This is a genomic window from Microcoleus sp. D3_18_C2 (genome assembly GCF_036702395.1).
Classification (GTDB): Bacteria; Cyanobacteriota; Cyanobacteriia; order Cyanobacteriales; family Microcoleaceae; genus Microcoleus.
On sequence record NZ_JAUBTG010000001.1, the window covers coordinates 67,356 to 125,026 of the forward strand.

The 57,671-nt window shown below is 44.7% G+C and carries 44 protein-coding genes and 1 pseudogene (1 of these 45 only partly in view); 28 read left to right on the forward strand and 17 right to left on the reverse strand.

Features of this window, described 5'->3' with window-relative positions:
* The first annotated feature begins 174 nt into the window (after positions 1-174).
* Entirely contained in the window at positions 175-381 is a 207-nt protein-coding gene (locus QUA88_RS00285) for a glycogen debranching protein (protein WP_333038077.1), read from the forward strand.
* On the opposite strand, the gene QUA88_RS00290 is transcribed toward QUA88_RS00285, so the two are convergent.
* Positions 378-542 carry a hypothetical protein gene (locus tag QUA88_RS00290; protein WP_333233364.1) on the reverse strand — a complete coding sequence of 55 codons (165 nt, stop codon included), beginning with the start codon at positions 540-542 and terminating at the stop codon, positions 378-380. The two genes, QUA88_RS00285 and QUA88_RS00290, sit on opposite strands and share 4 nt — an antisense overlap.
* Before the next feature lie 213 nt (positions 543-755).
* On the opposite strand from QUA88_RS00290, the gene QUA88_RS00295 reads away from it, so the two are divergent.
* The 3 genes and pseudogenes from QUA88_RS00295 (at position 756) to QUA88_RS00305 (ending at position 2,553) form a co-directional block, all read left to right on the forward strand.
* Positions 756-1,751, forward strand: a complete 996-nt coding sequence (locus QUA88_RS00295; protein WP_333052562.1) for an AEC family transporter — start codon at positions 756-758, stop codon at positions 1,749-1,751.
* A 74-nt stretch (positions 1,752-1,825) separates the two neighbouring features.
* Positions 1,826-1,951, forward strand: a pseudogene (locus QUA88_RS00300) (Uma2 family endonuclease); the annotation flags it as partial.
* A 188-nt stretch (positions 1,952-2,139) separates the two neighbouring features.
* Positions 2,140-2,553: a nuclear transport factor 2 family protein gene (locus QUA88_RS00305; RefSeq protein WP_190657739.1), complete on the forward strand. Its 414-nt coding sequence runs from the start codon at positions 2,140-2,142 to the stop codon at positions 2,551-2,553.
* A gap of 449 nt (positions 2,554-3,002) precedes the next feature.
* Here QUA88_RS00305 and QUA88_RS00310 read toward each other — a convergent pair whose 3' ends face one another.
* The 3 genes from QUA88_RS00310 to QUA88_RS00320 all read right to left on the reverse strand — a co-directional run bounded on the left by QUA88_RS00310 (position 3,003) and on the right by QUA88_RS00320 (position 5,158).
* Positions 3,003-3,671 (reverse strand): 2OG-Fe dioxygenase family protein, encoded by a 669-nt coding sequence (locus tag QUA88_RS00310; RefSeq protein WP_333052564.1) that lies wholly within the window; start codon positions 3,669-3,671, stop codon positions 3,003-3,005.
* 202 nt (positions 3,672-3,873) lie between these two features.
* Positions 3,874-4,638, reverse strand: a complete 765-nt coding sequence (locus QUA88_RS00315; RefSeq protein WP_333052567.1) for an aldolase/citrate lyase family protein — start codon at positions 4,636-4,638, stop codon at positions 3,874-3,876.
* A 91-nt stretch (positions 4,639-4,729) separates the two neighbouring features.
* Positions 4,730-5,158, reverse strand: a complete 429-nt coding sequence (locus QUA88_RS00320; RefSeq protein WP_333052693.1) for a hypothetical protein — start codon at positions 5,156-5,158, stop codon at positions 4,730-4,732.
* Between the two features lie 245 nt (positions 5,159-5,403).
* On the opposite strand from QUA88_RS00320, the gene QUA88_RS00325 reads away from it, so the two are divergent.
* From QUA88_RS00325 to QUA88_RS00365, 9 genes are all read left to right on the forward strand, one after another.
* A complete protein-coding gene (locus QUA88_RS00325; RefSeq protein ID WP_333269661.1) occupies positions 5,404-7,476 on the forward strand; it encodes an FAD-dependent oxidoreductase in 2,073 nt (690 codons plus the stop codon).
* A gap of 292 nt (positions 7,477-7,768) precedes the next feature.
* Positions 7,769-13,585 carry a HAMP domain-containing protein gene (locus tag QUA88_RS00330; RefSeq protein WP_333269663.1) on the forward strand — a complete coding sequence of 1,939 codons (5,817 nt, stop codon included), beginning with the start codon at positions 7,769-7,771 and terminating at the stop codon, positions 13,583-13,585.
* Positions 13,586-13,757: 172 nt separating this feature from the next.
* On the forward strand, positions 13,758-14,585 hold the full coding sequence (locus tag QUA88_RS00335) for a protein-glutamate O-methyltransferase CheR (RefSeq protein WP_333269665.1): 828 nt from the start codon (positions 13,758-13,760) through the stop codon (positions 14,583-14,585).
* Positions 14,557-15,264 carry a chemotaxis protein CheB gene (locus QUA88_RS00340; RefSeq protein ID WP_333269666.1) on the forward strand — a complete coding sequence of 236 codons (708 nt, stop codon included), beginning with the start codon at positions 14,557-14,559 and terminating at the stop codon, positions 15,262-15,264. The genes QUA88_RS00335 and QUA88_RS00340 overlap by 29 nt, the downstream gene beginning before the upstream one ends.
* Before the next feature lie 7 nt (positions 15,265-15,271).
* Positions 15,272-17,311, forward strand: coding sequence for a response regulator (locus QUA88_RS00345; protein ID WP_333269668.1), 2,040 nt, complete (start codon positions 15,272-15,274; stop codon positions 17,309-17,311).
* A gap of 444 nt (positions 17,312-17,755) precedes the next feature.
* Entirely contained in the window at positions 17,756-18,583 is an 828-nt protein-coding gene (gene map, locus QUA88_RS00350; RefSeq protein ID WP_333052584.1) for a type I methionyl aminopeptidase, read from the forward strand.
* Between the two features lie 205 nt (positions 18,584-18,788).
* A complete protein-coding gene (locus tag QUA88_RS00355) occupies positions 18,789-19,481 on the forward strand; it encodes a response regulator transcription factor (protein ID WP_333052586.1) in 693 nt (230 codons plus the stop codon).
* Positions 19,482-20,631: 1,150 nt separating this feature from the next.
* The gene (locus QUA88_RS00360; protein ID WP_333052588.1) at positions 20,632-20,991 is read left to right on the forward strand and encodes a hypothetical protein; all 360 of its coding nucleotides are present in this window, start codon (positions 20,632-20,634) and stop codon (positions 20,989-20,991) included.
* Between the two features lie 663 nt (positions 20,992-21,654).
* Entirely contained in the window at positions 21,655-26,841 is a 5,187-nt protein-coding gene (locus tag QUA88_RS00365) for an nSTAND1 domain-containing NTPase (protein WP_333208405.1), read from the forward strand.
* A gap of 71 nt (positions 26,842-26,912) precedes the next feature.
* Here QUA88_RS00365 and QUA88_RS00370 read toward each other — a convergent pair whose 3' ends face one another.
* Positions 26,913-27,185 (reverse strand): type II toxin-antitoxin system RelE/ParE family toxin, encoded by a 273-nt coding sequence (locus QUA88_RS00370; protein ID WP_333052593.1) that lies wholly within the window; start codon positions 27,183-27,185, stop codon positions 26,913-26,915.
* Entirely contained in the window at positions 27,172-27,384 is a 213-nt protein-coding gene (locus QUA88_RS00375) for a hypothetical protein (RefSeq protein WP_333052595.1), read from the reverse strand. Before QUA88_RS00375 ends, QUA88_RS00370 begins: the two co-directional genes overlap by 14 nt.
* Before the next feature lie 227 nt (positions 27,385-27,611).
* On the opposite strand from QUA88_RS00375, the gene QUA88_RS00380 reads away from it, so the two are divergent.
* Complete coding sequence (locus QUA88_RS00380; protein WP_333052598.1) at positions 27,612-29,879, forward strand: FdhF/YdeP family oxidoreductase; 2,268 nt, start codon at positions 27,612-27,614, stop codon at positions 29,877-29,879.
* Positions 29,880-30,496: 617 nt separating this feature from the next.
* Here the strand turns inward: QUA88_RS00380 and QUA88_RS00385 are convergent.
* Positions 30,497-30,733: a glycosyltransferase gene (locus QUA88_RS00385; RefSeq protein ID WP_333052601.1), complete on the reverse strand. Its 237-nt coding sequence runs from the start codon at positions 30,731-30,733 to the stop codon at positions 30,497-30,499.
* 124 nt (positions 30,734-30,857) lie between these two features.
* Here QUA88_RS00385 and QUA88_RS00390 point away from each other — a divergent pair, with 124 nt between their 5' ends.
* The 3 genes from QUA88_RS00390 (at position 30,858) to QUA88_RS00400 (ending at position 35,692) form a co-directional block, all read left to right on the forward strand.
* Positions 30,858-32,132: a transposase gene (locus QUA88_RS00390; RefSeq protein ID WP_333052604.1), complete on the forward strand. Its 1,275-nt coding sequence runs from the start codon at positions 30,858-30,860 to the stop codon at positions 32,130-32,132.
* A 615-nt stretch (positions 32,133-32,747) separates the two neighbouring features.
* On the forward strand, positions 32,748-33,194 hold the full coding sequence (locus tag QUA88_RS00395; RefSeq protein ID WP_333269673.1) for a hypothetical protein: 447 nt from the start codon (positions 32,748-32,750) through the stop codon (positions 33,192-33,194).
* Positions 33,188-35,692 (forward strand): protein kinase domain-containing protein, encoded by a 2,505-nt coding sequence (locus tag QUA88_RS00400; RefSeq protein WP_333052608.1) that lies wholly within the window; start codon positions 33,188-33,190, stop codon positions 35,690-35,692. Before QUA88_RS00395 ends, QUA88_RS00400 begins: the two co-directional genes overlap by 7 nt.
* 361 nt (positions 35,693-36,053) lie before the next feature.
* Here the strand turns inward: QUA88_RS00400 and QUA88_RS00405 are convergent, their stop codons facing one another.
* A complete protein-coding gene (locus QUA88_RS00405; protein WP_333052610.1) occupies positions 36,054-37,466 on the reverse strand; it encodes a hypothetical protein in 1,413 nt (470 codons plus the stop codon).
* Between the two features lie 77 nt (positions 37,467-37,543).
* Here QUA88_RS00405 and QUA88_RS00410 point away from each other — a divergent pair, with 77 nt between their 5' ends.
* Positions 37,544-38,569, forward strand: coding sequence for a hypothetical protein (locus QUA88_RS00410; RefSeq protein ID WP_333052613.1), 1,026 nt, complete (start codon positions 37,544-37,546; stop codon positions 38,567-38,569).
* Between the two features lie 327 nt (positions 38,570-38,896).
* Here the strand turns inward: QUA88_RS00410 and QUA88_RS00415 are convergent, their stop codons facing one another.
* Complete coding sequence (locus QUA88_RS00415) at positions 38,897-39,220, reverse strand: TMEM14 family protein (RefSeq protein WP_190735279.1); 324 nt, start codon at positions 39,218-39,220, stop codon at positions 38,897-38,899.
* A 126-nt stretch (positions 39,221-39,346) separates the two neighbouring features.
* On the opposite strand from QUA88_RS00415, the gene QUA88_RS00420 reads away from it, so the two are divergent.
* The 4 genes from QUA88_RS00420 to QUA88_RS00435 all read left to right on the forward strand — a co-directional run bounded on the left by QUA88_RS00420 (position 39,347) and on the right by QUA88_RS00435 (position 43,257).
* Positions 39,347-40,651: an ATP-binding protein gene (locus QUA88_RS00420; RefSeq protein ID WP_333052616.1), complete on the forward strand. Its 1,305-nt coding sequence runs from the start codon at positions 39,347-39,349 to the stop codon at positions 40,649-40,651.
* Positions 40,652-41,020: 369 nt separating this feature from the next.
* Positions 41,021-41,467 carry a tellurite resistance TerB family protein gene (locus tag QUA88_RS00425; RefSeq protein ID WP_333052618.1) on the forward strand — a complete coding sequence of 149 codons (447 nt, stop codon included), beginning with the start codon at positions 41,021-41,023 and terminating at the stop codon, positions 41,465-41,467.
* Positions 41,468-41,583: 116 nt separating this feature from the next.
* A complete protein-coding gene (locus QUA88_RS00430; RefSeq protein ID WP_445299775.1) occupies positions 41,584-42,033 on the forward strand; it encodes an acyl-CoA thioesterase in 450 nt (149 codons plus the stop codon).
* A 252-nt stretch (positions 42,034-42,285) separates the two neighbouring features.
* Positions 42,286-43,257, forward strand: coding sequence for a putative 2-dehydropantoate 2-reductase (locus QUA88_RS00435; protein WP_333208401.1), 972 nt, complete (start codon positions 42,286-42,288; stop codon positions 43,255-43,257).
* A 113-nt stretch (positions 43,258-43,370) separates the two neighbouring features.
* Here the strand turns inward: QUA88_RS00435 and QUA88_RS00440 are convergent, their stop codons facing one another.
* From QUA88_RS00440 to menA, 6 genes are all read right to left on the reverse strand, one after another.
* Entirely contained in the window at positions 43,371-44,792 is a 1,422-nt protein-coding gene (locus QUA88_RS00440) for a 2-succinylbenzoate--CoA ligase (protein ID WP_333232840.1), read from the reverse strand.
* Between the two features lie 147 nt (positions 44,793-44,939).
* Positions 44,940-45,977: an o-succinylbenzoate synthase gene (locus QUA88_RS00445; RefSeq protein ID WP_333232837.1), complete on the reverse strand. Its 1,038-nt coding sequence runs from the start codon at positions 45,975-45,977 to the stop codon at positions 44,940-44,942.
* Between the two features lie 11 nt (positions 45,978-45,988).
* Entirely contained in the window at positions 45,989-46,786 is a 798-nt protein-coding gene (gene menH / locus QUA88_RS00450; RefSeq protein ID WP_333208398.1) for a 2-succinyl-6-hydroxy-2,4-cyclohexadiene-1-carboxylate synthase, read from the reverse strand.
* A 27-nt stretch (positions 46,787-46,813) separates the two neighbouring features.
* On the reverse strand, positions 46,814-47,224 hold the full coding sequence (locus QUA88_RS00455) for a retropepsin-like aspartic protease (protein WP_333052630.1): 411 nt from the start codon (positions 47,222-47,224) through the stop codon (positions 46,814-46,816).
* Between the two features lie 5 nt (positions 47,225-47,229).
* The gene (locus QUA88_RS00460; protein ID WP_333052632.1) at positions 47,230-47,475 is read right to left on the reverse strand and encodes a hypothetical protein; all 246 of its coding nucleotides are present in this window, start codon (positions 47,473-47,475) and stop codon (positions 47,230-47,232) included.
* A gap of 150 nt (positions 47,476-47,625) precedes the next feature.
* Positions 47,626-48,522, reverse strand: coding sequence for a 2-carboxy-1,4-naphthoquinone phytyltransferase (menA, locus tag QUA88_RS00465; RefSeq protein WP_333052635.1), 897 nt, complete (start codon positions 48,520-48,522; stop codon positions 47,626-47,628).
* A gap of 428 nt (positions 48,523-48,950) precedes the next feature.
* On the opposite strand from menA, the gene QUA88_RS00470 reads away from it, so the two are divergent.
* On the forward strand, positions 48,951-50,384 hold the full coding sequence (locus tag QUA88_RS00470; RefSeq protein ID WP_333208397.1) for an isochorismate synthase: 1,434 nt from the start codon (positions 48,951-48,953) through the stop codon (positions 50,382-50,384).
* A 15-nt stretch (positions 50,385-50,399) separates the two neighbouring features.
* Positions 50,400-52,235, forward strand: a complete 1,836-nt coding sequence (menD, locus tag QUA88_RS00475) for a 2-succinyl-5-enolpyruvyl-6-hydroxy-3-cyclohexene-1-carboxylic-acid synthase (RefSeq protein ID WP_333269680.1) — start codon at positions 50,400-50,402, stop codon at positions 52,233-52,235.
* Positions 52,236-52,366: 131 nt separating this feature from the next.
* Here the strand turns inward: menD and grxC are convergent, their stop codons facing one another.
* Positions 52,367-52,681, reverse strand: coding sequence for a glutaredoxin 3 (gene grxC / locus QUA88_RS00480; RefSeq protein WP_333269824.1), 315 nt, complete (start codon positions 52,679-52,681; stop codon positions 52,367-52,369).
* Between the two features lie 251 nt (positions 52,682-52,932).
* Here grxC and QUA88_RS00485 point away from each other — a divergent pair, with 251 nt between their 5' ends.
* Positions 52,933-53,148: a hypothetical protein gene (locus QUA88_RS00485; protein WP_333052699.1), complete on the forward strand. Its 216-nt coding sequence runs from the start codon at positions 52,933-52,935 to the stop codon at positions 53,146-53,148.
* A 290-nt stretch (positions 53,149-53,438) separates the two neighbouring features.
* On the opposite strand, the gene QUA88_RS00490 is transcribed toward QUA88_RS00485, so the two are convergent.
* Positions 53,439-54,332, reverse strand: coding sequence for a WYL domain-containing protein (locus tag QUA88_RS00490; protein ID WP_333269682.1), 894 nt, complete (start codon positions 54,330-54,332; stop codon positions 53,439-53,441).
* Positions 54,333-54,713: 381 nt separating this feature from the next.
* Between QUA88_RS00490 and mntA the strand changes: the two genes are divergently transcribed.
* The 3 genes in view from mntA to QUA88_RS00505 are tightly spaced (at most 48 nt apart) and all read left to right on the forward strand, a layout consistent with a single transcriptional unit that may run on beyond the window.
* On the forward strand, positions 54,714-55,166 hold the full coding sequence (gene mntA, locus QUA88_RS00495; protein ID WP_333052644.1) for a type VII toxin-antitoxin system MntA family adenylyltransferase antitoxin: 453 nt from the start codon (positions 54,714-54,716) through the stop codon (positions 55,164-55,166).
* Positions 55,163-55,603: a type VII toxin-antitoxin system HepT family RNase toxin gene (gene hepT, locus QUA88_RS00500; RefSeq protein WP_333269685.1), complete on the forward strand. Its 441-nt coding sequence runs from the start codon at positions 55,163-55,165 to the stop codon at positions 55,601-55,603. Before mntA ends, hepT begins: the two co-directional genes overlap by 4 nt.
* A 48-nt stretch (positions 55,604-55,651) precedes the next feature.
* Positions 55,652-57,671, forward strand: partial view of a CRISPR-associated protein Csc3 gene (locus tag QUA88_RS00505; protein WP_333269688.1) — the 5' portion only. 722 nt of this gene lie beyond the right edge of the window; only the first 2,020 of its 2,742 coding nucleotides appear in the window; its start codon is at positions 55,652-55,654; its stop codon lies beyond the right edge, outside the window.

Sequence of the window (57,671 nt, forward strand, 5' to 3'; positions counted from 1 at the left end):
CATCTTGCCTGTGTGTGGCACAGTATGTGGAACAGGCATCTTGCCTGTATGTGGAACAGGCATCTTGCCTGTTAACCTAAAATGCCGCACTGGGGTTAATTAATACCGACCTAATTAATTGACAAAAATATAGGAAAATTTAGATAAGAGTTAAGTTAATTGGGAGAGTAAATCGTGATTATTTGGGTAAACGAGCAAATCGATCCGTCGGGCATTCTTTATTCTTGTATTGCTTGTTGCGATGAGACTCAAGCGAAGGATTGCCACGAATCTTTTGAGAAGAATTTGACGGCCGAGCAAAAACAGCAGGGCTGGGTTGCTACCTTGCGGACTGTTAGTTCTTGGGATGAGGTGCCTGTTAATGCTTTGAAATTGAATTAATGAGTGCAAGTCATCAGCAGCTTTAGTCTCGCCCTGTTTCCGTTCGCTTGAAACGGCAGGAAAACGTGGGCAATCTGTTCGTCCAAGGCAAGATAGCTCGATCGCACATTGGTCAAAATAACAGAAGTTTTGTGAATCTGAAGGCAAAAACCTGCCATCATTTGGCGCGGAGAATCTGAGGATTGTGCCCTGGAAGCTGCGGGAATTTGGGCGGAAATTTTCGGGCTGGCACTGCTGCGAACACGCTAGGACGAAAAAGCGTGCCAGTGCGATCCTTTTCGAGGGCTCCGCTAACGACAATTTGCATTTTTTAAACTGATTTTAGCATTACTATTAATAGATAGAGGCATTTCCAATTGTCTAGTTAAATTTTTATGATTGAAACCTTATTTCACGCTTATACGCCTCTAGTTATCTGGACGGGCTTGGGACTGCTGCTGTTTCGGTACATCCCAGTTAATTTTCCCAAGCTGCTGAGCTACTTTCTTTTCTGGATTGGGATACCGCTGCAAATTCTAGTTTTAGCCCGTCACAGCGAATTTTCGGGTGCTGTGGGATTCACGCCGGCGATCGCCATATTCGTGTTATTTCTGAGTACGAGTTTTGCTTGGCTGACTTGGGTATTATTGCGTAGGCTGAGTGCGGCCCACATCCAAAAGCCCTATTTTCAGGGCAAAAATTCTCTAGTAAATTTATTTTTAGTAAATTTTAATTCCCTGAAGCGATCGAGCGAAGGAAGTTTTATCCTAGCTGCGATGTTAGGGAATACGGGCTTTGTTGGATTAGCAATCACCCCGTCTATCATCAGCACCGATAACAACAACTGGGCTGTCTTGTACAGCGTCACTAACAACGTTATTGGCACTTATTGTTTCGGTGTATTTATTGCTAGCTATTTTGGGAACTCCGAGCAAAAAAATCACTGGTGGACTCAGATCCGGGACGTGCTGACAGTTCCCGCCCTGTGGGCATTTTTAATTGGTTTTTATACTAGAAACATCCCCCTGCCCGAAATAGTGGAATCGGGATTGCAGACGGCTGTTTGGGTGGTAATTGCCAGTGCTTTGCTGCTGGTTGGCATCCGGCTGAGGTCTATTAAGAAATGGGAAAGTTTTGAACTGGCCTTAATCCCGTCGCTGTTAAAAGTGGTAATTGTGCCGGTGCTAATCGGATTGGGTGCTAGTTATTTCGGATTGAGCGGCGATCCGAGGTTCGTGTTGGTGTTGATGTCGGGAACGCCCACAGCTCTTTCCGTGTTGATTTTAGCAGAAGTCTACGAGCTCGATCGCGATTTGTTAGCTAGCAGCATCGCCATCACTTCTGTCGGGTTGCTGTTGATGCTTCCGCTGTGGTTAGCTGGGTTTAGTTAATATTAGCTGGAGTCTACAATCGGCTGGAGCTAAAATTTCGCAGTACAATCAAACATAACTGCACGGAAAAGGCTATGAATGAGACAATAACTGCTACAGGTCTGCCTCCTGCATTCCCCGACCACACGCAATTGCCAGACGAAGACGGTACATTTGTGAAAAATTTTCACGAGCATCCCCAGAGCATCATTCTGGCAGATTGGATGTTTTGGGATTTGCTAGCCGTAATGGAAAGCAAGAGCGCGATTGTACTCCGTTGGCTGTAGTTAGCGACTGTGAGCAATGGAAATAGATCCCCATGCTGAGGATTGATATCAAATTCCCCAAACTCTCTCTGTAGCGCGAGCATCCCGCACCAGATATTTTACAATCACAAAAAACAAAGCTGATGGAAACTAAACCACCTCTACCGCCCTTTACGTTGGAAACGGCTAAAGCCAAAGTTCAAGCTGCTGAAGATGCCTGGAATACCCGCGATCCCGAACGAGTAGCCTTAGCTTATACGGAAGATTCTCAGTGGCGAAACCGTGCCGAATTCTTCAGCGGACGGGAAGAAATCAAGGCTTTTTTAAGACGAAAATGGGCAAAGGAATTAGATTACCGTTTAAAGAAAGAACTGTGGAGTTTTACAGACAATCGGATTTCTGTTCGCTTTGAGTATGAGTGGCACGATGATTCTGGGTACTGGTATCGGGCCTATGGTAATGAACAGTGGGAATTTGCCGAAAATGGGTTAATGCGAAGACGTGAAGCTAGCATTAATGATGTTCCGATTCAAGAATCTGAACGGAAGTTTCGATAGGAGTTATCTGTGAGTTGTTAGACGCATAAACCTGGTTTTTTAGGAAAATATGCAGGTTGGTAAGCTGTCGCGCATTTAAATTATATATTCAGGGCGGGCGGGACACCCCACAAGACTGTAATTTTTTTTGACAGACAATTTATATCATGTCCAATCGATTGACCGCGATTAAAAGCCGGGGCGGGTTTACAGATTTTCCCGTTTCTATTTAATATATTGGCGAACCCGCCCCTACAGGAATCATGGTTAATTGACCGGACATGATATTAAATGTCGCAACAGCTTAGTAAGGACTTTAGTCATGATTGACTAAACGCCAGAAAGACAAATAAAGTCCTCACTACGAACGAAAGGTTTGCAGTAAGGACTTTAGTCATGATTGAATAAACGCCAGAGAGAGGAGTAAAGCCCTCACTACGAACGAAAGACGCGCAATTGCTCAACTCTCCTCAATCGGTAAGCAAACTCGGAGAAGTCAGCACAAAGACATCCCTGGTTCCCACTCCTTCAGATTCCGGTTTAATCGGTGTAGTAAAGTGGAAAAACTCGTGGTCGTTAACTAACAGCAATTCCCCTGGCTGCAGAATTTTATTAAAAACAGGCTTCTCTTTTTTAGCCAAGTACAAATGCGTTTCCCCGCCTACAATATTAGTTCTGTCAACCGAGAAAATCCCGATAAAGTCAGTACCGTCTTGGTGAATGCCTTCCGGTGCGGGGTTGCCGAAATTGTTTGGCGAACAAGTTGTCCTGATTTGATGGATGCCGATTTCAGCTTCGGGGTGAATTTTGCAGGAATCGAAAAAAGCAAAAATCATCTGTTTGAAATTATCGAGGGCGATTAGTCGATCGTCCAATTCGGCAAATTCCCGCCTGATATCACCCACTAGCGGATTGTATGTTTTGCTTTGATACAAATAGCCGTGAGGTAACTTAACTAACTCATTTCCGTTGACCGCAAACCGCGATAATCTTCTCGAACGATACTTACCTTTCACATACGGATCGACAGGCATATCGTCAAAAAAATCCTTGAAACCTTCTAGCTTAATCGAGTTTACTTTTTTGAAAGTAAACATGAAGGCATAATCCAAATGAATGGATTCTAATACGGTTTTCATAGATTTTACTCCCTGAAGCCTTGCTCCCCTCCCTAATTTTGCCTGTAGGAGGTGTATGCTTCTACTCTAGCGCAGGTTTTTTGTATGTGTCGTAAAAGGCACTACAAAAATTGCAAAGATATCGTAAAGCTTGCAAGATGAATCCGGGGGCTGGTTCTTCTTTTAATCCAAAATCCCCAATCTAAAATCCAAAATCCAAAATCTAAAATCGATTGACTGCTTTCACCAGCGACTGACAGGCGCGCAGGAAAACGGCAACATCGACCCCAAGTGCAACGTACTGAACGCCAGCATCAATCCACTGCTGGGCGATTTCGGGGTTTTCGGCAAAAGTACCGGCGGCTTTGCCTGCTTTGCGGATGGTTTGCACTGCCTCCTGCATCATGTCGATGACTCGGGGATCGCGGACTTGGCCGGGAATGCCGATCGACTGTGACAAATCGTAAGGCCCTAGAAAAATCACGTCAACCTCTGGCACAGTAACAATTTCTGCCAGGTTGTCGATGCCACCTTTGCCTTCGACATGAATCACAACTAAGGATTCTTCGTTGAGTTTGTCGGTGATATTTGTACCTGCGGCGGTGTACAGTCCGGCCCGCGTAGCGAAGGAAAGGCCTCGCGTGCCCAGAGGACTGTATTTAGCACTTTTGACAGCGGTTTCGGCATCGATTTTGCCTTCAATTTGAGGTACTTGAACCCCTGCACTGCCGATGTCGAGAGCTCGTTGAATTTGCGGCCCGTCGTTTTTGCTGACGCGAACGATCGGTGCAATTCCACTACAGTCGGCGGCGCGACACAAATCTTCAGCAGCAAGCGGGTGCAGGGGGCCGTGTTCCATGTCGATAACGGCAAAGTCGAATCCAGCGTGACCGCAGATTTCTATGAATGCGGGATAAGGGCAGTTCATAAATAAACCGAGGACTGTTTCGCCTTGTTTAATTTTTTGTTTCAGTTGGTTTTGACGCATGGGTAATCCCGGAAAGTTAATTTTTTTTAGCCGCAGATGAAGCCAGATTGTTTTTAACAATACAGCTAAAATATTGTCGCGGTCGATTACTTTATGTTAACAAAATAGACAAAAATTTTATAGCTGCTTTTGCTTCTATCTTAAAGGGAATCAAGCACAAAAGCCAGCCAAAAAGAAACATTCCTAAAATTGGTAAAAATATGGCTCCCACGGATGGTTCGACTAACCAAGCAAATAAAGAAAACATTCCAATACTGCCCGTTGTCCACAGCCAAAGAATCAGAAATCCTAGAACTATTTTATGTAAAGTCATCCTAATTTTTATATAACAACCAAACTTTTGAGTATGTATATCTCCTTCTATAATTGGGATCAATGACTTGCGACCGATGATGATGCGATTGATTTTGAATTTTTTGCCAGAGATTGTTCCTTCATAGGGTTTTGCAGGTGGCGGGCCAAAGGGTAGTGTTACTCTAAAAAGTTTGGGAGGAGTGACAACTTCCTCCAACCGGGACACAACTTCCGAAAAAGTTAAACTGGTAGTAATTGTTAAACTCTCAAACGGAATAAATAACCTAAAAAATTTGACTATTTTGAGCATAATGTTCATCCGGCTGTTCAATAGTTGTTGCTGGTATTAATGCCTCTTATCTAAAAAAGTTTTCCCTGACAACAGCGCGAAATACCAGTATACTGCAAAATAAACATTTAGATGGGATGAGTGTTTTTCGCGCTATGTCAAAATTAATTCCACAATCTCCGATGAAACTTCGACAGTATCTATTTGTGCTCAAAGGTCGATCGATCCTTAGCCTCACCCTCGGCATAATTTCCGCGATAGGGAGCATTTCGCCAGTATTTGCCGAACCTGGGCGTAATCCAGACAATGCAGAAACTTGCGACATTCTAGTAGCAGGCGGCGGGCTCGCAGGCGCTGCTACCGCTTACGAAGGTTTGCTGGCGGGGCGCACAGTTTGCCTCACTGAAATTACTGACTGGGTAGGCGGTCAAATTTCCTCCCAGGGAACTTCCGCACTCGATGAAAGAGATACTCAGCGATCGCTCTTATTTTACCCCCGTGGCTACCTAGAATTGCGGCGGCGGATCGAGCAACATTACGGCCGGCTAAATCCCGGAGGCTGTTGGGTTAGCTATTCGTGTTTCATGCCCTACGACGGTCACAAAATTCTCTTTAACATCTTGCAGGATGCCGCTAGAAAAGGCAAAGGCACGCTGAAATGGTTTCCCAATACAGTTATTAAAGAACTAGCAATTACTCCGGCTGTGGCGGGGAATACGGTTGGGGGTCAACAAATTAAAAGTGCGATCGCCATTCAACACAAACCAGCCCCCAACACCGGGCCAATCAACACCGAAACTCTTTCTCAGACTATCGAAGATGCCTATCGCTACGAAAATTCTCCGCGCTTTAACAAAACTATTATTCGGTTTATTCCTAAACCACCTAACCAGTCAAATTCAAAACCTAGACCTGCTGATTGGTATGTTGTAGATGCCACTGAAACAGGAGAATTGATCGGACTTGCCGATGTTCCCTACCGCCTCGGAATTGACCCGCGTTCCCCTCTTGAACCTTCTTCTGCCAGCCCCACCGGCGACGCTTACTGCACTCAAGGTTTTACCTACACCTTTGCGATGGAGGCAACGAAGGAACCGCAGCAGCATCAGGTGCCGTCTTTTTATCAACAATACGCTCCTTACTACAGCTACGAATTGCAGAGATTGGCTAGCTTTCCCTTAGTTTTCACCTACCGCCAAATCAGGAGTATGAGACCAGATGAAAAGCGACCTTCAGACCCGAAGCAATTCCCAATTTATCCTGGGGATATATCGATGCAAAACTGGACTTGGGGCAATGACTATCGTCCCGGCAATTCTCAAGATAATTTAATTTACACTCGCGAGCAGTTGTCAGCATCAGGTCAACTGCAACCGGGGGGATGGATGGGCGGTTTGCGAACGGAAACTTTGCGAAAAGGAGAGGAAAATGCCAAAGGATTTTTCTACTGGTTGGTAACAGGAACTACTGACTCGCAGCTAGGAGATGGAGTGAAAAAGCCTTATCCAAACAATCGTTTTTTGAGCGGGTTGGATTCGCCGATGGGGACGGTGCACGGACTTTCTAAATATCCTTATATGCGGGAGGGCCGACGTATTATTGGGCGGCCGAGTTTCAATCAGCCTCAAGGTTTTACGGTGTGGGAAGTTGATATGTCTCGCACTGACTTTACGGCTGATTTTTATCGCCAGAATTTGTCGGAGGAAGAGTATCGGAATTTGTGGTTAGCTGTGGGTGGTTTGAATGCGCCGGCTTTGGCTGTGGGAAGTCAATCTGTTGAGGATACAAAATCGCGATCGCGCGCTACGATTTATCCTGATTCTGTGGGTATTGGTCATTATGCGATCGACTTTCACCCCTGCATGACCAACAGTCCGCCGGAAGCACCGGGAAATACCGAACGCGAAGGCACTCGCAAAGGTCAAGGGCAAGCTTATCCCTTCCAAATTCCGCTGCGGGCAATGATTCCTCAGAAAATTGACAATATGTTAGTGGCAGGTAAAAGTATTGCTGTTAGCCACACAGCGGCCGCTGCTTATCGAGTGCATTCTTTTGAATGGTCTGCCGGTGTGGCGGCGGGAGTTACGGCTGCTTTTTCCCTAGAAAAGGGGATTCTCCCTTATGAATTAGTGGACGAATTGCCATCCCGCGAACCGAACTTGGAAGTTTTGCAGTTGCGGTTGCAACAAAATGCTAATCCCATCGCCTTTCCGGGTACTTCTATTTTCAATAGTTCGTGGCAAAATTGGAAATAATCGCAGTTGGTAATCTGTAGGGAGGGCATCCGGCCCGCCCCACAAGAAAATTCACTCTTTGTGGAACAGGGTGGAACAGGCTTTCGAGCCTGTTCCTGACACCCCACAATTAACTCGTTACCAAGAAGAGCCTGCTAACCAGTATAAAATAACCAATAACTCAATATCCGATCAACAGCAATTTGTCATCTATCTTTCGATATAAGCAGTCAGACACTGCTTTAGTCCGATAATATCAATAATCTCAAAAATTGTCCCCCCTTCCCCTTCAAACTCCCCAAAGGTAACGGTCATGTCAACTGCACAGATAACAAGCCCTAATTCCAATAATGCTTATGCCAAACAGTTACTCAGAACCTTAGTAGCTGTCAAAAAAGGGGACTTTTCAGTTCGGATGCCCATAGATCAGACTGGTCTAGCGGGAAAAATTGCTGACGAACTTAACGACATTATCGATCTCAATGAGAGAATGGCGGCCGAACTCGATCGCATCGGCACAGTTGTCGGTAAAGAAGGCAAAATCGCCCAGCGGGCCACCATCGGCAACGCCGAGGGGTCATGGGCAGCTAGCGTAAATTCTGTCAATACCCTAATTACAGATTTAGTGCAACCAACCTCTGAAACCGCCAGAGTAATTCGGGCCGTAGCAAAAGGAGATTTATCGCAAACCATCGCCCTAGAAATAGAAGACAGACCCCTCAAAGGAGAATTCCTCCAAACAGCGCAAATTGTTAACACAATGGTAGACCAGTTGAGCTCCTTTGCGTCGGAAGTAACGCGGGTGGCTAGGGAAGTAGGAACCGAAGGGAAATTAGGCGTACAAGCAGAAGTTAAAGGAGTTGCCGGAACCTGGAAAGATTTAACGGATTCAGTTAACTCAATGGCAGGAAATCTTACCGCCCAAGTACGTAACATTGCGGAAGTGACAACCGCTGTGGCAAATGGCGATTTGTCGAAGAAAATTACAGTAGATGTAAAAGGGGAAATTCTCGAACTGAAAAACACGATTAACATCATGGTGGATCAGTTGAGTTCCTTCGCATCTGAAGTAACCAGAGTTGCTAGGGAAGTAGGAACCGAAGGCAAATTAGGCGTGCAAGCTGAAGTGCGGGGAGTTGCCGGAACCTGGAAAGATTTAACGGATTCAGTTAACTCGATGGCTGGTAATCTTACCGCACAGGTGCGGAACATTGCCGACGTGACGACTGCTGTGGCAAATGGCGACTTATCCAAGAAAATTACAGTAGATGTTAAAGGTGAAATTCTGGAGTTAAAAAACACGATTAACATCATGGTGGATCAGTTAAATTCCTTCGCATCTGAAGTAACGCGGGTGGCGAGAGAAGTGGGTTCCGAAGGCAAACTCGGCGGTCAAGCAGAAGTTAAAGGAGTTGCGGGAACTTGGAAGGATTTAACTGATAGTGTTAACTTCATGGCAGGCAGTTTGACATCACAAGTCCGCAACATCGCTGAAGTGACAACCGCTGTGGCAAAGGGCGATTTATCCAAGAAAATTACCGTCGATGTGAAAGGGGAAATTCTTGAACTCAAAAACACCGTCAACACGATGGTTGACCAGTTGAATTCCTTTGCATCTGAAGTAACTAGGGTGGCTAGGGAAGTGGGAACCGAAGGGAAATTAGGCGTCCAAGCTGAAGTGCAAGAAGTAGCAGGAACTTGGAAAGATTTAACGGATTCTGTTAACTCAATGGCCGGGAATTTAACAGCCCAAGTTCGCAACATTGCTGAGGTGACGACGGCGGTTGCTAACGGTGACTTATCTAAAAAAATTACGGTACAGGTTAAAGGCGAAATTTTAGAACTGAAAAACACCATTAACGTGATGGTGGATCAGCTTAATTCCTTTGCATCAGAAGTAACCAGAGTTGCTAGGGAAGTGGGTTCCGAAGGTAAATTGGGCGGTCAAGCCGATGTCCGAGGCGTAGCAGGAACTTGGAAGGATTTAACGGATTCAGTTAATTTTATGGCGGGTAGTTTGACAGAGCAAGTACGGAATATTGCGGCTGTTACTACTGCTGTGGCAAATGGCGATTTATCTAAGAAAATTACTGTCGATGTGAAAGGTGAAATTCTGGAGTTAAAAAACACCGTCAACACGATGGTGGATCAATTGAATTCCTTTGCTTCGGAAGTAACCAGGGTGGCTAGGGAAGTGGGAACCGAAGGGAAATTAGGCGTGCAAGCAGAAGTTAAAGGAGTTGCCGGAACCTGGAAAGATTTAACGGATTCAGTTAACTCGATGGCGGGAAATCTTACCGCCCAAGTGCGGAACATTGCGGAAGTGACAACGGCTGTAGCAAATGGCGATTTGTCGAAGAAAATTACAGTAGATGTTAAAGGTGAAATTCTCGAACTGAAAAACACGATTAACATCATGGTGGATCAGTTGAGTTCCTTCGCATCTGAAGTAACCAGAGTTGCTAGGGAAGTAGGAACCGAAGGCAAATTAGGTGTGCAAGCTTACGTGCGGGGTGTAGGGGGAACTTGGAAAGATTTAACTGATAATGTTAACTTGATGGCGGGGAATTTGACGGCGCAGGTGCGGAATATTGCGGAAGTGACGAAAGCGGTGGCAAATGGCGATTTGTCTAAGAAAATTACCGTGGATGTCAAAGGCGAAATTCTTGAACTGAAAGACACTATTAACGTGATGGTGGATCAGCTTAATTCCTTCGCTTCTGAGGTGACGCGGGTGGCGCGGGAGGTGGGAACTGAGGGTAAATTGGGCGGCCAAGCTGAGGTGAAAGGAGTTGCGGGCACTTGGAAAGATTTAACCGACAATGTAAACTCGATGGCGGGGAATTTGACAGCGCAAGTGCGGGGTATTGCTAAGGTTGTGACGGCGGTGGCGAATGGCGATTTGAAGCGCAAATTAATGCTGGAAGCTAAGGGAGAAATTGCGACTCTGGCAGATACGATTAACGAGATGATTGATACGCTGGCGACGTTTGCAGATCAAGTTACTACGGTGGCGCGGGAGGTGGGAATTGAAGGAAAATTGGGTGGCCAAGCGAAGGTTCCGGGCGCGGCGGGGACGTGGCGAGATTTGACGGATAATGTGAATGAGTTGGCGGCGAATTTGACTACTCAACTGCGGGCGATCGCCGAAGTAGCAATTGCTGTTACCAGAGGCGATTTAACGAGGTCAATTTCCGTCGCCACTGAAGGAGAAGTTGCCATTGTTAAGGACAACATTAACCAGATGATCGCCAATCTCCGGGAGACGACGCAGAAGAATACTGAGCAAGATTGGCTGAAAACAAACCTTGCTAAGTTCACTCGAATGCTACAAGGTCAGCGGGATTTAGAAACTGTTTCTAAACTAATTCTCTCCGAATTGACGCCGCTGGTTTCTGCTCAGCATGGCGTATTCTTTATGATGGAATCTGTCGAACACGATCCGTTTCTCAAACTGTTAAGTACCTACGCCTACCGGGAACGCAAACAGTTAGGAAATAGATTCCATTTAGGAGAAGGTTTGGTAGGACAGTGCGCCCTGGAAAAAGAACGGATACTGTTGACTGAAGTGCCGGAAAACTACGTTAAGATTGGATCGGGACTGGGAGAAGCGACGCCGTTGAATGTGGTGGTTTTACCCGTACTATTTGAGGGACAAGTGACGGCAGTAATTGAGTTAGCTTCGTTCCGCCGCTTCAGCGAAATACACTTGACATTTCTCGACCAACTTACAGAAAGTATCGCCATTGTTTTAAATACAATTGCGGCAAGTATGCGGACGGAAGAGTTGCTGAAACAGTCACAGTCTTTGGCAGAAGAGTTACAAACTCAGCAAAAGGAACTAACGGAAACTAACAAGCGTCTCGAACAGCAAGCGCAGTCACTCCGCGCATCTGAGGAACTGTTGAAGAGTCAGCAGGAAGAGTTGCAACAAACGAATGAAGAACTAGAAGAACAAGCTGAATTGCTAGCGCTGCAAAATAAGGAAGTTGAGCGGAAAAACCGAGATATCGAACAGGCGAGGGGGTTGTTGGAAGAAAGAGCCGAACAGTTGGCTCTAACTTCTAAGTATAAGTCGGAGTTTCTGGCAAATATGTCTCACGAGTTGCGAACTCCGCTGAATTCGCTGTTGATTCTGGCTCGATTGCTTTCTGACAATACTGAGGGTAATTTGACTCAGAAGCAAGTTGAATACACGCGCACAATTTACTCGGCGGGAAATGATTTGCTGGGGCTGATTAATGACATCTTGGATCTCGCTAAGATTGAATCAGGCACGATGTCGGTGGAAATTGAGCAAGTGTTGTTTGCGGATTTGCGAGATCATTTGGATCGGACTTTCCGCCAAATCGCCCAGGATAAGAAGTTGAATTTTCAAATAGAGCTTGAGGGTGGGTTGCCAAAAGGTCTTTATACAGATGCTAAACGCCTGCAACAAGTTTTGAAGAATCTTCTCTCTAATGCGTTTAAGTTTACAGAACGGGGTGAGGTGAAATTGCGTGTCGAAGTAGCGCGGGAAGGGTGGAGTCTAGAGATAGAAAGTTTAAGGAGTTCCCCTACTGTTTTGGCTTTCTCAGTTAGCGATACGGGGATTGGGATTTCTGCTGAAAAACACAGGGTTATTTTTGAGGCTTTCCAACAAGCTGATGGTAGCACTAGCCGCAAATACGGGGGCACGGGTTTGGGTTTGTCAATTAGTAGAGAAATCGCTAATCTGTTAGGCGGAGAAATTAAATTGACAAGTCGCCCTGGTGAGGGTAGTAGGTTCACGCTTTATCTGCCGCAAACTTACCAAGAATCGCGAATAATGAACGATCGGGAATCGGGAACGGGCAAGCAAGTGGCTCAATTGCCTGCTGCTATTTCTTCTGCTGTTCCTTCGCCGAATTTCAACTTGCCGATCGCTCCTTATCCATCACCGGTTATCGCTGACGATCGGGAAAATGTCGAACTCGACGATCGCGTGCTGTTGATTGTCGAGGATGATGTAAACTTCGCTCGGATTCTGTTGGATATGGCGCAGGAACAGGGTTTTAAAGGTTTGGTGGCTTTGCGGAGCGATATCGGTTTGGCGATGGCGCGAGAGTTCAAGCCAACGGCGATTATGCTGGATCTAAATTTGCCTGTGATGGATGGCTGGACAGTGCTCGATCGCTTGAAGCACGATCCAAGTACGCGCCACATTCCGGTTCACATTGTATCAGTTGAAGAAGGGCGGCAGCGCAGTTTGCAGTTAGGGGCGATCGCGTATCTACAAAAGCCTGTCAGTCGCGAAGCTTTGAGCAAAGCTTTGACTGATATTAAGGGGTTTGTGGAGCGGCCCGTGAAGAATTTGCTAGTCGTGGAAGACGACGAAACACAGCGTCTCAGTATTGTGGATTTAATCGGCAATCACGATGTTTCTACAACGGCTGTGGGGAGCGGTGCAGAGGCGCTAGCAACTTTGAAATTAGGGCATTTTGACTGCATCGTACTCGATTTGGGACTGCCAGATATGACTGGTTTTGAACTGATTGAGCAGATCAAGCAAGAGGCTACTTTGAAAAGTCTGCCGATTATTATTTATACCGGCAAAGAGTTGACGAGAACCGAAGAAACTCAACTGAAGCGGATGGCGGAAACAATCATTGTTAAAGATGTGCGATCGCCAGAACGTTTGTTAGATGAAACAGCTTTGTTTTTGCACCGAGTTCAAGCAAATTTGCCGGAACCAAAGCGCCAAATGCTAGAGCAATTGTATCAAACAGATTCGACGCTGGCGGGCAAAACAGTCTTGATTGTTGACGATGATATGCGGAATATTTTCGCCCTCACAAGTATGCTGGAGCGCCATAAAATGGAAGTTGTGTATGCTGAGAATGGCAGAGAGGGCATTGCTAAATTGCAAAGTACGCCTGAGATAAATATTGTGTTGATGGACGTGATGATGCCAGAGATGGACGGTTACGAAACCATGCAAGCAATTCGTAATATGCCTCAATTTGCGTCCTTGCCAATGATTGCTCTGACTGCGAAAGCTATGAAGGGCGATCGGGAAAAATGTATCGAAGCTGGTGCGTCTGACTACATTACCAAACCTGTGGATACGGAACAGTTGCTCTCGCTGCTGCGTGTCTGGCTTTATCGATAGTCATTAGTCATTAGTCATTAGTCATTAGTAAGCAGTGAACAGTTGTAGGGTGCGTCGCTACCAACCATCCCAAACAAAAATCGACCATCGATGAGCGACGCACCTTACAGTTGACCTGTGACATTAACCAATTCCCAAGTCCCAATGCCCAATTCCCAATAACTAATTAAAAATGCCCGAAAGCCATGAACTTGAAACAATCGAAATTCAACTCCTACTAGAGGGAATGTTTCGCTATTACGGATTTGATTTTCGCAATTATGCTCTTGCCTCTCTCAAGCGCCGTATTAGGAACACTATTCGCTCGGAACGGCTCACCACTGTCTCTGCACTTCAGGAAAAGGTACTTCACAATCCTGCTTACCTAGATCGTTTACTGCTGGATATTTCTGTCAATGTAACGGCGATGTTTCGCGATCCCAGCTTTTACATTAGTTTCAGAAATAAAGTGGTGCCGCTGCTGCGTACTTATCCTTTTATTCGCATTTGGCACGCTGGATGTTCAACGGGCGAAGAAGTCTATTCTATGGCAATATTGCTGCAAGAAGAAGGACTTTATGACCGTTGTCGGATTTACGCTACGGACATGAATGAATTAGTTTTGAAAAAAGCCAAAACAGGGATATTCCCGCTGAAACAAATGCAAGAATATACGCAACTATACCACCAAGCGGGGGGCAAGAGAGCGTTTTCTGAGTATTACACTGCGGCCTATGAAAATGCAATTTTTCGCTCTTCACTTAAAGATAATATTGTCTTTGCTCACCACAACCTAGCAACGGATAATTCTTTTAATGAGTTTAATGTTATTTTATGCCGTAATGTGCTGATTTATTTCAATTCACACCTCCAAGAGCGGGTACACAAGCTTTTTTATGAGAGCCTGGTAATGTTTGGGGTTTTAGGCCTGGGTCATCAGGAGTCTCTGATTTTTACACCTTATGAAAAATATTATGAAGCACTTGAAAGTAGTGATAAACTCTACCGAAGAGTTAAATAAAAAAAATTTTGAAATAGTGGTTGTGGGCACGTCTTTGGGAGGGCTAGAGGCTCTGACTGTGCTGCTGGCAGATTTGCCAAAAAGCTTTCCTTTGCCTGTAGTTATTGTCCAACACCGCCATAAGAGTTCTCAGAATAGGCTGACAGATTTTTTACAACAGCACAGCTCTCTCCCAATCACAGAGGCCCAAGACAAAGAGCCGATCGCACCTGGACGAGTTTACTTGGCTCCTGCTGACTATCACTTGCTAATAGAATCGCCCTGTGAGGAGGAGTTTAGCCTGTATGAAAACAACTTGACAGAATGGGGGAGCGTGGCAGTGGAGTCAATCCATAATTCAAAATCCCCAATTCCCAATCGCGTTTCTCCTACATTTGCACTATCAACTGAGGCTCCTGTCTGCTATGCGCGGCCCTCAATCGATGTGCTGTTTGAGTCTGCTGCGGATGCCTTTGGGGAGAAAGTTATCGGCATAATTTTAACGGGAGCTAATTCGGATGGTAGTAAAGGGCTGGCAAAAATTAAAGCTGAGGGAGGATTGACATTCGTGGAGGAACCGGCTTCAGCTCTATGCCCAACCATGCCAGCATCGGCGATCGCAAATGTTGAAGTAGACTGGATTTTACCCCTCTCTAAAATTGCTCCCTGTTTAGTCAATTTGCTAAGAATTAAAGATTAAAAAAATTATGAATCAGCAGTCGCCCCATCGAGTAAATGTCCTTTTAGTTGACGATCGCCCAGAAAATTTGATAGCTCTAGAAGCTATCCTCAACAGCCCCTCTTATCATCTAGTACAAGCTAATTCGGGCGCGGAGGCTCTGAGATGTCTGCTTAATGAAGATTTTGCGGTAATTTTGCTTGATGTGCAGATGCCGGGAATGGATGGATTTGAGACAGCAACATTGATTCGCTCTAGAGATCGATCGCGATCGACTCCGATTATTTTTATCACAGCATTCAGCAGTAATGACACCCACGTGTTTAAAGGTTATTCTCTGGGTGCGGTGGATTACCTGTTCAAACCCTTGGAACCGGAAATATTGACCTCGAAGGTGGGGGTATTTGTGGAATTGTTCCAGAAAACAGTGGAGGTGAAACAGCAAGCAACACAGTTAGCTGCTGTTAATAGTGAACTAAGTAAAAGTGAAGAGCGGTTTCGCACTTTGTGTGCTTGTTCGCCGCTGGGAATTTACTTAGCTGACGTTGAAGGGCGCTGTACATACATTAATCCCCGTTGTCAAGCAATTTGCGGGTTAACACTGGAGGAAAGTTTAGCAGATATTTGGCAGCGGGAAGTTCATGAAGAAGATCGCGATCGCGTAGTAGCACATTGGTTAGCTTGGATTAAAGAAGGCAAGGAATATTCTAACGAGTTTCGATTAGCTGGTAGCGAAACTGTGCGTTGGATTAATGTGCAGTCGTCGCCAATGTTTTCGGATTTGGGAAAACTGATCGGTCATGTGGGTACGGTTAGAGATGTCACAGACCGCAAGCAAGCAGAGGAAGAACGCGGCCGACTAATCCGCGAACAAGTGGCGCGGCAAGAAGCGGAGAGAGCTAACCAGATGAAGGATGAATTTTTAGCTATTCTCTCTCACGAACTCCGTACTCCTTTAAATGCAATTCTCGGCTGGTCTAGGCTGCTTCGTACCAAAACATTTGACCAAGACACTATAGAGAAAGCCCTAGAAACAATAGAGCGCAATGCTAAATCTCAATCTCAACTCATCGAAGATATTTTAGATGTTTCGCGGATTCTGCGGGGGAAACTAAATTTAAATAAGCATCCGATTCGGTTGGAATCTGCGATCAAGCTGGCAATAGATTCTTTGCAGCCGCTGACTGAGGAAAAATCAATAGTCATAGAATTAACGTGCAGTCCCAATGTAGGTGAAGTTATCGGCGATTTCGATCGCTTGCAGCAAATTGTGTGGAATTTGCTGTCAAATGCGATTAAGTTTAGTCCGCAAGAGGGTAAAGTACAGGTGCGCTTAGAGTCGGTTGGAGATGAGGCTCAAATTCAGATAATTGATAGCGGCATTGGTATCGCTCCTGATTTTTTGCCTTATGTTTTCGATCGCTTCCGCCAAGCTGATAGCAGCACAACTAGGTCTTACGGGGGTTTGGGACTGGGATTGGCGATCGTCCGTCACTTGGTGGAACAGCACGGCGGTAAGGTGTATGCAGAGAATAATCCGGGCGAGGGTGCGAAATTTACGGTGGCTTTACCTGTGGTACAGAGGAACGCCGTCGCTGCTGACGATGATTGGTCGGAGCTCAATGACAGGACAGAGACCCTTCCTACTCTAACTAATTTGCAATTGCTGGTGGTGGATGATGACGATGATACGCGGGAGTTTTTGATTGCTTTACTCGAGGACGAAGGAGCTATGGTGCGATCGGCGGCATCGGTGGCAGGGGCTCTAGCTGCACTGGAGAGTTATTGGCCGGATCTACTGCTGAGCGACATTGGAATGCCGGAAGCAGACGGCTATGAGTTGATCGCGCGCGTGAGAGAAATGGAAGTGATCAGGGGTGGAAAGATGCCTGCGATCGCCCTGACGGCCTACGCGAGAGAGGAAGAGCGCCAGCAAGCGCTGGAAGCGGGTTTCCAGATGCACTTATCTAAACCAGTTGACATAAATAAGTTAATTGCCGCAATTGCTAACCTCACAGGGATGCTCGGAAATCCCGATCCAACTCACATCTTGCACCATGCTCAATAACAGGCTTTTCGGCCTGTTCCACAAAGAGTAAATTTTCTTGTGGGGAGTAGGGGTTGGGCAGGAGAGCCCGTCCCTGAAGGCTGATTGACAATAGTGTTCTTCGGTGATTTCCAACGGACTCGGCGGTTAAAACCGCTTTGTTGACCCAAAGCATCTAGGATACCCGCCACGTGATTCATCCGTCCAGAAATAAAAAACCTGTATCCGATGAAACTTGCCGAACGTATTTATTCGTGGGCTCTATGCTTCAATCTAAAATCTAAAATCTAAAATCGATTGACCCCCAATCCCGTGCCGATTAGTGAGAAAAATATTAAGCTAGCTTAAAGGACACGCGATCGACAGTTCGGAACAAGACACCCGTTTTTCCACAAAAAACTGGATATTTGCCGTTTTTTTGCTTCAACCTGCCGTCAAAGTACAAAATTACTCGCCAATCAATTCATGAATATTTTTAGCAGTCTGCTTTCTAGCCCAACTCAAGCACCCCAAGTCAAAAAACAGCGTCGAGGCATTGAAATTAAGTCGGAACGCGAAATCGAAATTATGCGGCAGGCCGCGAAAATCGTTGCAACGGTACTCAAAGAAATTTCCCAAATGGTGAAACCGGGAATGACTACTGCTGATTTGGATGCTTATGCCGAAAAACGCATCCGTGCTATGGGGGCAACTCCGAGTTTTAAAGGCTATCACGGTTTTCCCGGATCGATTTGCTCTAGCATTAATAACGAAGTTGTTCACGGCATCCCCAGTCCCAAAAAGGTAATTCGGGCCGGAGATGTTCTTAAGGTAGATACGGGGGCATATTATCAAGGTTTTCACGGCGATTCTTGCATTACGATCGCAGTTGTGGAAGTGACTCCCGAATCGGCAAAATTAATCCGAGTCGCAGAAGAAGCTCTCTACAAAGGCATCGAACAAGTGAAGGCGGGAGCCTATTTGCTCGATCTGGCTGGTGCGATCGAAGATCATGTCAAAAGCAACGGTTTTAACATCGTTGAGGAGTTTACGGGCCACGGTGTCGGGCGAAATTTGCACGAGGAACCGTCGGTTTTCAATTTCCGCACGCGGGAAATGCCGAATGTGAAATTGCGAGCGGGCATGACATTGGCGATCGAACCAATTCTGAATGCCGGTTCTAAGTACACTCGGACGCTTTCTGACAAGTGGACTGCTGTAACCGTTGACAATGCTATGTCGGCTCAGTTTGAGCATACTGTGTTGGTAACGGAAACTGGCTATGAAATTTTGACCGATCGTTCCAAAGTTTAAGTGGAAGGGTTCAACAATAATTTTGAGTTTTGAGTTTCGAGTTTTGAATTAAAGATTTAAGAACTTTTTAATCGTTAGATCAAAACCTAACTCAAAACTCTTGAGTTGGACAACAAGTTTTTAACTTCCTTCGAGGGATGGAGTGACAATAAGAGTTAAATGCGGCTAAATTAAAAAATAGTGGTAAAGCGTAAGGGTAACAACTATGTCAGCACGATTATTATTGGTAGATGATGAACCGGGCTTGCGGGAAGCAGTACAAGCTTATTTGGAAGATAGCGATTTTGCGGTTGAGGTTGCCAGTAATGCTCGCGATGGGTGGGAACTCTTGCAGCAGACTAATCCAGATTTGGTGATTTCAGACATTATGATGCCCCAGGTGGACGGTTATCAATTTCTCAAGCAAGTGCGGGAAGATCCTCGCTATAAGGCTTTGCCGGTGGTGTTTTTGACGGCTAAGGGGATGACGAGCGATCGTATTCAAGGCTATCAAGCAGGCTGCGATGCTTATCTTTCTAAGCCCTTCGATCCCGACGAATTAGTAGCAATAGTAACCAATTTGCTAGCCCGCCGCGCGGCTGCTAAGGAGACAAGCGAAAATCCTGAAAGTCCAGATATTGCTGCTTTGACAAGCCAAATGGCGAGAATTGAGTCTTTGCTGAGTGGGCGGAGTTCGATCGCCCAAAGTCCTTCGCCGATTAAAATTGATTTGACTCCGCGAGAACAAAGTGTTTTGGATTTGGTTGCTCAAGGTTTGATGAATAAGGAAATTGCCCGCCGCTTGGAAACTAGCGTGCGTAATGTGGAAAAGTACGTCAGCCGTTTGTTTAGCAAGACGGGTACTAACAGCCGTACTGAGTTGGTTCGCTTCGCCCTCGAACACGGCTTGACGAAATAGGAGTCCTCTCGACTTGGCTGGAGGCTGTGGCTTGCCGAGCTGCGTTACCAGGCTCTTCCTGGTAACGAGAATTATGCAAAAAATTAGAAATGTTAAGATTTGACACTCCCCAGCCTAAAGGCGTGGGGATTCTTAATTCATCGACTGACCTTTAAGCACCATGTCCTTGCGGCAGTCCTTAAACCTTTCAACCGTACAATAGTACAAATTGACGAGTCTAATTCACTGTTACCCCAGAGGGTCTATCTCCAAAAGCGTACTAGGATACAAGCAAGCGAGTTTGGGTATGCCCTACCCTACTTAACAAATCAAGAAATTGTTTGTTGTTACTGGTTTAAGGATGCGTTGATCCTTTAGCTGTTTTAAGAGTTTTCGCCGCTCTGCGTCCCCCGGTTTATACCTAAAAGTGTGTCTTAACTGTTTCACGATGGTAAAGGAGTTTAACCTTGACTATTTTAGTATACTACAAATACCAGCAATTCCTGATTTTTAGGAAGGGATTTAAGAAATTAAAGCCGCCCTAGAAGGACGGGTTTTAAACCCAATTTCCTGATAAGTATTGACAGGTATCCGGCGGCTGTGGTATGTCACATCAGCTTGCTGGTGGCAGCGCGGGTGTGCGAAAACGGGTGTGCCAAAACTGGTGTGCCAAAACTGGTGTGCGATTCCCTACGGGATAGCTACGCACGCGCGTACTTCTCACCCACTTTGCTTTGAGTCTGAGATAAACACTCGCAAACACCGGGGAATTACTTAGCGGGAAAACCTGACTGTTTAAGAGTTTTCACGTAGTAAATAGAAAAGCAAACACTTGACCGGATATGCTCCGTTAAGCAAACTTGCCACGAAAAGTCACAGATAAGGTTATATCCTGTGGAAAAACAAGCCACTATTAATTACAGTTCTGGACGCACTCCTACAAAGAAACCGGGTTTTTTACCTAATTTACGGTGTGTAACAAAGTATTTCGTAAAAAAAAACCGTTTCTGGGCCCCCAGGCTAAAATTTTACACCCTAGTTCAAGCTCTCAGATTCATCTGTGGAGTAAATCTAAAATCTAAAATCTAAAATCGACTGACAGCGAAGGAAAGTAGCCGCAGATGTTGAATGTATAGTAGTACCAAAGTTTAGTTTATATCAGGAGGATACCATGAGGAAAATCACGGCGCGACAAACAATAAGTGCCATAGTAGCACTGCCGATCGTACTAATAGCCAATACAACTCAAGCTTTAGCGACTGATACCGCTCAAAAAATAGAGCCCATTAAGAAAGTTTCGGATTTTGGCGATGAGCTAGATTTTGATATTGGGCCACCAACAACCATCAGCATTGAAGAAAGCGAGGATTGGGATGAACCTGATTTTACAGCTACTTTAGATATGGAGATTAGTAAATTTATGACAAAAAATCTTCAAGCTGTATTTGATGAGCCGCCGCCGATAGTTTATCTCAGTGCTGCAAGGGGTCAGTCAAGCAAGGAATGCCGGATTTCAGCGATATGCGAATAACTGAATCGGATTTGTGCGATTTTGGCGATGGCTGGGACTCCCGCAAACAAAGACTCATTTGCTGGGTAGAATTTGAGCAATTATCAAGATTTCAGTAAACTCCGGTTGATTTTGCTGGGAATATGCGAATAACAGAGTATGTATTTTTTTGGGTATGCTTTAATTGTGATCGGCTAAAATAATAAGTATGCAGGCTGAAAAAAACTTAACTAATTGATAGTTAGTCCGTAGGGTGCGGATCTGCTTCATATTTGATAAAGATTGCAGATTGACGGGTGTATCCGCACCTTACTCGCGTCTCTCTTCTTGTGTGTACCACATATACATGGAATATGCTGTAAGTATGCAGGCTGAAATAAACTTAACTAATTGATAGTTCCCAGTGATAGGAAATCGCCAAAAAGGGCAGAAATAAAATTAATCATGTGATTGTTCGCTGTGATTGGCAAACGTAAAAACGGGTAAAAGTAAACTTAGTTAGAGCAACCGCCCAAAAGGTGAGGACGTTCTTAATTGCAGTTCCCCCCTGCGGTCTATTCTTTCCATCCGTTACATCCGTTACATCCGTTACATCCGTTACATCCGTTAAATAATCCGTTGCCGAACTTATTTTTTTCGGCAGTTTACAGCATCTATCCTGAGATTTTTTTTCAAATATTAATTATGATTAATTCGCACTACCAGCAAGAAACCGCAGCACAGCAAAACCAAAGTTCGCTGCAAACTCTCTCCCGGACTTTGAGAATGTCTCACGGGCAATTTTCGCTCATTTTGGTACGGTGCAATTACAGCGCTATGAGAGAGGAAATTGTAAGGCAATTGCGGGCAGAGTCTGGGATCGAGATTCGAGAAATTGTCCTCCCGCCATCTGTTAAAACTCTTTACACGACGATAGAAACCAAAATTTCCTGCAGCCATCCGGCAGCTTTAATGGTGTTTGGATTGGAATCGGTAAGTGCGATCGATCGCCTGCTGACTTCTACCAACTACGTGAGGGAAGAATTTCGGAATAATTTTCCTTTCCCGGTGGTGCTGTGGGTGACAGACAAAATATTAAAAAAACTGATTCGGTTAGTAACAGATATCGAAACTTGGACGACAAGTGTTGAATTTGTGATGGGCCCGGACGACTTGGTAGATTTTTTGGGCAAAAGTGCCGATCGCATTTTTTCCAACATTTTAGAAAGTGGCAATTGGCGTTTAACTAATTCTGCCATTCTCGGAGCCAATTCTTTGAGTGAACTAGAGTCGGCTAGCCAAGACTTGCAAACTTGCAATATCAGATTAGAACCAGCTATTGAAGCAAGTTTGCAATTTATTCGCGGTAGGCACGAATATGCTTGTCACCGCATCTCTGCGGCTATTGAATTATATCAAAAAAGTCTCAGTTTTTGGAAGTATCAAGTAGCATTTATTGGACAAAAAACAGAATTTAGCGATTTGTTATTTACCGTTCACCCTGCACCGGTGTTAGAGGGAATTCTGCTATTCCACATCGGTCTTTGCTACCGCTTCCAAGCAGAAAAACACCGCAGCGGCAACCGTCCTTACTGGACGGAAGCTAAGAATTATTTTCAGGAATGTATAGATGTTTTAGAACGCGTGGGGCGGCCGGATGCCGTGAGTATATTCATCAATCAACTTGAGGAAGTATTGCAGCATTTAGAAGATTGGGATGCACTCTGGAATTTAGCCATAAAAGCTCGGAGGTTACATGAAAATATGGAAAATTCAGCAGTTAATTTGGCTCAAGATTACGGCTTTTTGGCTAGAGTAGCCTTAGAGCAAAAGAACTGGCAAGGGGCGAAAGAATGGGCTTTAGTGGCTCTAGACGTTCTCAACTCAAATTTAGAAGCGACGGGACAGGGAACCCCTGTAAAGTCGCAGCATTTAGGCTTGTATCTGTTAATTTTAGCAGAGGCCCAGAGTCATTTGGGTGAGGTGCAAGAGGCGATCGCGCATTTAGAACTTGCTCGCTCGGAAACCGAACCTTGCTACAACCCGCAACTGTATTTGCGGGTTTTAGAAATGCTGCGATCGCTCTATTTTCAGCGGGGAGAATATCTCGAAGCATTTCAAATTAAGCAAGATTATCGAGCGGTGGAACACACGTATCGGTTCCGAGCTTTTATTGGGGCCGGAAAGTTGCAGCCGCACAGAGAAGCGGTTAATTCCGTCGCCGAAACTCTTGCCGGCGCTGCTACTATTGCTGACGAGATTACAGCTTCCGGCAGAGAGGAAGACCTCAACCGCTTGATATATAGAATGAACAATACCCCCGACAAACTGACAGTAATTTACGGTCAGTCTGGAGTTGGCAAAAGTTCAATAGTCACGGGAGGATTAGTACCAGCTCTCAAACAAAAAAAAATAGAAATGCGGACTGTTTTGCCGGTAGTGTTGCAAGTTTACAACAACTGGCCGCGGGAATTGACCAGACAGTTATCTGCTGGAAAAGCTGAAATATTCGATTCGGAAAATTCCGAAGCAGTACCAGAAACTGCTCCGGTAGATTTGACCGTAGAAGCAGGTGCAGTCAAGGGAAATCTTATTTCGGGATTGCACGGTGGCTCGGCTGCGAAAAATGAGGAGCAAAGGGAGCAGTCACAGCCAGTAGAATTTATCATACAACAACAGGCGATCGAATACGAAAACATTATCAATGAGCTGCAAAGAAATTCAGAACATTTAGTTACTGTTCTGATATTTGACCAATTTGAAGAATTCTTTTTTGTATGGAAAGAGCCAGCGGAAAGACAAATATTTTTTGATTTTTTGCGGGAATGCTTGAAAATCAAATATTTAAAAGTCGTCCTGTGTTTGCGGGAAGATTACCTGCACTATGTGCTGGAATTTACTCGACCAAAAAACCAGACAGGATTCGTTAACAATGATATTTTAGATGACATTCTCAGCAAAAATATTCTGTTTTATTTGGGAAATTTTTCGCCGATCGATGCGCGAGCGGTAATTCGCACTTTAACTGAGCGAGCGCAGTTTTACTTAGAACCGGAGCTGATCGAAGAATTAGTCAATGATTTAGCTGGAGAATTAGGAGAAGTTCGCCCGATCGAACTACAACTTGTCGGCGCTCAACTACAACAAGAGAACATTAGAACTTTAACTCAATATCAGGAACTTGGCAACAATCCGCAACAAAAATTAGTCGAAAGGTTTCTCGAAGAAGTTATCAAAGATTGCGGCCCAGAGAATGAAGTAGCGGCGCGCCGAGTTTTGTATTTGCTCACAGATGAAGAACAGATTCGTCCCCTAAAAACCCGCGCAGAATTAGCTTCAAGTTTAGCGACATTTGCTGAAGCTGACAAATTAGATTTAGTCTTAGAATTGTTAGTAAAGTCTGGTTTAGTCTTTCGATGGATGGAACTGCCTGCTGAGCTTTATCAGCTCGTTCACGATTATTTAGTTAGCTTCATTCGCCAGCAGCAAGAATTAGATAAAAAGGCAGAATTTGAGGAACTGCGAAAGCAAAACCAAATTAACCGAGATGAAATTGAACAAATTCGCAAAGACAGAGAGCAAGATGCTTTGCTGTCGGAAGCTAGAGACAAACAGTACCAAGCAGAAGCTCAACTTTACCACACTCGGAGATGGCAATTGCAGGCGGCGGTTCTAGGAGTGCTTGTACTCGGAGGAGTTTCGGGGATGGCTTTCGAGCAAGCAAAATTAGCAGAAAGCGCACGGCAAGAAGCAGAAACCAGTCGGACTGATGCCCTAAATTCGGCGTCGGAAGCTTTGGTGCTTTCTAATGAAAAAAATCAATTAGGAGTGTTGGGAAATAGTATCAAAATTGGTCGTGATTCTCTGAAAAGTACGGCGCTGCCTGTGGACACTAAAAATCAAATTGCTGAAAGACTAAGACAAGCAGTTTCCGGGGTGCAAGAACGCAACCGTTTCGAGCAGCACAGCAAGTTTGTTTTGGATGTAAGTGTTAGTCCCGACGGCAATTCAGTTGCTTCAGCAAGTGCAGATCAAACTGTTAAATTGTGGAGCAAAGAAGGTAAGTTATTAAAAACTTTCAATCACCCAGATAGCGTGACGAGTGTTAGTTTTAGTCCTGATGGGAAAACGATCGCTACTGGTTGTGCCGATCGCACAATTAGAATTTGGCAAGTAGATAACGACAAAAGTGCGATTGGCATTTTATCCGGCCACCGCGATATCGTCACCAGCGTCAGTTTCAGTCCAGACGGCAAAACCCTAGCTTCCGCCAGTCACGACAACACCGTCAAAATCTGGAACCTTGCGAACAAAAAATTGCTGCAAACCTTAACCGGACACAAAGACTGGGTGCTCGGCGTCAGTTTCAGTCCCGACGGCCAAACAATTGCCTCAGCAAGTGTTGACAAAACTGTCAAACTTTGGAACCGAGAAAGTAAAACGCAGAAATTTAGAATTAATCCCAAAACATTAACCAAACATTCTGACATTGTTTACAGCATTAAGTTCAGTCCAAACAGTCGAGAACTCGTCTCAGCAAGTGCCGACACCACAGCCAAAATTTGGAACCGAAACGGTGAGGAAATCAGAACTCTCAAAGGACACAACGATGAAGTTGTCAGCGCGACTTTCAGTCGCGACGGCGAAAAAATTGTCACCGGCAGTGCAGACGATACGGTGAAAGTTTGGAGTCGCAGCGGCACTTTGCTCAACACTTTTCGAGGACATCAAGACGACGTGAGGGCTGTAAGTTTCAGCGGCGACGGCACTATTGCTTCCGCAAGTAAGGACAAAATAGTGAAAATTTGGAAACCAGACAGCACTCCGCTGAATAAGATTTTATCAGGACACGAAGACTGGGTTTACAAAGTCAGTTTTAGCGCTGACGGCAAAACAATTGCTTCTGCTAGCGGGGACAAAACAGTGAGACTTTGGCGTGCTGACGGCAGTTTATTCAAAACCTTAGAAAGTCACAAGGATTCTGTTACCTGGGTTAGCATTTCGCCTGATGATAAAACTGTTGCTTCCGCGAGCGATGACAAAACCGTGAAAGTCTGGAGTTTAAACGGCAAACTGTTAAATACTCTCAGCCACAGCGGCATTGTTAGAAGCGTGAGTTTTAGTCCAGATGGAAAGATAATTGCTGCCGCAAGTGCCGATCGCAAATTGTACCTCTGGCGCTGGAACGGTGCTAAAGCAACTTTGTTGGCAAAACTCGATCACAGCAATCCAGTAATTAGCGTTAGCTTCAGTCCCGACGGCAAAACTATTGCTACTGCTACCGCTGCTGAGGACAAGCCAAGCGGGAAGAAAAAGGCTTTTGAAATTACCGGAGAAAAGAGAGTTTACCTATGGGAATTTAACGGTTCGTCGGCGAAAATCCTGAAAACTCTCGACCACCAAGACAGCGTTAAAAATGTTAGTTTTAGTCCAGACGGCAAGACTATTGCTGCTGCTTGCGCTGACAAAAAAGTTTACTTGTGGGGGTTTGATGGAAAGGTGGCGAATTTAACTGAAAAACTCGACCACAGCGATACTGTAGAAAGCGTGAGTTTTAGTCCCAACGGCAAGTTGATTGCGGCGGCGAGTGGGGGAAATACTGTTAAGCTGTGGGATTTTGACGGCAAGAAGGCGCTGCTATCGAAGACTTTGGAATCGAGCGATCGCGTGTTGAGTGTTACTTTTAGTTCTGATAGCAAAACTCTGGGTTTTGCTAGTAGGGATAGGAATGTAATTCTGTTGCCTGTGGAGAATTTGGAACTGAATAATATTATTGCTCGCAGTTGCGAGTGGTTAGGAGATTATTTGCAGAATGACCCGAATGTTGCTGAGGGCGATCGACTGCTGTGTCTTGGGTTTGGGAAACAGGCGTTAAATAAGGGGAAGCGGTGAAATTGACAGGGGTAAGTTGCGGGCTGCGCCCCCTACATAATTATATTTTGCTAATTCTCATCTACATAATTTTATGGAAAAATTCTGTATATGTCTCGGCGGTGCGCTACTCGCTGACAAATTAAAGTTTTTGTCGGTGCATCAACTGTGAGTCCAATACGGTAGTCACCAAGACGAATCTTATATTTATCTGGATAACCTTTCATTTTTTCCAGATATCCTAATGCAAAGGGATTGTCTGATTCTAAGAATTGAAAAACTATAGGTTCTATCCTACTTCTAATTTCAGCAGGTAAACCAGCTAGTTCTTTGAGGAACCGATTTGTATATTCAACTTGCCACATTATTTTGTTTAATTGAGTTATAATACTTTAGTGCTTGTTCTTTTGATAATCTCTCATCACCTTCAGTTTCTTCTATAAGTTTAGCCAGACCATAGTTTTCCAAAATCTCCTCGATTTTCTCAAATTGTTCAAGGGGGATTTGAACAGCAATCGGCTGCTGATTTTCGTCGATTACATAACTTTTATGTAGTTCTAGCATTTTGTAGTGTTTATATCTGAGTATATGAATTATTATAATAGATACATTTTTTTTGTCAAGAGGCGATCGCGTCTGCCTGTCGAGTTACTCAACCGATAGGTTAAACAAATCTATCTACTGGCTAATTGTGGTCGCAGTAAACTTGCGCTAAAATTCGACTGATAAGCTTAAGCTTTTTGGCAATTCCCCACAGAATTAACCAGCAATCAAAACCCGAGGTAAACCACATGGATGTCAACTCCCAAAATGTCCAACCAATCCCGCCATTCAACGAGACAAACGAGGAAACACCAGAGATAGGTGGCGGTTTGCCCGTAATAGAATATTGGGCAGAACATACATTGTCCCCGGAAGGGCCGAAACTTTGGAAAACTTTGCTGCACAAAAGTGCTTGTTTGTCGTGTTCTTGGGGCACGGGCGGACAGAAAGGAGGTTTTACAAATGAAGAGGGCGAAAAACTTCAGCGGTGCATGAAAAGCGTCGAAGCAATCTCCGCTGAAATCAAGCCGGCTATCTCAACTCAATTTTTTGAACAGCAGAGTATTGCACAACTTCAGCAATTAACTTCAATGGAAGCCGATAGGCTGGGAAGGCTGAGTTTTCCGATGATTTTGCGGGCTGGTTCCTCTCATTACGATCGCATTTCTTGGCAAGAAGTTTATCAAATTGCCGAAGCTGCTTTTCGCAAAACCCCCGAACGAGTGGCATCTTACAGTTCCGGTCGTTCTTCCAACGAAGCGGCTTTTCTGCTGCAATTGATGATGCGGGCGATGGGTTCCAATAACTTAGCAGATTGTTCCGATCTCTGCCACGCTCCCTCGACAACCGGCTTAAGCGAAATGTTTGCCACCCGCACCTCGGTAGTGAGTCTAGAAAACTTGAAGGAAGCAGATTGCGTCGTGCTCGCGGGCAGCAATTCTTCCTACAACCATCCCCGCTTGATGAACGAATTGATTAAAATTCGCGACAAAGGCGGTAAAATAATTGTCATCAATCCGGTGATGGAAATCGGGTTAGTCAAGTTTGGTTCTCCCGCATTTCCTGTCAAATCGCTCATCCCCGGTTCCGATATTTCCTCCCTATACTTGCAACCAATTCCCGGCAGCGATACGGCGCTATTTGTAGGGATTCAAAAGTCTATAATCGAACAAGGATTGCTGGACGAAAGCTATTTGCAAGCTCATACAGAAGGCTGGGAAGCAGCAGTCCAGCACGCCCGCGAAACTTCTTGGGAAACTATTACTGAAACCTGCGGAGTTTCCCGCGCAGAAATTGAGGCAGCAGCCAGAATTATTGGCACGTCCCAGCGAGTTGTCTTCGGTTGGGCGATGGGAATTACCCAACACGATAACGGTGTAGATAACGTTTTCAGCATCGCTAATACTGCCTTAATGACAGGAAATGTCGGCAAAGAAGGGGCGGGATTAATGCCCGTGAGAGGACACTCAAACGTGCAAGGATTCGGCTCTATGGGCGTCACTGTGAAGCTGAAAAAAGAAATTCAACAAGCTTTAGAAAAGTTATTGAATCGTCCCCTGAGTCCTGTTAAGGGCTACGACACTCGATCGCTCATTGAAGCAGCAGAAGCAGGCAAAGTTGATACCCTGATCTGTCTGGGCGGCAACTTGTATGGGGCAAATCCAGATTTAACTCAGGCAAAACGCGCTTTAGCCAATGTTGAAACCGTTATCTACCTCGCAACCAAACCGAATTTAGGGCATTTTCACGGATTGGCAAAGCACAATACAATTGTGATCCCCGTGCTGAATCGCTTTGAAAACCCCCACAAAACAACCGTGGAATCTGGCAATAACTTTGTGCGTTTAAATGATGAGGGCGAAACTCATCTCCAGAATTCGGATTTGATTCCTGAAGTGCATTTTTTGACGGAATTAGCCAGCAGAATCCACGGCGATTTTCCGGTTGATTGGCGCCGACTTCAAGACACAAAATACGTGCGCCAATTGATTGCTAAAACTATTCCGGGCTATGAAAAAATAGCGACAATTGATGAAACACAAGAGGAATTTACCATCAGCGGCCGCATTTTTACAGAACCTAAATTTCCTACAGAGTCTGGGAAAGCGAAGATGTTTGTCACGCCTTTACCTAAGCTGAAATTACCGGAAGCGAAAGAGTTTGGACTATCGGAATCAACACAGGGTATTGTTGTAGCCTTAATGACGGGACGCAGCTATTCTCAGCATAATACTGTGGTTTACAAAATTGATGACAAGTACCGGGGAATGCCGCACCGCAACTGCATTTTGATGAATCGCGCGGATGCAGAAAGCACGGGTTTGCATGAACATCAACGGGTTACGGTGCAGGGAAATGTGGGGAAAATGGAAAATGTCGAGGTGATTTACGGGGCGGTTCGTGAGGGTGCTGCTTTGATGTTTTATCCTGAAGTTAATGTGATTTTTCACCCGGAGATTGAAAGGCGATCGGGCACGCCTGCTTACAAGCGCGTACCTGCTTTTGTATACGCCTAAGTTCGGCAAAGGATTCTGTAACGGATGTAACGGATGTTATGATTAGCTCTGCCTTCTGTCTTCTATAACTCACATTTTAGATGATTTTTAAGAACAGGCAAGATGCCTGTTCCACAAGGAGTTAATTTTTTGTGGGGAGTATGGGTTGGGCATCTTGCCTGCCCATATGCAAGTCTTAATTAACTCTTAATTTGCAAAGTTCTACCGCGCCAAGTCCACCCCCAACCGGTTTCAGTTTGAATCGCAGAACCGATCGCAATTGCGGCCACTAAGGATCGCGAATTAAATAACTTACAATTTTAATTGTTATTGTGGAAGTTATTTAATTCTCATTCCTAACGCACCTCCGAAACCTCCAAACCACCAGTATTTCGTCGGACATTCAGAAATCTCGGCACCCAAGGGGCGCAAAGTGTAATGCTGCCAAATTACGATTACGGATAAACAAATAGTTAACCAGGTAATTGGTTGGTTGGTCGCGGCTGACAAGCGAATTTCTTCATGTGGTATCCGCCACGTGATTTATCCGTGGAATTGATCCAAAATCTAAAATCGAAAATCCTCAAGAAAGAGCATTTATCTCGCGCAAGTCAATTTTTTAATCTAAAATCTAAAATCTAAAATCGCGCAATCGATTGACCTGCTAATATTTTAAGCCGGGAGTCGTTGAGATGCTGTTGCAGGGTTGGCCCGATCGCCTTGGTGTCGTCTGTCGAGCGATCGTCTACAATTAAAACCTCTAAGTTGTCCACAGACAGCGGTGTACTCTCCCTCATGGCGATCGCGCAATCCCGAATATTCTCTGCCTCGTTGTATTGTAAAACTTCATTAAGTTTATAAGCATTAGTGGACAAAAGTAGTATCCTGTGGTCAGGAAGACCAAATGATACTACCTGACTAGGCCAAGGCAATAGGCATCACTCTACACAACCGCATGGCGAGTCGTGGAAAGCAAAATTAAGGAACCCAGACTCAACCATGCAACTAGCAGAAAGGCACATTATTAAGCATACAGAACACCGTTTTGCCGAACTCGATAACGCTTCGTGGCAATCCAAAAATCTCTACAACGCTGCTAACTACGTCCTTCGCCAAAACTTCCTCTACGGCTGGGGATATCTCACTTACAATCAGATGGCTAATTTGATGAAATCCCATCCAGCATATCAGGCACTACCTGCCAAAGTCAGCCAACAAATTTTGATGATATTGGACAAAAACTGGCAAGCTTTTTTCGAGGCTCTCAAAGCTTACAACAAAGAACCGACAAAATTTACAGGACGCCCAAAAATACCGAAGTACAAAGATAAAGTTAAGGGGCGAAATATTCTCGTTTATACAGTGCAAGCAATTAGCAGCAAACAATTAAAAAAAGGAATTATCAAACTTTCAGGGACAGAAATATCGATTCAAACAACTGTCAAGCCCGATCGAATTTGTCAAGTAAGAGTAGTTCCCAAATGCAATTGTTACGTAATCGAGGTAATTTACCATGAACAGGAGCCCGCCCGATATCGAGAGAACTCTGCATCGGTAGCCAGTATCGATCTCGGACTGAATAACTTAGTAGCGCTAACATCAAATCAACCAGGCTTTATCCCCCTACTGATTAACGGGCGACCGCTAAAATCCATCAATCAGTTCTACAACAAGCGCAAATCCCAATTACAATCTCAATTGAAAGGCAATCTTAAAACCTCATCAAGAATTGTGCGCCTCACTCGCTGTCGCAATCAAAAAGTCGATAACTACTTACACCATACTAGCAGGCTGATTATCGATATTTTGAGCGAGCGTCAGATTGGGACATTAGTAATTGGGAAAAATGTGCAGTGGAAAAACTGCATTAACTTAGGCAAGCAGAACAATCAAAACTTGGTCAGCATTCCGCACGCTCGATTAATTCAGATGTTGGAATACAAAGCTGTTTTGGCTGGGATTGAAGTAATAATACAGGAAGAATCCTATACTTCAGCCTCCAACTTCCTTTCTTTAGATCCGATTCCTGTTTACGGCGATAGCGATGCCAACAGCGTGGAATTTACTGGCAAACGCATCCACAGAGGTTTGTACAAAACGGCAGAGGGTTTGTTAATTAATGCTGATGTTAATGGGTCTTACAATATCATGCGAAAAGCACTCCCAAAAGCGTTGAGCAATGGGATAGGGAGCTGCGTAGTTCAGCCCAGGCGGGTTAATCCGCTCAAAGTAAAAGCGAAAGGGGAGGGGCACGATGCCTCCCATGTCATGTAATAGATGACTATACTTTTACCAGCTATGCTGGTACGATTACCGAAACTTTAGGAAACTACGCGGCGGGTTCCGGTGAGGGCCTCGCGGAACTTCTGTCGGTTTGAGGCGCATTTTTGACCGATCGGCGCAAATTCTTAGTGTAAGCTCTACTTACAATCAGAGAAAAAATTAGCAGGGTTAACAATATCAAAGCGAACTGACCTCAAAATTTCAGTACACGATTTGTCTCCCTAAATATTAAAAAATATTAAAACAAAAAGCTAGTCGATCGCCCGAAAAGTTATTTTGACCGAAACCATCCAGGATACAAGCCCCCGGATTCATCTCGCGCAAGTCAATGCTTCAATCTAAAATCTAAAATCTAAAATCGCGCAATCGATTGACCGCCTCTTTTGCTATAATTTGTGAGCATCTTTCGGCTCGCCCGCACCGAGGGGCAAGACCCCTCACCCAGACAGCGACCGAAAAGCCGAGGATAGATATCAGTTTTCAGAGGATATTGCAATGGGCGAATTTTTTACAGTCGATGTGTTTGCGAACACGATAGCGGTACTCGGCGCTTTGGGTTTTTTCTTTTTGGGATATCAAGCTTTGCAGATGTTGAAAAAATAAAGTATGTCAGAACTGAGATGTTGCACCATTGTCAAGAACGGGCAAGATGCCCGTTCCACAAAGAATGATTTTTCTCGTGGAACAGGCATCTTGCCTGTTCCTAAACAAGTAATTGAGAATGGTGCAATATCTCAGTCAGAAGTCAGAAGTCAGAAGTCAGAAGGAAAGAAGGAAGAGGGAAGAAGGAAGAGGGAAGAAGGAAGAAGGAAAGAAAAAAGAAGGAAAGAAAGAAGAAGGAAAGAAACAACTATTCCGAATACCCAATGCCCTGTTTTGCCAATGCCCAATGTCCTGTTTTGCCAATGCCCTGTTTTGCCAATGCCCAATGCCCTGTTTTGCCAATGCCCAGGAACACCTAATTTACCTGAAAAAGGCTATACAACTGACTCAACATTGCCACTGTTTCTTGCGAAAATCAACAAAAAAAAGGCTGCGTTATTATCATGGTGAGCCAACTTTTAGATGGACGCTATCAAATCATTGAAGTCATAGAAACAGGAGAATTTGGGCAAACCTATCTGGCCAAAGATATTCGCCGTCCCGGAGAACCGCAGTGCTTTGTCAAGCACCTGCGTCCCGGTACTACCGAACCGAAATTAATTAATACTACGCGCCGTCTTTTTCAAAAAGAAGCAGAAGTTCTAGAAAAACTCGGTCAACACGACCAAATTCCTCAGCTATTCGCTTATTTTGAAGAAAATGAAGAATTTTTCTTAGTAGAATCCTTCGTTGCCGGTCACTCGCTATCAACCGAGATTGTACCGGGCAAGCCTCTAACTGAAGAAAAAATGATTCCTTTGCTGAAGGAACTGTTAGAAATTTTAGTATTTGTACACGGACAGGGCGTAATTCACCGAGATATTAAACCGGCAAATTTAATCCGCCGCTATTCAGATAACAAGTTAGTTTTGATTGACTTTGGCTCGGTGAAAGAAATTCACATCGCTCAAAGACAAGCGCCGGTAACTGTGCGGATTGGCACTTTGGAATATATGCCGATCGAACAATTTCAATACAACCCGCAACTCAACAGCGATATCTACGCTTTGGGAATGATTGGCATCCAAGCAATGACGGGTTTGCCGGCTTACGATTTGCCGAAACTGCGGGATTTGAAAAATTCTAATAAAGGCGAAATTGTTTGGCGGCATTTAGCCACGTGTTCCCAAGCGCTGGCTGATGTTTTGGACAATATGGTGCGCTACGATTTTCGGGAGAGGTACCAGTCGGCGGCGGAAGCTTTAGCCGATTTGAGGAAAATTGGCGATCGCTCGCGGGCGCGGATTCCCAAGCTAACAATATATCGCGAAGAAGTCGATCGGCGCAGCAGCAGCCGGGGTGATATTACAGTCGTCGGTCGAAGAATATTAGATGAACTGCGCGTCAGTTTGGAATTGCTGCCAGAAGAAGCAGAGGCGATCGAAGATGAGGTATTGAACCCTTACCGGAAATACAGGGAAAAAGGCGAACGCTACGAACAATCACTGCAAGAAGCAATGCAGCAAGAATATCCCTTTTCTCTGGAAACTCGCGACGAATTAAAACGCTTGCAGCAAGTTTTAGGGCTTACCGACGAAGATGCCGCGAAAATCGAAGAATTAGTCATTCCTAAATCTTTATTTGCTAAATTGTACAAGGCGATATCCACAGTTTTGGAGGGACATCGCAACCCCAATCTGCCACCAGCGAGTAGCGCCCCTCACCTCGTCGAATTGCAGGCAAGTCCGGCGGTATCCCCGCAGGTAAATCTGAACGGAAAAACCGATTTGTCGAACTCCAGCCCAGCAGCACTTGTCCCCAAAGAAACTCGCAAATTCAACCCTTATCTTGCCGGGGCAACAATTGCGGCTATCTTAGCTGCGATCGGCGGAATTTACGGATATCTCAAATGGCAAGAATGGCAGCAGCTAGCCCAGAAAGAATCCCAACAGCTCAATCAAATTGAAGCTCTTTATACAGCCAGCAATTATGAAGGCTGCATCAGCCAAATACCAACAATTGCCGACACTTCCAGCACCTATTCGTCCGCTCAGGAGTTACAAGAACAGTGCCAAGCAGGTCTGCGTTGGAAGAACGCCACAGTCAAAAATTTCGCTCAGCATTCCGATGCAGTTGGGTCTGTTGCTTTCAGTCCCGACGGCTTAATGTTAGCCAGCGGTTCTAAAGACAAAACCATCCAAATTTGGGATTTAGCTACAGGCAAGTCGATTCGCACTTTTCCAGGAGATTCCTCCACTATTTGGTCGGTTGCTTTTGACTCAAACGGTACGAAACTGGCGACGGGAACCGGTTTTTGGCGAGTCATGTTGTGGGATTTGAAAACAGGGCAAGTGATTCGCAGTCTCGACCACACTGCTTCTGTTTGGTCTGTCGCTCTTAGCCCCGACGGACAGCTTGTGGCTAGTGCCAGCGGAGACAAAACCACAAAGATTTCGGATGCAGCAAGTGGTCGTTTGATTCAGAGTTTTCCAGACCATACAGATTTTGTTTATTCTGTTGCTTTCACTCCAGATGGACAAAGTTTGGTTAGCGCTTCTAAGGATAAAAAAATTACAGTTGTGGATGTCGCAACAGGGGCGTTGCTCAAAACAATTGAGGGACATGGCGACGCGGTGAGGTCGGTTGCTGTTAGCCCGGACGGCAAGACAATTGTTAGCGGTTCCTACGATGAAAGTATTAAAATTTGGAATATCGAAACAGGAGATTTAATTCGCTCTATCAAGGGACATTCTGACGATATTGTCTCGGTTGCTATCAGCCCGGACGGGAAGTTTATTGCCAGCGGGAGCAAGGATAAAACTATTAAAGTTTGGGATTTTGCTACTGGAGAATTGCTGAATACTTTGACGGGACATTCCGATGAGGTTTATGTGGTAACTTTTAGTCCCGATGGCAAAACTATTGCTAGCGGTTCTAAAGACAATACTATTAAGTTGTGGTTGAGGTAATACGATTTTAGATTTTAGATTTTAGATTTTAGATGGGAATGACTTACTGCATAATGGTTGGGAATTTCCCTACAGTTGCATCCTTTTGAGGAACTGGTGTACTATCAATTCCGGTCGATTACCCCTAATATCATGTCCGAGCCATTGACCGTGATTAAACGCCGGGGCGGGTTTACAGATTTTCCCGTTTCTATTCAATATCTTGGTGAACCCGCCCCTACAGGAATCAGGGTTAATTGACCGGACATAATATAATACGGTAGGGGCGGGTTCACCCAAAATATATGCCAATAATTGACAATCTCAAAAACCCGCCCTTTTAATCGCTCGATCGTAAATGATATCATTAGTCATTGGTCATTTAATTGGTATAATTCAGCTCATTTTTGAAGGTTTGGGGAAAGTGCCAATAAGGCGTTTCTAATTCGTCCTCAGTTGGAGAATTTTCAGTTGAGTTCTCTCGGATTTGAAAAAAGTGGTAGAGGTTAGCGACAGTTAAATCGGATATTTCTTGCCAATTCGAGGCAGCTAAACCTTGATAGCCAGTAGCGATCGCCTGCTGGCTGACATAAACTTCGGATCTCCGGCGGATTTCCGGCGACACAGCGAAGGTTAGCTGGTCGCGCAAGGATAGAAAGTGAGACTTTTGCTTTAAACTTTCATAAAGTGAAGGTTCCGCAGCTAATACCGTGAATGTAGTGTACACGCTGCTTTTTAAACTCTCGCCGCTGAGTTTATCTAAACTAGCTAACTGGTGCTGCTCTTTTGGAGACAAAGTTTCCATCCAATCAACCTCATTGTGCCAAAATTCTATTACACTTAAATCATGACCGAGAATCCTAGTAACTTCGGGAAATAAAAAATCTAGTTCGGGTTCGGATTGACATCCTTTAACAACAGTTAGAAGATTTTGACGAATTTTTGATTGCAGTTCCCGGAGGCGATCGCTCACCATATCGTAGGCCCGCTGCAAGTGAAACGTGACCCCGATCGCCTGCTCGATCGCCCAAACACATTCCATTTGCCTGAGCTTTCCTGCAGAAGACAGCCCCTCCAACAAACTAGGATTATCATAAATTTTTAAAGCCTCAAACAGCATATCCCGCCCGCTATTAATTTCGGAATTCCGAAGTTTAATATCTGGCACTGTCAGGGCTGACTGACAGCGTTTGATAGCTTTAGAAAAAATCTCATAACCGTTAACCAGTTTCTGGCGGTGCATTTCAAAACTTGAGTCGTGAGCCACCTTAAAAATCTGCTGGATCACTTCTACTCCCCTATCTTTGAGGATGTGTCTGAGATCGATAAATCCGTCTTTAATTTTTAGCTTCTGGTGCTTTGCCTCTTCTCGGATTTTTAATACTTGGTTGAGGTTTACTGCTGACAAAACTGTGTTCGATACAGCGCCAATACCAATGACAGCAGCAGTCGCTTGCATCACTGCCAAATTAATTTTCAGACAGTTAAGCATTCTGTATATTTTTTGAAACCCCTGATGAGTTTGAGCAACCTGCAACGGCGCCACAGTGACGTACAGGGGAGCTACCAGCGGCTGTATGGGGCCACCTCCGGCTAACTGTGCGAGCAATCCTATAACTCCCCGCGAGGAAAGAGTTTCACTTCTTGATTGATAAAAAATTTTTGCGAGCTCCACAAACTCCCCTGTCACCGGATCTCTAGCTGCGGGGAGCAATTTTCCTGTTTTGGTAGCAGGCTGTACAAGGTTGCCACTATTGAGTCGCGCCTGAGTTGCAGGGGTGAATATATAATCCATGTTGTGGCTCAGTTTCCATTCAAAAAGGCAGATGTTTTGTATTGTATGCTGTTTATGGAAACGAGAGATGAAAGGAAATGAATGAGTATCTCAAGGCATTCCAGGCTATTAACCTGTTTAGCGATCGATTGTTGGCAGACGAATATCAATCCGTGGAGATTAAACAGTCAGCTACCCAACTCAATTTAGATGTGGAACCTTGTATTGACGAAATTAAGCAATCTGCCATCAGGCTCAAAGAGCTACTTCAGGTATGTTTCAAAGATGTATCTCAGGCTGAGGATGTCTGGAATAGCAAGCCGAGAATTGCGGGAGCATCTCCTGTTGATGTCTGGGAGCAAATTGGCGAACTAAGCGGATGCGATGTGAGAATTCGCACTTTAGGAAAACAGGGCAAATATGATGCTGTTGCTAAAGTTCGCAAATCTTGGAGCGACAAGGCAACCAAGTTAAAAAATCATTGGTTTTTGTGGGATAAAAACTCTCAAGTCTTTCAAAGAGATACTATTGGTTTTTTTGAAAAAGATAATTTGCACAAAGAGTTGCGGAATGAAGTTGATTCCCAGGCAGAGCGAGTGATTTTAATTATGGAAAATGAATTAAATTTAATTTTTAAAGAATTACAATCTATTGATATAGAAAAAATTGAACTTTGTATTGAATGCTTTGACCTAAACAGTCAGTCTAAATTTAGAGAGCGACTACAATCAATAGGCGGGGAGATTGTATCGAAGTTTACGGAGCCTCTGAAATATTTGCCGGATTCTTATATGAAGAGTTTTAAAGAAACGCTGAAAGAACCTGTAGAAACTCTGGTTCATAAAAGCAAGATGGGAATCAGTTCGATCGATTTTGAAGAGTGCTGTAAAGTGATTGGCTTAATCCTAGAAAATGTGATTTTAGCAATTTTTGAGGAGCGTCTGAAACTGGGAATTGAAACAGTTGAAAAAGCGATTAAATTCTACAATAATTTTTTAGAGAAGCAGGCGCGGTATCAGAAAGAAACGCCCCAACAGCGAGCGGCGGAAAAAGATTGGATTGAAGGCCAGCGGCAGCAACTCAGGGAAATTCAGCAGTATATTGATGCAGTCATTAGTCATTAGTGGTTAGTTATTAGTAATTGGCAATTTGTAATTAGGAGTTAGTAATTAGTGTTTTAACTACTAATTACTGACCCCTAACTGTTGAATTCACCCAAACAGGACTTACACAGAAGCTAATTAATTATTTACGGCTCCATGCACACCGCACCTTAGCGCTATAATTAGCGCGTCAAACCACTTTTTGCGTAAGTCCTGCTAAAAATAGATACAAGCCCCGGAATTAAGTCAGGGAAATAAAAAAATTAGACTTTAGTTCAACTTCCCACTCAAGGCTGGGGAGTTAATCTAAAATCTAAAATCTAAAATCTAAAATCTAAAATCGAATGATTATTGATATTGACCGCTGATTTCGTAAACGATCGCGCCCAAAGACGCTAAGCTAGCTAAAATTAGCATTCCGGCCGGCATGAATTTTTGAGTTTTAACAAGGCGCACAATAAAGACTATTACTAAAACAGCGGAGATGGCTGCTGCTAATGTTAAACCCCAACTTTGTCCCATAAGCTGGGCGGTGCCGGCAAAAATTAGCAGCGAACCGCTAATCAAGCCCGAAATGAGCGAGGCTTGGCTTTTGGCCTTGATATAACCCATGATGCCGCCAACCAGTGTTAAAATGCCGTAGCCGATCGCCGCTGCTGTACCTAAATTCATTTTTAATCCTCCCGATTTCACTGTTTGCATCTAAATTTATACAGCGCGGCCTGCAATTAGTGTCACGAATTGTTAGAAAATTTATTAAAGCCAGTCAGGATATGTAACTGTTATACAATTGCCATTATGTCAGCCCTAACTTCTGGTGCGATCGCCCAAATCCGTTACCTCCAGCGCCTCGCAGCATCCCTGCTGCTGTATCAATCGGTTCTCAAAAGCCCCGCCGGCCAAGCCTTTCTCGATTTGCTGCAAGCCCTTCACCACAGCGAAGTCAGCGGTTTGGAATGTCAGGTAGCTTACGGGAACTGGTTCAAACTTCAGGCTGCTAAAAATTTAAGCTGGAAAGATTCTTTGATTTGGGAAATTCTCAAAAACGAAAACCCCTTTTCACGCCGAGCACAGCAAACAGATTTTGCAAGTTTGCCCCCCGCTTTGGTGGAGGCCGCCCGACATGATTTAGAAGTGCTGCAAAATATTTACGAATGCAGCAGCGAACAGTTGAGCAAGTGGGTGCGGGTAGCGGGTCAACTTGACGCAGTGCCTCCGATTTGGCATTCAGAAAGTGTAGCAGAACAGGGAGATTTGCCGCTGCACGGAAAACTGGAAAAATGGTCGAGCGCTACGGAATCTTTGGCAGCTTATTACCGACAGTTTGGCACGGGTTTGTTTGCCGAATATCGCGCTTTTGCGTGGCGGGGAGGGCAGTTGGCGAGTATTTCCCATCCCGATCGCATAACTTTAAAAGAGTTGGTTTGCTGCGATTGGCAGCGGGATGCTTTGGTGAAAAATACGGAGTTTTTGCTGGCAGGTTATCCGGCTTTGCACGTCTTGCTATACGGCAGCCGCGGTTCGGGCAAGTCTTCTTTGGTGAAGTCGCTGTTAAATGAATTTGGATCTCGCAATCTGCGCTTGATTGAAGTATCTAAATCGGATTTGCAAGATTTGCCGCTAATTGTCGAGCAGTTGCGGGGAGTTCCTCAAAAGTTTATTATTTTTGTGGATGACCTGTCTTTTGAGGAAGATGATGATGCTTTTAAAGCTCTGAAAGTTGTGTTGGAGGGGAATGTGACTGCCCGCTCTCAAAATGTGGTAGTTTACGCCACATCTAACCGCAGGCATTTAATTCGAGAGTTTTTTGACGACAGGCCTCGCCCCCGCGACGGAGATGAAGTTCACGCTTGGGATACTGTGCAGGAAAAACTTTCATTTAGCGATCGATTTGGCTTGACTTTAACTTTTGAACCGGCCGATCAAAACACTTATTTAACAATTGTCCGACATCTGGCAGAACTTGCTGGAATCAAACTCGCTGCTGAGGATTTGGAACACCGCGCTAAAGAATGGGCAACTCGTCGCAACGGGCGATCGGGCAGAACTGCGCGGCAGTTTGTTGATTTTCTGAAAGCAGATTTAGCCCTTTTTGACAAATAGATGGTCTGCGCTGTAATGGCGGGTTTTAACTGAGATGTTACATCCTTCTCAATAAGTTTTTTATGAACAGGCTTTTCGGCCTGTTCCACAATAAAATTCACTCTTTGTGGAACAGGCCGAAAAGCCTGTTGCTTACAAGGGTGCAAGATGCCTGTTTTAGCCGATATATGGGAAGGCAATTCAGGATCTGAATAAACCCGCCGTTGCAGCGCCGAAGGGCGAAATAAAAATTCTTAATTTTTTCATAATTTTATTGATAATAAATAACTAACCAAATTTGATATAATTATCAAAATCTCCCAAGAAACCTCCAGAGCCAGAACCCATCCTGACTCCATAAATCCACCACTAAATAATGAGGAAAATATCATGGGTTTATTTGATAAAGTATCGAAGACTCGCCAAGAAACGGAAGTAACTTTAGGGCCGGCCGAATCATTTGCGGCGATCGCGCTAATTGCCGTAGCAGCCGACGGTTACATCAATGACAGCGAAAGTAAAGCGATTAGCATGACGCTATCTCGGATGCAACTGTTCCGCAGTTATCCTGATGACGTGATGAGAAAAATGCTCGATCGCCTGCTGATGATTATGCAACGGCAAGGAGTGGAGGTACTGTTTAATGCCGCTTTGGCAATGCTTCCCGACGAACTTAAAGAAACAGTTTTTGCTGTGACAACTGATATCGCTTTAGCAGATGGCGAGGTTTCAGAAGAAGAAGAACAACTTTTGAACGATCTTTACAGTGCATTGGGGATTTCCGAAGATATTGCCCTCAAGATTATAGACGTGATGTTGATTAAGAACAAAGGTTAAGAAATCAGGGGAAGGAGTGAGGAGGGCGAATTTTACAATCTAAAAAATTAGTGCCTACTTACTTAGCTGACAACTTCTCCAAAAGTGCGGGTTTACCGATATGATGGTTGGTAAAATTGCGATCGAATTTGCGATCGCCGTTACTACCTCAAATGCCTTTCACTTACACCCGCACTGTTCGCTTTCAAGATACCGATGCTGCTGGAGTCGTTTACTTTGCTAACGTTTTGGCGATGTGCCACGAAGCTTACGAGGCATCTCTAGCAGCATCGGGAATCAATCTCAAAGCATTTTTCAGCAATTCCGAGGTTGCCTTTCCCATAATTCATGCTAGTGTAGATTTTTATCGCCCAATGTTTGCGGGCGATCGGCTGATAATTCAATTGACGCCCAAACAACTTACGGGCGATGAATTTGAAATTGCCTATCAAGTATTTTCTCAGGAAGTTGCAGGAAGAAGCGCGGCTAAAGCTCTGACTAAGCACGTCTGCATCGATGCAGTTGGCAGAACTCGAAAACAGCTATCTGAAGACTTGATGCAGTGGATGAGGAAAATTGAGAGTTGAGATTTCAGATTATACTAATTCTCAAAAGTCATGCAACAGTAGCTGTAGGGTGCGTCGCCACCTGCCAATCCTAAAAAAGAGTGACAATCTCAAAGCGACGCACCTTACCTCATAGTTCAGGAAACAAACCCAACACTCATGATTGTTGCTTTCTGGAGGCGAGAATTGGCATTAGTTCTATCTTTAAATAGTAGCAGGGAATGACAATCAAATTTCTGTTTTGTTGATAATTATTTCTGAATAGTTGATAGTATGTCAAATCGCAATTATGCCATTGTGGGCACGGGAGCTTTAGGCGGATTCTACGGTGCTAGACTGCAACAAGCAGGTTTAGAAGTCAATTTTTTGCTTCGTAGTGATTACGAACACGTCAAAAAACACGGTTTGATTGTCGAGTCTCCCGAAGGCAACTTCACCCTCCCTCACGTCCGCGCCTACCACGACGCGCACAAAATGCCTCAGTGCGACGTAGTAATTGTAGCGCTGAAAACAACTCAAAATCACTTGTTGCCCAAAATATTGCCTCCTTTATTAAAGGATAACGGCGCGGTTTTAGTATTGCAAAATGGATTGAATACAGAACCGGAAGTCGCTAAAATTGTCGGTGCAGAACGAGTGGTTGGCGGGCTGTGTTTTCTCTGCTCTTATAAAGTTGGGCCCGGTCATATCTGCCACCTAGATTACGGCACTATCACCCTGGGAGAATATGCCCAGGACTACAAAGCAATCGGTATTACTGATAGATTGCACCAAATTGCTAAGGACTTTAAACGTGCTCATATTCCCATTAAAATGAGCGAAGATTTGCTATTGTCAAGGTGGAAAAAGCTGGTTTGGAATATTCCTTATAACGGGCTGTCTGTAGTGTTGGATGCGAGAACTGACGAACTGATGGCTAATCCCGATACTCTGATTTTAGTTGAGGAAATCATGGGGGAAGTGGTAGCGGCAGCCAAAAGTTGCGATCGCATTATTCCCGATGACTTTATCCCACAAATGCTCGAATATACTCAGAAAATGAAGCCTTACCGCACCAGCATGAAAATCGATTATGATGAATCGCGGCCCCTGGAAGTTGAGGCGATTTTTGGTAATCCGATACGGGTGGCGCAGCAAGCAGGTATTAGGTTGCGGCAAATAGAGGTACTTTACCGAATGTTGAAGTTTGTGGATTTTCAAAGACAAGAAGCGGAGAGGACGAGAAGGCTATTAGGTTTGTCCTAATTGGCAATTGGCAATTGGGCGGGGCGGGTTTGTGAGATTTCTCGCTGGTGTTGTAGATATTGGTGAACCCGCCCCTACAGGAATTACTGTCAAATCCGGTTAATTCTATCGATTCACCGGCGATGACACATCGCAATTTCTTGCAATTGTTCTCGATTGACTTTGCCTTGAGAATTGCGCGGCAATTGTTCGACAATTACCCAATATTTCGGCCGCTTAAACTTGCTCAACTTATCTTCTATTGCTGCGTGCAGATTTTTGACCGTAACTTCGGAATTAGCGGGAACGTAGATAGCCGTAACGACTTGACCCCAATCTTTGTCTGGCAAGCCAATTACAGCAATATCCGCAACTAAATTAGTCGATCGCACAACGGCTTCAACTTCCGCCGGAAAAACATTTTCTCCGCCTGTGATAATTTTGTCGCTGCTGCGTCCGACGATATTTAAGTAGTTATTTTTATCGAAAAATCCCAAATCATCTAGTTGGAAGTATTGGCGATCGCCAATATTTTTAGGATAATAACCCAACGCCAAAGATTTAGCATTTACCACAATATTTCCGATTTGATTTTCGCACAAAATATCACCATTTGCACTCCGAATAGTTATTTTAGCATGGGGTAAAGTTTGACCGGAACTGTTATTGCCCGCGAGAAAATCTTCGGGTTTTAGTGTAGCAATTTGCGAGGCGGTTTCGGTCATGCCATAACTGGGCGCTAATTTGATTTGATAGTTTCTAGCTGTTTCTAAAAGTTCCGGCCAAGCGGGAGCACCGCCCAAAAGTACGGCACGAAAGCGTCCAAGCCAATTAGCTGTATCGGGATTTTGCAGCAGCCGTTGCAGTTGAGTTGGAACTAAAGAAATGAAAAATTCTTCGGGTTCGATATCGCATATTTTACCATTTTCTAATTCTTTAAATGGCTGAATTGCCAGTTGTCCGCCGCTAGTAAAAGAACGCATGAATTGCATTAAACCGCTGACGTGGTATAAGGGCAAAATGCAGAAAGAGTTGATTTTGTCAACTTGAAAATATTGTTGAAAACCTTGTACTGATGCGGTTAGTGTTTCCCAAGTGTGGATGGCAAAACGGATTTTTCCTGAAGAACCGCCGGTGGGAATCATGATTGTATCAAAACCGCTTTTTGTCGGCGAATGGAATTCGCGGCTATACAAACGAAGTTCGCCTTCGCAGACTGGGATATGGGGAGTGGTGGGAAGCGGGCATTGTCCCCAAATTAAGTCGGGTTGAACTAAATCAAAGACTTGTTGCCATTCTTGTTTTACCCAGTTGGGATTGCAGAGAAAAATCGGGCATTTGGCGGCGCGGGCGGCGGTGAAACTGGCAAGAAATTGCACTGGTTCTGCTTCGGCGATGCAAATTTTTGGGGGTGTTTTTTGTGCGGGATTTTGGGTGATTTCTTGAAATAGCCGATCGACAATTCGGGCAAATTCGCGACTGTCACAACCGATCAGCCAATTATCGGGCAAGCCACACGCGATATCCAGGATATTTACTGTTAGATTTGTTGCCATAGATGCTTTCACCAAGTTTCTCGCTTCAAAACAATTACAGGAGTTACTCACTCCGACAAAGAAATCGGGTTTTTTACCGAATTTGTCGGCTGCAACGCGTCTTTTCGTAAAAAACCCGGTTTCTGAGCCCCAGGAGTAATTTAAAATCTAAAATCTAAAATCTAAAATCGAATGATTGTCGTCGAACCAGCAATCGGTGCCGAAGCCGAGTGCTCTCTTATTTAAAGACAATTGTTTTGCTATATTTAAGGCTGCTTGTCTGCCGATTTCGGTTTCAAATACTGATGAGAAAACAGCGTCTATATTGTGAGTTTGACAAAATTTTCGCAGTTGGGATGGGGAACCGCATATCGCAGGTTTAATGACGAAAATGCCCCGCCAGCCTTGGCTGTAGCACTCTTGGATGCGATCGAGGTTGGCGGCAGATTCGTCAAGGGCGATCGGAGTTGTATAAATAGCATTCAATTCTACCATTTCCTGAAACTGTGTTACTGGCAGCGGCTGTTCCAAAAATTCAATGTCTGCGGAAAAGTCGGGAGTTGCTTTTACCTTGTCGCAAGCTTCCAGCCATGTTTTAGCCTGCGAGTAACTGAGTCCCCCGTTGGCATCTAAGCGCAAAAATCCTTTTTCGCGATCGCACAAATTGTGCATTACTTGGATTAGCTGCTGAAAAATCTTTAATTCTTCCTCAATTGCAGCAACACCAATTTTCCATTTAAACGTGCGATATCCCTCTAACCAAAGTATTGGTAAAGCCTGCAAAGCTGTTTCTCCTGCTGGCAATAAACCGCTGAACCGATTTTGCATTTTCTCCCCCTTTTGGGAAAGGTAAGTTAAATTTTCGCTTTTCTCCCCCCCTTGGCAAGGGGGGGCTGGGGGGGGCGAATTTTTCTTGTTTGATAGTGCCGACTCAAAGCCAAATTGACAAGCCGGCAATTCAGCGGAAATAGCAAAAATCATCTCTGATGAAAGATTAGCTGGCAACTGGTGACAAAAATCTAAAGCTTGCTCAAAACTTTCGGAACCAAACCAACTCAAAGGGGCAATTTCTCCCCAACCAATTCGATTATTTTCGTCCACAAGTCGCAGGATAATTCCTTCGCGAATATCCCAGATGCCGTGACTTGTTTGCAAGGGGCGCTTAAATTTTCGCTGATAAGTGCGAAACTCGAATTGATAAAGCATTAGTTTTTTAGTTAATCATAAAATTGTCTCACAACTGATCCAAACTTATCAATATTTTCAAAATGGATATTGTGACCAGCTTTGGGTACAATTTCCAGAGTAGCCGCCGGACACAAGCTGGCCATTTCGGTATTTATATTTATAAATTTATCATCATATTCTCCCGCTAGCAAGATGATGGGGATTTGATTTTGTGCGAGTTTTTCCCAGAGAGATGGCTGGTTGCCGGTTCCCATGTTGCGGAGGGATTTGGCTAATTCTAAGGGATTGTTTGCTAAGCGGCTTTCTATGAGTTTGTCGAAGTTAGGAGAGTTTTTTAAAGATTTGAATAAAGGGATATCGTACCAGTTGAATAAAAAATCTTTAATGTTGCTATTTTCCAGCTTTTGTGCTAGCTGTAAATCGGCTTGTCGGCGGTGCGATCGCTCTTTTTCTGTCTTCAATCCCGGCGAGGCAGACTCCAGCACTACTTTCTCAAATCTTTCTGGAAAATGTAATGTCATGTAAAGTGCCAATCGCCCGCCCATTGAATAGCCCAATAACAAACATTTGTCTATTTGTAAATCATTTAATAACTGGATCAATGCTTGGGCTGTATTTGATATATTGTAGCAACTTTCGTCGCCGCTGACTCTAGTTTCTCCGTGACCTGGAAGGTCAACTGCTAAGCAGCAATAACTGTTAAAAAGTAAGGGAATGACGCTGCTAAAGTCTTGACTGCTGCCCGTGAATCCATGCAAAAATAAAATTGTCGGCTGATTCTTGTTGCCAGTTAAGGAATAGTGAAATTGATAATGTTTAAAGTCCATCTACAATTATTAGTATAATTGCCGTATTTACTGAAATCTAATTTCCGCATCGCCAACAGAGATAACTGCCTGAAAACGAGTGAGAAAGTCCATACCAAGAAGACCATCTATACGAACATTTGGCGGTATATCGTGGGCAAATACGTCAAAATTTTCTATTAGTTGACCCACGCAATTAAACCAAGATACATTAATTACAGGAACATAGATTCTTCCTTGACCTGTAAAGATTTCTTGCCTGCGTAGAGGATTGCGCGTATCGTAACCCAAATCCTCTAATGTTTTAACTGGCAATATTGTGTAGCTGGCTCCCGTATCCACCAATAAACGCACCCGATACTCAGTAGCCTCACCATTATTTCCACCAATGGTTGCTTGCACCGCGAGCAAATTTCGTCCGTGACGCAATAAGCGATAAGCTTTTTGATAATCTGGCATTTTTGTTACAACATAGCTGCTAAGTCTTCAGGGATAGGGCCGGTGTATTCTATTGCCACCGATTTTCCCTTCCTTGACAAAGCATTATTGTAAAGCAAATCGCGCTCCGGTGAGTGTGCTAAAACTTCACCTCGAATTACATTCAAATCCTCATCCAGCTCAGTGTAAGCAATTAGCACCCACTCGCTAGGATATAAGTGGATGATTTCTTCTAGGCTCATGATTTTGTCAATTTCTGTTTGCGTACTCATGCTTTGATTCTCCTTTTGACCATTCAATGTGAGGTACGGATTGCTGAATTAAAGAAGATTTTGAGAAGTCGCCCAACTCTGCCAACTCGCCCAACTCCCTCAGCTTAGCAAACCATACCTCCAGTTTACCCGAATTCTCGATCGCCCGATCTACAAACCAAAGCCCAACGCCAGCAGCAATCCGCTCGAAAAATGCAGCGTAACTGCGATAAACTTAGAGTTGCTCACCTTTGCAGGTTGGTCGTGATAGTCTGTGACATGGCGGCAAAGGTCGATCGCAAATGGCAAACTTCCAAAAATCAACAGCGTCCAAATTGGGAACATTCCCAAAGCCACAAATAGCACAGTCAAAGTATAAACGCTGCCGCATAACCACTGCAACAACTGAGCACCTTTTTTCGTACCGAGTCGCACAATCGGCGATTTTTTTCCCGCCGCCAAATCATCCGCAATTTGATGAAAGTGGGAACAAAATAAGATGATACTCGTAGTAATTCCCACGATTACCGAAGCCGCAAAATTAGTTGCAGACCAAGTTTGAGTCTGACTGTAATAAGCAGCGGCGAAGGCTAGCGGCCCAAAGGTAAAAAAGCAAATTATTTCCCCCAAACCTTGATAGCCAAGACGAAATGGAGGCCCTTGGTAAGTGTAGCCGAGAGCACAGCACAAAACTACTAGCAAAATTACTGTTGGGTCTTTTTGCCACCAGCTTATGGCACAGATTCCCGACACTCCCACTGCTAAAAATAGATTTGCCAGCCCGAAAATTAAAGCTTTATTTCCGGTTAAATTAACTAGGGAATGCGCTTTATTTTTATCGATGCCTGTTTCTGAGTCAAATACATCATTGCTGAGATTCAGCCATGCTATAATCAAAATGGCTGACATTAAAAATGTCGAAAAAATTGACGAATTAATCGTTTGAGTTTCGGCAAAAGCAACTGCTGTTCCTACTGAAATAGGAATTACCGCAACGCTGTACATGGGCGGCTTGATTGCCGCCAGCCACAATTTACTATTTGGACGTTCAATTAACTTTGTTGTCATTACACAAACTTGATGCAATTGATAGCAGCGTAGTAATTTTACAATTTTATTGGTGAAGAAACTCTACTCTGCATCGGGTTTAGTGCGCGGGGGGTATCCGTTGACAGGCTTTGCGGGCGATCGCGCGCCCGGTAATGCCCGTCTGCAAACCTCTGTGGGGGCGATCGTATGAGAGTCGAGATTGAGTCGCTCAATCTTAAAGTTTTATGTCTAAATGTTTCGATCGATCGCGGGTTGGCGTTAGCTTTCGCGATCCGAAGGAAAGCCCTCGAAGAAGATCGTCTGTTTTTTGCCCCCCGCCGATCCCAAACTTTCCGGGAAACTCGAAAGGTCATGTTTTGCGATCGCCCTCCCGTGCTTAGATCGAAATAGGGGTTCTAGCGGGACAAAACCGCACTCTTTCTGACAAATCTGCTATTCTCGCTTTCATGACAGTAATACCGCACCGCGCTAATCTTTTACAAGACCGCAATCAACTGCATCAGTTTCTGTTAGATTGCCAGCAGTCTTTAACCGAAAAAGATCAAACCAAGATAGTTAGTATTTCTCAGGAGATTGCCCCCGTCGATCCGCTAGTTGTACTTCAAGAGATTTCCGAACCTTGCCAGCGGCACTTTTACTTTGAAAAAAGAGACCCGATTTCCGGCAACAGTTTTGCGATCGCCGCCCTAGATTCGGCCATCCATTTAACAGTAGCCGGAAGCGATCGATTTACCCTAGCTCAAAATTTTATTCAATCTTGTCTTGCCCGAACAATTACCATCGGTACAGAACGCTTGCCCTTCAGCGGGCCCCACTTTTTTTGTAGCTTTGCTTTTTTCGATGAGAATGTCGCGACCAATTCTTACTTCCCCCCTGGCACCGTATTTTTACCAAAATGGCAGATTACTCGCCTGAAAGATAGCTGCATAATTGTTGCCAATGCAATTATAAACCGAGATATAAATGTTAAAATTATCACGGATAATATTTGGGAAAATTTTGATAAAATTTCGTGTTCACCTTACAAAAAAATCACGTCTATTAGAAACAGCTCGATATTTTTCAAACAAATTCCTGTGAATGATGCCACTCAATTTAAAACATCCGTCAAGTCCGCTTTAGACTTGATCCACTCTCAATATTTCAGTAAGATTGTTTTGTCCCAAGCAATAAATGTCATTTCCCAAACCCCTTTCAGTTTAATAGATTCGTTAAATAACTTGCGCCTTACTTATCCCGGTTGCTACGTATTTTCCACCAGTAACGGCAAAGGTCAAAATTTCATCGGTGCCAGTCCAGAACGCTTAATCAGCATTCACAAAAATGAGTTAGTAACAGATGCCTTAGCAGGTTCCGCACCGAGGGGGAAAAATGAAGCGGAAGATGCGAATTTAGGCAAAGGTTTACTCAACAGCGAAAAGGATATTCGAGAACATCGAGTTGTAATTGATTTTATAGTCGATCGCCTGTCGAGTCTCGGTATCAATCCCGACTTTTCCCCGGTTCCCAGGCTACTGCAACTGTCAAACATTCAGCATTTGTGGACACCCATAAGGGCTAGAATTCCCCGTGATATTCATTTATTAAAGATTTTATCCCAACTGCATCCAACGCCAGCGGTGGCGGGCGTACCGAGAGACATTGCCCTACAGCAAATTCGCGGCTGCGAAAGCTGCGATCGCTCGTTGTATGCAGCGCCCCTCGGCTGGATAGATCGCACCGGCAACGGCGAATTTGCCGTGGGCATTCGATCGGCATTAATCGATGGCGATCGGGCTATACTTTATGCTGGTGCTGGTATTGTTGCCGGTTCGGAACCCGAAAAAGAACTAGCAGAAATTCAGCTCAAATTACAACCACTTTTAAATGCTTTAGTTTAGCAATATATTATAAAAATGATTGATTTTCGCAATACCAACACTCTCTGGTCTTCAATATTAGCAGAGACATTGCAACGACTGGGATTAACTACCGCCGTGATTTGTCCCGGTTCGCGATCGGCACCATTAACAATAGCCTTTGCTCAAAACAAAAAAATAGAAACTATTCCCATACTAGATGAACGTTCAGCCAGCTTTTTCGCATTAGGAATTGCCAAAAAATCCGGTTTTCCAACCGCACTAATTTGCACATCGGGAACCGCTGCAGCCAACTTTTATCCTGCGATAATAGAAGCCAGAGAAAGTCGAATTGCGCTGCTAATATTCACCGCCGATAGACCTCCAGAACTGCGGGACTGTCACGCCGGACAAGCGATCGACCAAGTGAAAATATACGGCAATTATCCCAACTGGCAAGCCGAATTAGCGATACCTTCTGCGTCCAGAGGAATGCTAGACTATCTGCGGCAGACGGTAATGTATGCTTGGGAGCGATCGCAATTTCCAACACCCGGCCCCGTCCACCTCAACATCCCCTTTCGCGACCCACTTGTACCCGTTCCAGACATAGCCGTAGAAGCTTTAGAAACACAATTCAATCCCGAAGAATTCTTTGCAGGATTAGAACCCATTTTCGCAGGAGAAAGCTCTACCCCCCCCAGCCCCCCCTTGTTAAGGGGGGGAGAAGAAAATACAATGCACCAATGGCACAAGTGCAGCAAAGGCATTATTATTGCAGGCGTTGCACAGCCCCAATTTGCCGAAAAATACTGTAGTGCGATCGGCCAAATTTCCAAATCCTTAAACTGGCCAATTTTAGCAGAAGGACTATCCCCAGTCAGAAACCACGCCCAACTAAACCCCCATCTAATTTCCACCTACGATTTAATCCTGCGAAACCGCGAACTAGCAGATAAATTAACTCCAGAAATCGCCATTCAAATCGGAGACTTACCCACAAGCAAAGAACTGCGAAACTGGCTAAACAAAACCCAACCAAAACGCTACATAATCGACCCCAGCCACCACAACTTCGATCCCCTACACGGCCAAACAATTCACCTGCGAACCTCCGTAGAGCATCTAGCCACTGCTATTTCCCCTCAAATCCCCCCCCTTAACAAGGGCAAATCAACTCCAGTCCCCCCCCTTAGCAAGGGGGGGTTAGGGGGGGTTCTAACCTCTCCCTCAAACGAATACCTCCAACTTTGGCGCAACACCGAAATCCAAGTCAGACAAACAATAGACCAAAAAATAGCAACAATTAACAACATAATCGAGCCCAAAGTTTCCTGGCTGCTTTCCCAAATTTTGCCGCCTGGAACACCGATATTTATTGCCAACAGTATGCCCGTCAGAGATGTAGAGTTTTTCTGGAAGCCAAACAACTTAGAAATAAAACCGTTTTTCAATCGCGGCGCTAACGGTATAGACGGCACATTATCAACAGCTTTGGGAGTTGCTCACCGCAATCTAAGCAGCATCCTGCTAACAGGCGATTTAACACTTTTGCACGATACAAACGGTTTTTTAATTAAAAATAAATTTGTCGGTCATCTGACAATATTATTAATTAATAACAACGGCGGCGGAATTTTTGAAATGTTGCCCGTTGCCAAATTTGACCCGCCCTTTGAAGAGTTTTTTGCCACGCCGCAGCAGATGAATTTTGCTCATTTGTGTGCAACTTATGGCGTGGAACACGAGGTAATTGAGGATTGGGAACAGTTCAAACAAAAATTAAATTTGCTGCCAAATAGCGGGATTCGCGTCTTAGAATTGCAAACAGACAGGCGATCGGATGCTAAATGGCGGCAAGATAATTTAGGTAAATTTGCCAAAGGTTCGTAGTAAGGACTTTTGTCAATAAGCCTTTCGCGGGCGGGCTCTTCGGCCCAACCCCTACACCCCACAAGCAGAAAATTCACTCTTTGTGGAACAGGCCCAAAAGCCTGTTCTTGGGAATGCTGCAATATCTCAGTTTAAACTGCTGGTTGAGCTAGCAGCGAATCTAACTCTCCTTCTGCATCGAGTTTGTGAATGTCATCGCAGCCGCCTACGTGTTGCTTATTAATGAAAATTTGGGGTACGCTGCGGCGTCCGTTAGCGCGATCGGCCATTGCCTTTCTAGCCGCTTCGTCGCCATCAATTTTGTATTCCGTAAAATTTACGCCTTTCCACCACAGCAAAGTTTTGGCGCGGATGCAGTAGGGACAGGTTTGCCAAGTATAGATTTCCACATTGGCTTTGATGCGATCGGGCTTGCGGCCCAAGATGGGATTGAGAAAATCAAGCATTTTCAGTACGGGGGTAAGGGTGGAACTCATTTAGAAATCATACCCAATGTATAAATTCCGCTGGTATGGGCGCATCTGCCAGAGGTGGGTTTTAAGCTGTCGGGCGATCGCATTGTGACCCAAATCACAATTTGACTCTACTCGGATCACTTGCTTTCACCCCTGACAATCACCTTCGCGGCCTCATTAATATCACCGATATTTTGAGGAAACCAGAAGATGATAAATATATCGAATTCAACCGCACTGCCATGAACCCCGTACAACTCCTCCCCGGCGCTATCTCTGAAATCCTCGCTTCTGTAACGGATACAGGCGTTTTGACTCTGGCCGATCGCTACGGTTTGATGGCCGCCACCTTCGACGACTCTCTGAATGACGAAGACAGAGGCTGTGTCAACCGCCTGCTGCGGGCGGTGCTCAGAGGCAGAGTCCAAGTAGTCAACGAACTTTCCGCAGCATTCTAATCGGGATTTGAAGTTTTGTTCTGAAGGCAAGGTGAGTCAGCGGTAGATGAAAATAGTGGAAACTCAGGCAGGAGTTGAAACAGCGGTAATTTGAATTCGATTTAAAGTTTTCTCCTCTAACTCAACAACGGTTTTTTTGTCAAAGCAGCCTTTACCGGCTGCTTTTTTTTTGATTTAATCGCGGGTTGTCAGAAACCGGGTTTTTACCAAAATACTGGATTCAAACCCTTAATCTCGGAAAAAACCCGGTTTCTTAAGTCTCTGTGTGTTTTTCGGTACTTCCAAGTCCTCTAATCGCGGATTTCGATGTTGTACTGGCGGCAGAGGGCGATCAGTTCTTGTTGGAAGCGATCGCGCACATTCTGGGGCGAGACAATCACGCAGTCTTTGCCGTACCGAAACACCTCTCGGAACAGCCAGAATCGGCTGGATACCCGCTTCACTACATGGCGCACGTCTCCCACCATTTCATTTGCCACATCTTCATCCGGTTTGGATTCATAGTTTCCAGCCAATCCCCTTAAAAAGTGTAAGTGTACTTCCAGATAGTCTATGGTTTCGCGCCAATTTTCACTGGCAGGTAGCAAGTTAACAATCTTGTCCAAACGCAAACACCGATTGTGAGCTAATTCCGGGATTTCTCTGGGATCGGCATCGTCGCACCAGATTTCTAGGTACAGGCGCTTGTCGTAGAGGCGAATTTTGGCACTGCGGGCAGTAAATTCGCTCAATTTGTCTTTGCCTGACTGGTAAAACAGCCTGAACGGTTGGCGATCGTCAATCAGTTGATTGAGTCGAAGCCGCCACGCTTCGGCAGTTTGGTTGACTTGTTCGAGTAACTTTTGCCGGAAAGGGGTTTCCAGATTGGCTTTGTCCAAAAGTAATGCCATGACGATCTGGGCGGCTTCGACTTCGCCAGAGTCGTTGAGGAATTTGACGGCTTTGTTCAAGGATTGTACCTGCACTGAATTGAGGGTAAAGGGTTCGCCCACTTCGATTTTTTGTTGGGCGATCGCGACCAGTAACCCAGACACACTGGGACTTTTGCCCCATAAGATACCGAGGCGAAGGGCGATCGCCTCTAGCTGTTCCTTGGTTCCGGTCGGAATTGAAAGTGTAATTGTCTCTTTTTTGCGGGGCATTAAACAAATTGTACTTGCACACTTGACAGATTGGGTTTTCAATGTAAATATAATTTTAGTGCAAGTACAAACATCCCAGAGATAACGAAGGCTATAAATTTCAGTCCTGGACGCATGGTAGTCAGAAACCGGGTTTTTTTACGAAAAGACGCGTTCTACCCGACAGTTCGAGTATAAAAACCCGGTTTCTTTGGTTTTATGCGTTCAGGACTGAATTTGAGAAACGTCGCCTGAGCCGGCAGTAGCACGAAACCGATTGTTGCTGAACGTCAATAATAGGGTGTAAGGCTATTTTGTCAGGGGATTGGAGGGAATTTTTCTCCTTCTACCCCTGTAAAGATAGAGTGCTAGAGACAATTTATTATGACTAGAAAAATTTATCTGTCCTAGTCGTCGAATTTGTTTACCCTACAAAAGTTAACCATGCTCCAAATTTCCCCAACACTGACTGAACTTCAGGAAATTGCTTCACAACTTCCCGAACAAATTCCTTACCTCAAAATGCTAATCCTCTTTGGTTCTCGTGCCAGAGGTGATACTCACCCAAAAAGTGATTGGGATTTTGCCGCACTTTACGATGAAAAGCTTAGGGAAGAATATTGCCAAGACCGGGGATTTTCTTGGTTTGAAGTTCCAGGAATTTTGGGTCAACTTTTTAGAATAAATAGTGACGATATTGATGTGGTGGAATTACATCGCTGTTCGTCGCTAATTGCTCATTTTGTAGCGCGAGACGGAATTTTACTGTACGAAACAGAATTAGGTAAATTTGAAGCTTTTAAACAACAATGTTTCATGACTGATGCAGAATTAGAAGTGCTGCGTCAGAATCTGCGACAAAAAATCGAGGTTGCGTTGCAAAGGAGGGGAGTATGAAGGAGATTGAGCCTGCCATCGTCCTAGCTAAGCTGGATTTTATGACAGACTATCTAGAGAGTTTAAGTTCTTTTGAGTCAATTTCTTTAGAAAAATATCTTAGCGATCGGGGAAAGCAGTTAATTATAGAACGATTGTTGCAACTAATTATTCAAGTTGCAATTGATGTCAATCGATATTTGCTCAAGCGATTAGAAGTCCAGCAACCGAATAGCAACTTTGATGTTTTTATAGAAGTTAGCAACTGTGGCATTATAACAGCGGAGTTAGCTAGCATCTTATCTCAATCAGGTGTTTTGCGTAACCGTCTGGTACATCTGTATGACGAAATCGATCCTGTCAAAGTGCATCAAGCCATCGATCTTGTATTGCAGAAATACCCGATTTATCAACGGCAAGTCACTACTTATCTAGATTCTATTCTAGATAATACATAGATCGATAGTAATTAATCTAAAAACTGATGAACTTATGAGGGCGAAATTATGTCAATAAAAAGCCTGCTTTTTGACGAAGAACCTCAAACTTTAGACCACCGCTATTTTAGCGAAGTCCGTCCGAAACTGTACCAACTGCATACCAATCACGGACAGTACGGCACTCGCCAAGGACGCACCCTTGCCGAACACCTCGATTCGGCTTGTCAGTTCGTTTTAACGGTTAGCAAAATTGCCGGAGTTCCCGATGACAAACGCGCTTGTATTCTGGCCGCGACTGCCGTTCACGATTTGAATAAGTTGGCAGAGGACGGACGCAATGTTAAGGCGTTGGCACGCGATCGCACTTTTTTGCTACAACAACTCGATCGCGCCTGCGTTGCCCAATTCGCCCAAACCGAGTCCGAACTCGAACTCGTCCGCCGCCTGATAGAACGCCATTCCGGCCACAGCGCCAGCGATGGAATGCGTTTTTTGCCTGAAGATCCCAATATCAAACGTTGGGCCGCGATGTTGATTGGGGGCGACTTATTTGACTTAGGAATTGAGGAAAATAAGCGCATTCGCAAAGTTGAAACCGAGTTAACCGTTGCATTGCAGCGTGACAGTAAGTTGTTTCATGTCACTCTTTCCGAAGACCGAGGTTATTTAACTTCGCTGTTGCTGTCAGCTTGTGAAGAGGTTTTGCACGATCGCAATTTGCATACTCTCGCGATCGATCCCAACGGTCAAATTTTTGTCGGAGAAGCCTTTCCCGACGGCGATTTAAGCTTAATCATTGCTCAAAAATGGCAAAAAAAGATCGATCGCGTCTTTAGCAGCAACGTCGAACAACTCGTGAACGCCACCAAAGACGGCATCAAAATCGACCCGCAAGCCATCCAACAAAACCCAGAAGCAACTTTAGACCAAGTAGATAAGTTACTGCTAAAAAAAGCCAGCGGTTACAAAGTTGAAAAAGTCGCCAAGGATATTGACAAATATGGCGGCGATGCTGGAGAAAATGCCGTTACCGCAGCCGCTGCTGTCGGCTTGCATCCAGTTTCCAATGCCGATGAATTTGCCATTTCTGAAGGACTAAAAACTGCTTACCTCAGCTATCGGGCCGCCGAACTCAGCCCCAAGGATGTTTGGGATCGAATTGCAACGCAAGTCGGATTATCCCCAGAACAGCGGGCGGCATTGGAACCGTTTAACGCGCAGTACGGACGCTGTTTGTTTGCGGCTAAATCCATCGAGGGCGATCGCGAACAGAAGCTAGAAAAGGTATTTGCCGCCTTAGAAGACTCATTTCAACTACGCGGCAAAGCCGAAGAGATAGACGTATCTGAAGAATTGGTAAATGCCGTTCGGCAACTGCTCAACTTTTCCACACCAGCCAATTGGCAAGGCTTTAATGAACTCACAGCCTACATTGAAGCTAACCCGCGCCAGCGCTGTTCCTTGGGGACAACATCGCTACAAATCGGCGAATTGAGTTCCCCAAAAATGCCACCGGGAACCAAAGTCCAAGCTTTTTCCAATCGTCTTCCCGGCGGCATGATTGCTGAACCCAAACGGCGGGCAGATAACTTATCGGCATTGGGTTATCAGTTGATGGCAGTGGGTGCAAATTTCCCTAATTCTGTCAAACAAGACCCGCTATATCTTCACTTTGCCCTGCCAAAAGGATCGAGTATTGAACTCAGAACAATTTGGCAAAATTTTCTGAAAAATACCGCAGCCCACAATGAAGATGGGACAGTAACAGTTGACGAAATTAAACTTTACCGCGAAAACGAGAGGGTTTTTCAATCCAACAAAATGGTTGGGTTTGCACTGCCAAAACGTCCTGAATTTATCAACTCAACGGTGACAATTCCCGTGCTGTGGGGAGAAGTTAATAACTCGGTGGCGTTGCTAAAATCGCTCAGATTGGCGTTGGAAATGAGTTTGCCATTTGACTTTGGTTTTCCCTTTGTTTTGGGTGCCAATCTGGAAGTCGAACCAACTTGGGATTTTTTCGGAAAAGTTGAGGGAATTCCGTCATCTTTGCAGCCACTATTAGGCAGCGGCCAGTATCGGCGAA

What these genes read in the sequence shown, in the direction of transcription:
- QUA88_RS00290 (WP_333233364.1), bottom strand. Translation starts at nt 542, where the DNA reads ATGATGGCAGGTTTTTGCCTTCAGATTCACAAAACTTCTGTTATTTTG.
- QUA88_RS00295 (WP_333052562.1), top strand. Translation starts at nt 756, where the DNA reads ATGATTGAAACCTTATTTCACGCTTATACGCCTCTAGTTATCTGGACG.
- QUA88_RS00305 (WP_190657739.1), top strand. Translation starts at nt 2,140, where the DNA reads ATGGAAACTAAACCACCTCTACCGCCCTTTACGTTGGAAACGGCTAAA.
- QUA88_RS00310 (WP_333052564.1), bottom strand. Translation starts at nt 3,671, where the DNA reads ATGAAAACCGTATTAGAATCCATTCATTTGGATTATGCCTTCATGTTT.
- QUA88_RS00315 (WP_333052567.1), bottom strand. Translation starts at nt 4,638, where the DNA reads ATGCGTCAAAACCAACTGAAACAAAAAATTAAACAAGGCGAAACAGTC.
- QUA88_RS00325 (WP_333269661.1), top strand. Translation starts at nt 5,404, where the DNA reads ATGAAACTTCGACAGTATCTATTTGTGCTCAAAGGTCGATCGATCCTT.
- QUA88_RS00330 (WP_333269663.1), top strand. Translation starts at nt 7,769, where the DNA reads ATGTCAACTGCACAGATAACAAGCCCTAATTCCAATAATGCTTATGCC.
- QUA88_RS00335 (WP_333269665.1), top strand. Translation starts at nt 13,758, where the DNA reads ATGCCCGAAAGCCATGAACTTGAAACAATCGAAATTCAACTCCTACTA.
- QUA88_RS00345 (WP_333269668.1), top strand. Translation starts at nt 15,272, where the DNA reads ATGAATCAGCAGTCGCCCCATCGAGTAAATGTCCTTTTAGTTGACGAT.
- map (WP_333052584.1), top strand. Translation starts at nt 17,756, where the DNA reads ATGAATATTTTTAGCAGTCTGCTTTCTAGCCCAACTCAAGCACCCCAA.
- QUA88_RS00355 (WP_333052586.1), top strand. Translation starts at nt 18,789, where the DNA reads ATGTCAGCACGATTATTATTGGTAGATGATGAACCGGGCTTGCGGGAA.
- QUA88_RS00360 (WP_333052588.1), top strand. Translation starts at nt 20,632, where the DNA reads ATGAGGAAAATCACGGCGCGACAAACAATAAGTGCCATAGTAGCACTG.
- QUA88_RS00365 (WP_333208405.1), top strand. Translation starts at nt 21,655, where the DNA reads ATGATTAATTCGCACTACCAGCAAGAAACCGCAGCACAGCAAAACCAA.
- QUA88_RS00370 (WP_333052593.1), bottom strand. Translation starts at nt 27,185, where the DNA reads ATGTGGCAAGTTGAATATACAAATCGGTTCCTCAAAGAACTAGCTGGT.
- QUA88_RS00375 (WP_333052595.1), bottom strand. Translation starts at nt 27,384, where the DNA reads ATGCTAGAACTACATAAAAGTTATGTAATCGACGAAAATCAGCAGCCG.
- QUA88_RS00380 (WP_333052598.1), top strand. Translation starts at nt 27,612, where the DNA reads ATGGATGTCAACTCCCAAAATGTCCAACCAATCCCGCCATTCAACGAG.
- QUA88_RS00390 (WP_333052604.1), top strand. Translation starts at nt 30,858, where the DNA reads ATGCAACTAGCAGAAAGGCACATTATTAAGCATACAGAACACCGTTTT.
- QUA88_RS00395 (WP_333269673.1), top strand. Translation starts at nt 32,748, where the DNA reads ATGTCAGAACTGAGATGTTGCACCATTGTCAAGAACGGGCAAGATGCC.
- QUA88_RS00400 (WP_333052608.1), top strand. Translation starts at nt 33,188, where the DNA reads ATGGTGAGCCAACTTTTAGATGGACGCTATCAAATCATTGAAGTCATA.
- QUA88_RS00405 (WP_333052610.1), bottom strand. Translation starts at nt 37,466, where the DNA reads ATGGATTATATATTCACCCCTGCAACTCAGGCGCGACTCAATAGTGGC.
- QUA88_RS00410 (WP_333052613.1), top strand. Translation starts at nt 37,544, where the DNA reads ATGAATGAGTATCTCAAGGCATTCCAGGCTATTAACCTGTTTAGCGAT.
- QUA88_RS00415 (WP_190735279.1), bottom strand. Translation starts at nt 39,220, where the DNA reads ATGAATTTAGGTACAGCAGCGGCGATCGGCTACGGCATTTTAACACTG.
- QUA88_RS00420 (WP_333052616.1), top strand. Translation starts at nt 39,347, where the DNA reads ATGTCAGCCCTAACTTCTGGTGCGATCGCCCAAATCCGTTACCTCCAG.
- QUA88_RS00425 (WP_333052618.1), top strand. Translation starts at nt 41,021, where the DNA reads ATGGGTTTATTTGATAAAGTATCGAAGACTCGCCAAGAAACGGAAGTA.
- QUA88_RS00435 (WP_333208401.1), top strand. Translation starts at nt 42,286, where the DNA reads ATGTCAAATCGCAATTATGCCATTGTGGGCACGGGAGCTTTAGGCGGA.
- QUA88_RS00440 (WP_333232840.1), bottom strand. Translation starts at nt 44,792, where the DNA reads ATGGCAACAAATCTAACAGTAAATATCCTGGATATCGCGTGTGGCTTG.
- QUA88_RS00445 (WP_333232837.1), bottom strand. Translation starts at nt 45,977, where the DNA reads ATGCTTTATCAATTCGAGTTTCGCACTTATCAGCGAAAATTTAAGCGC.
- menH (WP_333208398.1), bottom strand. Translation starts at nt 46,786, where the DNA reads ATGGACTTTAAACATTATCAATTTCACTATTCCTTAACTGGCAACAAG.
- QUA88_RS00455 (WP_333052630.1), bottom strand. Translation starts at nt 47,224, where the DNA reads ATGCCAGATTATCAAAAAGCTTATCGCTTATTGCGTCACGGACGAAAT.
- QUA88_RS00460 (WP_333052632.1), bottom strand. Translation starts at nt 47,475, where the DNA reads ATGAGTACGCAAACAGAAATTGACAAAATCATGAGCCTAGAAGAAATC.
- menA (WP_333052635.1), bottom strand. Translation starts at nt 48,522, where the DNA reads ATGACAACAAAGTTAATTGAACGTCCAAATAGTAAATTGTGGCTGGCG.
- QUA88_RS00470 (WP_333208397.1), top strand. Translation starts at nt 48,951, where the DNA reads ATGACAGTAATACCGCACCGCGCTAATCTTTTACAAGACCGCAATCAA.
- menD (WP_333269680.1), top strand. Translation starts at nt 50,400, where the DNA reads ATGATTGATTTTCGCAATACCAACACTCTCTGGTCTTCAATATTAGCA.
- grxC (WP_333269824.1), bottom strand. Translation starts at nt 52,681, where the DNA reads ATGCTTGATTTTCTCAATCCCATCTTGGGCCGCAAGCCCGATCGCATC.
- QUA88_RS00485 (WP_333052699.1), top strand. Translation starts at nt 52,933, where the DNA reads ATGAACCCCGTACAACTCCTCCCCGGCGCTATCTCTGAAATCCTCGCT.
- mntA (WP_333052644.1), top strand. Translation starts at nt 54,714, where the DNA reads ATGCTCCAAATTTCCCCAACACTGACTGAACTTCAGGAAATTGCTTCA.
- hepT (WP_333269685.1), top strand. Translation starts at nt 55,163, where the DNA reads ATGAAGGAGATTGAGCCTGCCATCGTCCTAGCTAAGCTGGATTTTATG.